Here is a 52,672-nt window from a genome sequence, read left to right on the forward strand (position 1 = left end):
GAAATCGGAGATCGTCTTTCCGCCTTCATCCGCAACTGGCGCAAGCCGACCGAGACGCAGGAGGCCGAGGCGCGGGCGGACGAAAAGCAGGCCCCGGAGCCAGCGCCGGAAAAGGCAGCAACCGAAAGCTGACAAACCCGCTATTGAGCGCTGCCATTCATCCGCCCCGCCGGTGCAAGATCGTGCCCACTTCAAAATTTCGGTTCGAGCGCGCCCTAAGCCTTGCATCGACACCGATGCGGGGTATGGTCCCCCGGTTTTTCGCGAAAGGAACCCCGCATGGCCGCCTTCAAGACACTCGACGATATCGGCAACATCAGCGGCAAGCGTGTGCTGGTGCGCGTCGACCTCAACGTGCCTGTCACTGAGGGCAAAGTCACCGACACCACCCGCATCGAACGCATCGCGCCGACCATCGCCGAGCTGTCAGGCAAGGGTGCCAAGGTCATCCTGCTCGCCCATTTCGGCCGACCCAAGGATGGCCCCTCGCCCGAATTCTCGCTGGAACCGATCGCCAAGGCGACAGCCGACGTGCTCGGCCGCCCCGTCGGTTTCGCCTCGGATTGCGTCGGCGACACGGCCGGAAGCGCTGTCGCCGCCATGAACAAGGGCGACGTGCTGCTGCTCGAAAACACCCGCTTCTACAAGGCCGAGGAGAAGAACGATCCGGCCTTCACGGAAAAACTCGCCGCCAATGGCGATATCTTCGTCAACGACGCCTTCTCGGCCGCGCACCGCGCGCATTCTTCGACGGAGGGGCTGGCGCATCTGTTGCCGGCTTTTGCCGGCCGCACCATGCAAGCCGAGCTTGAGGCGCTGGAGAAGGGCCTGGGAAAACCCGTTCGTCCGGTCGTCGCCATTGTCGGCGGCGCCAAAGTCTCGACCAAGATCGATCTGTTGATGAACCTGGTGAAGAAGGTCGATGCCCTCGTCATCGGTGGCGGGATGGCCAACACCTTTCTTGCCGCGCGTGGCACCAATGTCGGCAAATCGCTGTGCGAGCATGATCTCGCCGCGACCGCCAAGCAGATCATGATCGAGGCGGCCGAGGCCGGCTGCGCCATCATCCTGCCGGTCGACGGCGTCGTCGCCAAGGAGTTCAAGGCGGGCGCGGAATGCGAGACCGTCGCCATATCGGACGTGCCGGCCGACGGCATGATCCTCGATGTCGGCGCCAAAACCGTGACGGCCATCGGCGAATGGATCGACCGCGCCGCGACACTGGTCTGGAACGGCCCGCTCGGCGCCTTCGAGATCGCGCCCTTCGATCATGCGACGGTAGCGGCTGCCAGGCACGCGGCGTCGCGCACCAAGGAAGGCAGGCTGGTCTCGGTCGCAGGCGGTGGCGATACGGTCGCGGCGCTCAACCATGCCGGCGTCGCCGACGACTTCACCTATGTCTCGACCGCCGGCGGCGCTTTCCTGGAATGGATGGAAGGCAAGCCGCTGCCCGGTGTCGATGTGCTGAAGCGCTGAGGCTCCGCGGCGATCAACACTCGGAGAGCAAACAAGGCTGCCCGAGGCTTTCAATCGATTCGAGCTTTCCGATGCCATTCCTTTGGCGGTAGACTTCCGTTAAGCGCGGAACAACCGTTTCAGGAGAAGCAACAATGAGCGAACGTCTCGAAGACATTGCCGCCGCGATCGTCGCCGATGGCAAGGGCCTGCTGGCCGCCGACGAAAGTTCAGGCACCATCAAGAAGCGCTTCGACGTCATTGGCGTCGAATCGACCGCCGACAGCCGGCGTGACTACCGCGAGATGATGTTCCGCACCAGGGAGGCGATGACCCGTTACATCTCCGGCGTCATCCTCTATGACGAGACGATCCGCCAGAAGGCCGCCGACGGCACGCCGCTGGTCGACATCATCAAGGCGGCCGGCGCCATCCCCGGCATCAAGGTCGACGCCGGCGCCAAGCCGCTGGCCGGGTTTCCCGGCGAGACCATCACCGAAGGCCTCGATGGCCTGCGCGAGCGCCTTGCCGATTACTACAAGCTCGGCGCCCGCTTCGCCAAATGGCGCGCGGTGATCGATATCGATGTCGCCAAAGGCGTGCCTTCGGGGACCTCGATCGGCTCCAATGCCCATGCGCTCGCCCGCTATGCCGCCCTTTGCCAGGAAGCCGGCATCGTGCCAATCGTCGAACCGGAGGTGCTGATGGACGGCGCACACGACATCGACACCTGCTACGAGATCAGCAAGGTGGTTTTGCTCAAGCTCTATAACGAACTCTACGCGGCACGCGTCGTGCTGGAAGGCACTGTCCTGAAACCGAACATGGTGCTGGCCGGCAGGAAGTCGGGCAAGGTGAGCAGCCCCGAAGAAGTCGCCGAAAAGACCATAAAACTGTTCCGCGAAACCGTGCCGGCAGCGGTGCCGGGCATTGCCTTCCTCTCCGGCGGCCAGGAGGACGAGGAGGCGACCGCCAACCTCAACGCCATCAACGCCATCGGGCCGCACCCGTGGAAGCTGACCTTTTCCTATGGCCGCGCACTGCAGGCCGCGCCACAGAAAGCCTGGAGCGGCAAGGCCTCGAACGTTGCCGCCGGTCAGGCCGCCTTCACCCATCGCGCCCACATGAACCATCTGGCAGCACTCGGAAAATGGAAGGCGAGCCTGGAACAGGCCGCCTGATCACAGTCCTTTCTTCCTCCTTCGAACCCGGGCCGATGCGCCCGGGTTTTTTGTTTGTGACTTGCCGGGCTTGGGGCGGAGCCTCTCCGTCCTTATTTCCTCTCGGGCGATGTCGGGTTGTGCTCATCCCGAACGTGCTTGGAATGACACTTCAGGGAGAGGTTCATGCATCGCAACAAGATCGTTTCGCGCGAAGACTGGTTCCAGGCGCACAAGGCGCATCTGGCGCGCGAGAAGGAACTGACGCGGCTCCGCGAGCGGATAGCGGCTGAGCGACGTGAATTGCCCTGGCTGAAGATCCGGAAGGACTATGTCTTCGAAACCGGGCAAGGGCCGAAGAGACTGGCCGACCTGTTTGCCGGCAACAGCCAGCTGATCGTCTATCACTTCATGTTCGGGCCGGGCTGCGTCAATCATTGCGAGGGCTGCTCATTCCTTGCAGATCATATCGACGGCGCCAATCAGCATCTGCGGCATCACGACGTGTCGCTGGTCGTGGTTTCGCGCGCTCCACTGGCGGAACTTCTGCCTTACAAGCAGCGCATGGGCTGGAAGTTCGACTGGGTGTCGTCCTATGCCTCGGATTTCAACTTCGACATGCAGGTCTCCTTCACCGACAAGCAGATCGCCGCCGGCGACACCACCTACAATTTCGAGACCCGTCCACGGACATCGAAGGAGCTTCCCGGCACCAGCGTTTTCTACCGGGACGAGAACAGCGACATCTTCCTCACCTTCATGTCGCGCGCCCGCGGCGGCGAGGCGCAGATCGGCGCCTACGACTATCTCGACATGACGCCGAAGGGCCGCAACGAAAACGGCCCCTATCACGGACTGATGGATTGGGTGCGGCTGCACGATGAATATCAGGGCAACCAATCAGGGCAGGCGAGTTGCTGCGATTGAAGATCGTTCCCGTCAGCCAAAACATGCGCTAAGGCTGCCGCTGATCGTTTAACGGTACTGTCATGCGCTTCCTGGCCCTACTCACCTGGCTCGCCTTCCCGGTCTATATCTGGCAAGGCCTCGGCGTGCGACGCCGCTCCACGCGCATGCTGCCGGCGCAAGGGCCGGTCATGCACGAAATATCAGGCAAGGCGCCTGATATCTCGCTTCTGGTGTTGGGCGATTCCTCCGCCGCTTCGGTCGGCATCGGCAATTCGGAAGATGGGCTCGCCGCGCAGCTCGCGGTGCTGATTTCACAAAGCACCGGCCGCGCCGTGCGCTGGCGGGCGGCCGGCTTCAATTCGGCAACGTCGGGCCAGATACGCGACCATGTCCTGCCCAATCTGTCGGCCGATCCGTGGACGCATATCGTGCTGGCCATCGGCACCAACGACACCAAGAATTTTCACTCCGTGCCGCGCTTCAAGAAGGAGTTCGGTGGCCTGCTCTACGGCCTGCGCGCCAAATGGCCGGAAGCGCGCGTGGTGTGGTCGCCGGTGCTCGAGTTCACGCGGGCGCCGGCCATGCCGCCGCTGCTCGGAAAGATCCTCGAGATTCGCGCCACCGAAATGAACCGGATGGGCGAACGCCTTTGCCTGGAGCGCGGCGCGGTGCCGGCGCCGCGCCTGCCGATCACCAATCCGGAAGCCGGCTTTGCGTCGGACGGCTTTCACGCCTCGGAAGCAGGCTACCGGGCCTGGGCCGAGCATCTGGTTGGCCCGGTGCTTGGCAATTGAGCACCGACGACAAGTGCCGTCCTACGTCAAATGCCCGAGCACGGCCGCCAGTGAAATCGCAGCCATGGCGAGCAGTGCCAGCTTCCAGAAATCACCGCGGCGCTTGAGGCCTGGCCAGCCAAGCGGCTTGATCAGTTGAATGACCATGAAACCGACGATGACAAGGGCGAGGAATTTCGTCATGCCGCCTTTGACCAGCAACGCGCCCGGCTGTCAAAGCACGTCGTTCGCTGCCTGAGAAAGAACGGACGCCGCGATCCTAGGTCGGAACGCGGCGCCCGCCTGCGGGTGGCAAACGATCTACTTCAGCGGCTTGAGGCCAGCCTCGATCGAAGCGCGCTTCGGTTCGAGGAATGGCGGCAAGGCGAGGCTTTCACCCAACGTTTCCAGCGGCTCGTCGGCGGTGAACCCCGGTCCATCGGTGGCGATCTCGAATAGGATGCCGTTCGGCTCGCGGAAATAGAGCGAACGGAAATAATAGCGCTCGACCTCGCCGCTCGACGGCAGCCGGAACTCGGCCAGCCGCGCCGTCCATTGATGCAGCGTCTCCTGGTCCGGCGCCCTGAAGGCGACATGGTGAACCGCACCCGCGCCTTGCCGTGCCGGCGCCATTCCCGGCTGTACCAGGACATGCAGCTCCGCCGCCGGCCCGCCCTCTCCCATTTCGAAGACGTGAACCTGCCCCTCCGGCGACACATAGTCGCGCGCCTTGCGCATGTTCATCACCTTGGTCACCACCGCCTCGGTGTTGGTGATGTCGGGAACGCTGATGACGATCGGCCCGAGCCCGCGTATCTGGTGCTCGACCGGTACCGGGCTTTGCGCCCAGGGATGGCTGCTGCCCTTGCCGCCATCGCTGACCAGGCGCAGACGCTGGCCCTCGGGATCTTCGAAGTCCAGTGACGCATAACCGCCGATGTCGGCGATCTCTCCTGTTACCAGGCCTTCGTCGGTCAAGTGTTGCTTCCACCAGGCAAGGCTCTCCTGGCTGCCGACCCTGAGGCTGGTCCGCACGATGCTGTGCGTGCCCCGCCGCTCGCGGCCGACCGGCCAGTCGAAGAAGGTAAGGTCGGTGCCCGGTGTCGCTTCGCCGTCGGCATAAAAGAGGTGGTAGGCCGAGGTGTCGTCCTGGTTTACGGTCTTCTTGACCAGCCGCAGACCCAGCACCTTCGTATAAAAATGAAGATTGCCAGGTGCATTGGCGGTGATGGCGGTCAGATGGTGGATACCTGTCAGTTGCAAGCTCATCGTCGTCTCCCTGCTGTTGGGGAAGAATTTTCTCCCTTCATATCAGACCTGCGGTCACCTCGCTGAAGGCCTCGTATTCCGACAGTCAGTCGCCGGAAGCTGAACAGCGGCGCCGAAAACAACGCCGTCGCCATGAACAACCGGAAGTCGCAAACCTGCCTTGAGGCACCGGTCGATGCGGCGAAAGCGATGCCTTGCCTGCGGGGCCACCTTTGTCTCGCGCCCTGAGATCCTCCTGACAGACTGCTGTCAGGAGGGGTATGCGATAGTGCCTCTACACAGAGAGAGGAGACTTAGCCATGAACGGTTACACCATTCTGCGCGGCATGCAGCACTATGTCGGCAAGATCCGCACGATACGCAACGAGATCCGCACCCAGCGGTTCATGAACTCGCTGCCGGCGGACATTCGCAAGGATATCGGCTGGCCGGACATGTATGCGGACCGTGGCCCTCGCGGCAATTAAAGCCAATTTTTCGACCCGGCGATTGGATGTGGGCGCGTCAACGCCCAGATAACAGGTCCGGTGCGTGAGGATGGGAGCGAGCTTATGCCCGAACAGAAGACGATCGGTTTCCTTTTCATCGAAGGTTTTGCCGACTGGGAGTATGGGCTGCTGGCGGCCTCGGCGGTCGAATGGTTCGGCGCCCGTGCCGTGTCGCTGACGCCTGATGGCAACCCAGTGACCGGGATCAGCGGCTTTCGGCTGACGCCCGATCGATCGGCCGGGGCGGATGAGAATGATGATCTCGACGCCATCGCCGTCATCGGCTCCGATGAGTGGGCCGGCAAGGCACCGCCGGATGTTGCCGATCTGCTCAATGCTGTTGCATCGCGCGGCGGCGTGGTCGGCGGTATCTGCGCGGGAACGCTGGCGCTGGCCCGCGCCGGCCTGTTCGAGAAGGCCAAGCATACCAGCAATGGCCGCGAATGGATCAATGGTCATGAGGCCGGCTATGCCGGCGACAGCCTCTATCAGGATGTGCCGCATGCCGTGGCCGACGGCAAAATTGTTTCCTCGCCCGGTTCGGCACCAGGCACCTTCGCACTCGCCTTTCTGAAGACGCTCTACCCCGAAAGAGGCAGCGACCTCGTGCAGATGCGAACGCTGTTCGCCAAGGAGTATGCTGAAGCCTCCTGACAGTATGCTGTCAGGAGGCGCGTGCAATGGTGCGAACCTCAGACACCCGTGCATCGGCGGTCGAAAGGACGATCGATGAAGAGTTGGAACGACAGACTGAACACGCCAGGCATCAACGGCGTCAAGCCGACGCCGCGCACGATGGCCGATGTCGTCGAGGGCCAGCCGATGTTGGTGCCGACAGCGCGCCAGATCGATGATTTCATCCGCTCGATTCCCGAAGGCGTCGAGATGGATGTGCGTGCGCTGCGGACAGCACTTGCCCTCGAGCATGGCGCCGAAGTGACATGCCCGGTCACCATAGGCTATCATTTGCGCACTGTTGCCGAAGCCGCCAACGAGGACCTCCAGCGCGGCATGACGCTGAGTGACGTGGCACCGTTCTGGCGTGTGCTCGATGCGAAAACGCCGACGACGAAGAAACTGTCCTTTGGCGCGGAGTTCGTCGCCGCGCAGCGCAAGCGCGAAGGGCTGAAACCATGAGGCACGCCGCCCAAAAGTGTTCTGCGGTTTTGGGATAACGGCATGCGCGAAAACACGATGCCGTGCCGTCCAAAAGTGGACATCAGTTTTGGGCGACATGCATAGAGACAACGCCGAGGGACCATACGATGCGCCGCGCCGACAGGCTCTTCCAGATCGTGCAGCATCTGCGCGGTGGCCGACTGGTCACCGCCCAGAAGCTCGGCACGTGGCTCGAGGTTTCCGAGCGAACCATCTATCGCGACATTGCCGATCTGCAGTCGACCGGAGTGCCGATCGACGGCGAGGCCGGCGTTGGCTACATGATGAGGGAGGGGTTCGACCTTCCGCCGCTGATGTTCACGCGTGACGAAATCGTCGCGCTGGTCGCCGGCGCCCGCATGGTGCGCGCCTTTGGCGGTGCCGCCATGGCGAGGGCCGCCGACGAGGCGCTGGTCAAGATCGGCGCCGTATTGCCCGATGCCGAGAAAGACCGCATCGCCCGCACTGAGATCCACACGCCGATGTGGGTGGTCAGCGACGCTGCCCGCGAGGCCATCGACCTGATCGAGCGCGCGGTCGAAAAGCGCCAGGTGCTGACCATCGACTATTCCGACGAGGCCGGCCGCGGCACCGCCCGCGATATCCGCCCGCTCGGCCTGTGGTTTTGGGGCAAGGTGTGGACCCTGGTCGCCTGGTGCGAGATGCGCGACGATTTCCGCGCCTTCCGCATCGATCGCATTGCCTCCGTGGTCATCGCCGGCCGCATCTTCAAGCCGGAACGCGGTAAGCAGCTCGCCGACTTCTACCGCGCGGTGGAGCGCAGCGAGGATTACGGCATGGCGCCGGACCGCGCGGCGCGAAGCTGAGTTGTTGACCCCATAAAAAAGCCCGCTCGAAGCGGGCTTTTTTTTGGAATGTCAGACAACCTCACTCGTCGTCGTCATTGCCCGTGTTCTTCGACTTCAAGGCCGAGAGCTTGGCGAACACGGCATTGGCGTCGAGTTCGGCATCCTCGTCTTTCGGCTTTTCGGGAGCCGGCACCAGCCGCTCGGTCAGAGCCGCCGGCAGCAGCGTGTCGCCGACCGGCTGCGCCTGTTCGCGGCCGCGCGAGGCGCGATTGACTTCCATGTCGAGGTCGATCTGCGAGGCGAGGCCCAGCGTCACCGGGTCCATCGGCTGTAGATTGGCCGAATTCCAATGCTTGCGCTCACGGATCTGCTCGATCGTTGACTTGGTGGTGCCGACGAGGCGCGAGATCTGCGCGTCCTTGAGCTCGGGATGGTTGCGCACCAGCCACAGAATCGCGTTCGGCCGGTCCTGGCGCTTCGACAGCGGCGTGTAGCGCGGACCCTTGCGCTTGGATTCAGGCACCCGCACCTTGGGATCCGAAAGCTTCAAGCGCTGGTTCGGATCCTTCTCGGCACGGGCGATCTCGTCGCGGGTCAGCTGTCCGGTCATGATCGGGTCCATGCCCTTGATGCCTTGCGCCGATTCACCGTCGGCGATTGCCTTGACCTCGAGCGGGTGCAGCCCGCAGAACTGCGCGATCTGCTCGAAGGAAAGTGCGGTATTGTCGACCAGCCAGACAGCGGTCGCCTTGGGCATCAGCAGCGTATTGGCCATTTTACAAATCCTTCTCGTTCGCCCGCGTTCCCGCGCGGGCGGTGGTTTAGAGCCACCAAAATGGGAAATTCGCGGTCTGTATAACCGCTCTCGGGTCGTTTCGCAACGTTTTTGGAGCCAAAGACCGCACCGCGTGCGCTGCGCGCTCGAGACCGCCGGATCGCCCGGAGCGCGACCGCCCCTTGTTCGACGGACGGCGCAAAAAATCGCGCGTCGGCTTTCCGGCCTGCCGGTTATCGGCCCGACAGCTCCACCTACCCCAGGTCGAATGCCTCGAAACGGTAGCGGCCAGTTGTCATCCAGGTTCAGTAGAACGGCGAATATGGCTCCAGTCCCGCTCGCGTGAAGATGGAAATGGGGTGATCAATTCGCGCGACAACGCCCGCCCCCAAATTGATGCCCGTTCCGTCGCAGACACTAAAGACTTTCGACCGCGTTCCGATCAGCACATGGACCGGTTTCCCCGCCTGGACGGGGTATGTACTGTTGTGGATGAAAAGGACCCCGCTCGCTTGTAGCGTGTCGTGCGCATTGCCGTTGCTGCTCGAAATTTCGACGTAGTCGCGACCCGCGAATGAATTGTTCGTCCAGATGCCGACAACTCCTTCCACCGAGAGCCAACCATTCGCCCAGCCGTCGGCATCGCGAGGATAGTATTGTCTGAACAGGCGATAGGTCACGCGGTCCGATAGCCAGAAAACCGTCACGTAGCCGTCCATGTCCGGCACATAGGTGAACCAGATGCCGGTCTCGCTCGTGGCGCGCAGGCCATCCGAATCGTATGGGTCCAGATTGTTGGCACTGACGAAATCCATCGAGAGCGGTACCGGATCGGTCACGGCATGATCGTAGAGTTGGGTGAGCGTCCACCGTCCATTATAGTTGAACCACTTGTCGAAGTAGGTTCCTCGATCGACCGTGTTCAGGTCGATCCTCTGCAATTCCCCCCGTTCGACCGGACCAAAAGGAACGGGCCCCAGGTCCGGTATATCGAGGCGTGGTATCATAACCGTGCTGGTCGCTGGTCGTTGCGACAATCTGCCTAGATCGAGCAAGGATCCTGTTTTGCCAACCGCCGATCGCACGTTCCGCGCAATCAGGTCCGCCCGATAGTCTCGCCAATAGTGTCCAGACCGGATCTTTTCGAACGCGACCATCTCTTCGATCAGATGGTCGACGTCTTTGGCGGAGCGTCTTGTCTTGGAAAGGAAAGCGTTCTGCTTGCCAAGCAATTTCTCTCGCGCCTTGGCCTCGCCTTCCAGAAGGTCCGTGTCGAATGGCAGTTTACATCCCTGTGTTGGGGCAAAACCGCTTTCATGCTTCGTGTGGAAATCGACCTTTGACTTGACCATGCAACCTCCAGCAGTTTCTTGCCATTACCGTGGTGACGGTGCGCTTCTTGCTGCTCGCCACCTGTTGCCGTCAGAACTTCACGGCGAGATCGACCTTGGCGCCCTGGTCGACCGTGCCGCCGCCGAATTGGCCGGTATAGGACAGGCCCAGCGTCGCGTTGGCCGACATGTTGAAGTCGAGCCCAACCTCGACGACCGCGCTGTCCCTGGCGATCGGCACGCCGGCGATGGTGAAGTGATCGCCGCCGGCGAAGGCGAAGCTGGAGGTTGGCGTGACATCGCCGAAGGCATGACGCCAGCCGAGCATGCCGCGCACCGTGGCGTTCATGCCGCCAAACGCGAAGTCCGAGGAACCGCGCAGGCCCAGCGTGGTGAAGGTGGTGTTCGAGCCGGCGCTGGTCAGTGCCGCATCGCCACCGTCTTCGGTGAAGCCGTCGGTATGGACGCTGACATAGGCCAGGTTGGCGAACGGTTCGAACCTGAATTGTCCGGCATCGGCCTTGTAGGCGAGTTCGCCAAAGACCTGCGCGGTGCCGGCATCGTAGTCGGCCGACAATCCATCCGTGAAGCCGTTGAAAGCAACCGAGCGTTTGGTCGAAAGACTGCTCCAGGAGTAGGCAGCGCCGGTGCGGAAAGCGATGGCGCCCCAGTTGGTGCCGCCATAGAGGCCGAGGTGATAGCTGTCGCTCTTGCCCGAAGAGTTGCGATCGTCGGCGTCGAAGCTCGAATGGCTGTAGCCGCCGAGAACACCTACACGCCAGCCGCCCACCAGCGTGTCGGCGCCGGCCAACAGGCCACCGGTGGAACGATCGAAGGCGGCGGCATTGCCGTCGGAGTCCGTGCTGCCCCAGGAACCAAAAGCCTGGCCCCAGACGGCAAAACGGTCGGTGTCGGCGGCGACCATTTCGGGGCCGCCTTCGCCATAGGCCATGACCGGCAATGCGGCCGCGCCAACATCGCCGAAAGCGGCGCGGATGCGGCTGGTCGCTGCGTCGCGGACGAAGCGGCTGTCCTCGACCAGCATGCCGTTGGCCGAGGCGTGGATTTCCCCCGAAAGCTGGTCGAAGGCTGCCTGGGCTTCGGCGTCGGTGGCTAGACCGGCAACGGCATTGAACACAGCCCCACCGGTCAGGCTGTCCAGCCCTTCACCGGTGGCAATCTGGTTCGGCGTCAGCCCGGCATCGGCGAAGTCGCGCACCTTGGTCACGTCGAGATAGGCGTTGTTGGCATCATAGGTGTCGGTCACAGACAGGAATGGAGTGCTGGTGGCGCCGGTCACACTATTGAACGTACCGGTCAGCCCGCCATTCGCCGTCAGCACTGTGTAGGTGCCGATGGCAAGGCCGCCGACACGCACCCCTAGAATCGCATCCGTGATATCGGCAGTTCCCGTGGTTGTGAATTTATCCGCGCTGGCACCGCTGACGTCGACGGCCAGCACCGAGCCGGCGGCGAAGGTCGCGTTGCCACCGGTCTGCTGGGCGACATCGCCGGCCACGTTATTCATCATGCTCAACTGGCCCTTGTTGGTGAAACTGGCCAGGCCGTTGAACGTCGTCGTCACGGCGACGGTTGCGCCGAGGTTGGCGGCATAAATGTTGTTGCCGATATTGTTGACCAGCGTGCCGCCGCTGAACGCGTTGCTGCCCCCGGCGGTGGCCCAATTGCCACCGTTGGTGACGACATTGCCCACTGCTGCGCCCAGCTTGACCGTGCCGATCAGGGTCCCATTGTTGTTCAAGGTCACCGGGCCGCCCGATGCATCGATTGCCAATGCCGCGGAGGTTTGCGCGTTGTTGCGCACCAGACCGCTGGTGGTGATGGAAATCGCCTGGGCCGCGGACGATATTGCTTTGATCGCGGCGTTGCCGCCTTCGACCGTGCCTGTCGCCGTGATGGTGGTGGCACCGGTTCCCCTGTTATCGGCATTGATACCGTTTTCGTGGCCGTTGACTGCCGTGACGTCGATCGTCAGGCCGCCCGTCGCGGTGGCGGCGTTGAAGGCGTATATGCCGTCGGTGCCTATTCCGGTCACCATGCCGGTCGCCGTCACGCCGGTGGCTCCGTTGCCGCTGTTGTAGGCGCGGATACCATTGGTCCCGCCGGTGACTGCCACGGCGTTCACTGTCAGGCCCGTACCCGTGGTATAGGCATCGATGCCGTTGTCGGCGGTTCCGGTCACCGTACCCGTCGCGGTCACGCTGGTGGCACCGGTCCCGTTGTTCTGGGCATAGATGCCGGCGAAGTCACCATTGACTGCCGCCGCACTCACCGTCAGTCCGGCCCCGTCTGTGTAGGCATCGATGCCGTTGTTGCTTGCCCCAGTCACCAAGCCCGTCGCCGTAACGCTGGTGAAGCCTGTGCCGTTGTTGGTGACGGCGATGCCGCCCTTGCCGCTAACCGCCGCGGCACTCACCGTCAGGTCGGTCGCCGTGGTGCCGTTGGTGGCATAAATACCGTCTTCGCTTGACCCGGCTACGGCAGCCGTCGTGGCTATGATGCTGGTGGCGCCGCTGCCATCGTTCGAGGCAAAGATGCCGTACCGGCCGCCGGTCACCTTGCCGTAGGCGGTGACATTCAGATCGCTGCCAGCAGGGACGGTCGGGCCTGAAAAGGTCACGGTACCATTCAGAATCGTATTGACGACATCGAGTTGTTGTCCGCCATTGACGGCATGGATGCCGTCGCCGGTGCCGCCAGTCACGTCGCCATTGGCGGTGATGCTCAGGGCTGCGGTCGCCCCCTGGTTGATCGCGGAAATGCCGACATTGGTGCCGCTCACTTTTCCGGTGGTGACGTCGGCATCCGAGCCTAGCGAATAGACGAGGACGCCATAGCCATTGGCGCCGGTCGCCGTGATATCGCCGGTGGCGTTGACGGCGGTGGCGCCGTCGCCGGTATTGATGGCGGCGAGGCCGATCAGGGCGCCGGTCAAGGCACCATTGGTATCGATGGTCACTGCGCCACCCGGGCTCGGTCCGTAATAGGGAGGCGCCACCTGCGGAACCAGCGACACGACGCCAAGGCCTATGCCCGTCGTCGAGCTTAGCGCCGAAGAATTGGCATCGGTATAACTGACCGCACCTTTGCCCAGTATGCCGAGCGCGAAGGGATCACTGGTGGAGACACTGAACCCAGGGTCAGTGGTAACAGCCGGATTGGCGGGCGCCAGCAGAAGGGTCAGCAGATCGCCTGCGTCGAGCGGCAGGCCGATTCCGGACGGCACGATTTGGCCGGTCGTGTTGACGCCGGAGCAGACATAGTTGGGTGGCGCCGCCGGCGTGCAGGCGGCGTCGGCATTTTGGCCCAAGCCGAGCAGCGTCGCCCCGGCCATCGCCGTGCTGACCAGCAAGCGGTTGCGATAGCGACGATTGCGATTGTTGAGATTCATGTAGTGCCCCAGCCCGATCCCGACAGATCGCCCTCGGCGGGAGCCGAAGCGATCGTCAGTGTTTCCTGCCAATGGCTGATCGAATGCCGCCGGCTTTCCTAGTCGTCAAATGACGAGGGTCCGCCGCTTTGTGCCGCCAATGACCTCTTGCGGGGGCCGGACTGTTACATCGACGATACACATTCCATTCGACTAATTTACCGGCGAGTGGGGCGACAAGCCGCACTAAAACCGTCGGCCCGAGCTACCTTGCATAGCCAGCCATGTTGCCCCTTGCACAACATGGCCGGCAGCAGCAAAGAGCCGGCTTTCGAGCTTGATCCGAAGGATCAGCTTGTCGGCGCCGACGGTCCGCCTCTAGCCCGCGCCAACTGGCCGAGCCGACCATGACAGCGGTCTCGCCACGAAGCGCAGAAGGCACGATTAATCGAGGAGCCGATTTGGTTTGCCACCATCCATCTTGCTTTTGTGGATACGCTCCAGAATTGCGCGGGCAGCCTCGGCTCGCTCCTTCGGCCGCCCGGTCAGAAGCTGGCCTCCCAGTGAAGCCGGCATCTCCATCTCGCAATCCCAGACCGTCCATGCATTGGTCGGGTCGAGTATGCAAATGTACCTCTGGAGCCTTTTTTCATCGGTCAACTCAGGTGCTCCCGACAACGAGGCTAAGCACAGGACTTGGCAGGACCAGCGCATGAACGCTCCACACGCTACGGCTTGACCGGTTTGGTCTCTTTCTTCGGCTGTACGGCCGTCGACGGCCCCTCCGGCGGCGGGCCGGCATCGGCTGGGTTCGGCTGTTCGGCCACCGGCGTGTCAGGCGCTTGCGGGCCACCCGATGTCAGGTTGACCGACACGCCGTAGATCTTCCACTGCCGGTCAGCCGGCTCGAACAAAAGCTCGAAATTGACCTGCAAGGGTACCGACGGGAAGAAGCCCGCCATATGCAGCATACCGTTCGGCTCGATCTGAGGCAGCAAGGTTAGCTGCGGCTCGAGCACCGCGACGGCGCCGAAGTCGAGTGCCTGCTTGCGCTGGTTGGCGAAGATGTCGCCGAGCCCTGCCGCACTGTTGGCCTGGAAATTCGGCGAGCCGAGATCGCGCAAAACGGTGTAGTTGCCGGTTTTGTTGGCCTGGTCGAGCGCCAAAAGCGCACCGCGGATCAGGATCAGCACGCCATTGCGGTCGATGCCGGCAGGCCGCGCCGTCTTTTGCCCCACCCGTTTTTCCTTGGCTTGCGCATGCGCGGGCTGCGCAGGCACCGCGACGGCCATCAGCGCGATGGCCAATGCGGCGAAAAAACCGCGGGCGCCCGAAGTCCGCCAACCGGGCGCCCGCCACTGCAACGGCACGGAATGCTGAAACCCCAAACCCCGCATCATCCCGGCCGTGTCAGTTCAGTGTCCATGAGGCTCCGACGCTGACGCCGACATCGCCACGGCCGGTGGTTGCCGATACGGCGGCGTTCATGCGGAACTCCTCGCTGGTGTTGTAGCCCAGGCCCAGCGCCAGCCCCGATTGCCCTTTGAAATGACCGAAGCCGCCAGCCAGCGACAGTTTGCCGGGCCTGTCGTCGTAGCGCAGTCCCGCTGTCGCCAACGCCAACGCGGTGCCGGCACGCGCTTCCGTGCGGGTTTCGCTGATCTCCCCACCAAGGTTCTGGAAGCCGGACTCCAACGCGCCGACGCGCCCGTCGAGAGCCACGATGTTGTCTGGCAGGTCGTTCAACGCTGCGATGTCAAAGGTGGATGTCGCCAGATTGCCGGCACCGTCCGTGGTCACCAGATGCGTGACGCCAACCTGCTCCGCCCTGCTGGCATCCGAGGCAACACCCGATAGCGTATAGGTGTTCGTGGCACTGCCGAGCTTAACCTGGTTCGTGCGGTCGGTCACAATGCCCTGGCCGATGGCAATGGAATTGTCGAGATTGGCCTTCGCACCGCTGCCCAACGCCAGGGCGTTCGAGGCATTGGCCGCGGCGCCAGCTCCGACCGCCGTCGAATTCACTTGCCCATCGGCGGAGATGCCCGCCGAGGCGCCGCTGCCCAGCGCGGTGTTTGCCCTGTTCTGAAAGCCATTCGATGAGGTTCCACCGGTAACGGCTTGCGCGCCAACAGCGGTGTTGTTGTCTCCGTAAGCCGACGCGGAATAGCCATTCGAGACCGAGTAATCGCCCAGTGCCTTGCTGCTCATTCCGGTAGCCGTTGCCCCTCCCTCGCCGGTGGATCCCTTCGCCTGACTGTCGTAGCCTGTAGCCGTTGAACCGTAGCCCAAGGCCCTGCTCGCCGAACCGGTCGCAGTCGCATAGAGCGACGTGGCCTGGGCGCTCTGTCCCGTAGCGGTGGCATCAGGGCCCGACGCTATTGCATGGTAGCCCGTAGCGGTGGACTGCGAACTCGTTGCTTCCGCATAAGCGCCTGTCGCCGTTGAAAGTCGGCCTGTCGCCTTGGAACTCGCACCGAACGCGCTGGCACCCAGCCCATTGGCCGTTGCGAAAGCCCCCACTGCGGTCGATATGTCCCCCTCAGCCTCAGCCAAGGTTCCGACAGCCGTTGCAAAGCCAAAGGTGGGGCTCGCCGGATCAGGCGGATTGGCGCTGGCCTGGGAGCCACACGCTAAGCTGTTCGGTCCGGAAGAGGTCGCACCACCATCGGTGCCGTCGTCAATCAGACAGCGATACTGCGCAAAGCCGCTGCCGGTCGTCAGCAGCAGCATCGTCCCGGCAAGCACAAGCGACAGGCGAATTTTCAAAGAGAAAACCAACATTCCACCCCCGAGAATGACGCCGCAGGGTTGCCTTGCACCAGACTTGATGCCTCCAGCCACCCCACAACGATTGTTCGGCTCAACGTTGGAAGAGATCCAACAAGCGATAATCCGAACCTGACAATGGCGAGGCATCCCGAACAGTCGTCATATGACGACTGTTCGTCGCTTTGTCGGGTCGTTACGACCTTGCTGAACGAGGCTGTGACTCCAAAACCACAGATTAGTCTCTTCTAATGTTTCCCGGGCTTGACCTGGACCCATCACAACTTGGCTGCACAGCGTCACAACTTGCGCGAGATGATCCGCATGTTTAGGCTTTCTCCCCAACGACAATCCTTGAACGCCGGAAGGGTCAATGGCTGACGTCAGCATCGAAGCGGTCTCCGCGGTGGTCGGCAAGGTCTATGAGGCCGCTTACGATCAGGAGCGCTGGTTCGATGCGGTAACTGGCCTGCGCGATCTGTTTGGCGGCTCGCGCTCCTGCATCGTGCGCATCAGCCCACACACATTCGATGCGGTTGCATCCGATTTCGATCCGGAGTTCACCTCGCAAAAGGGCATCGAAGCCCTGTTGCGCGATCCGCTGGCGGCGGCATCGGCCGCCTTGCCCCTCGGCGTGGTCAGTCGCTGGCCCCTGACGCAGGAGGTGGCGGCGTTCCGCCGCCGCGAACTCTGGCAGGACTGGCTGCGGCCGCGCGACATGTATCACGGCCTTGTCTCCAACCTGCTCTCGTCGAACGACTCGCACTGGATGCTTAGCATCGATCGCGGCCCAGGCCAGGAAACCTTCGGCGCCGACGACATCGACCTGTTGCGCAAGATCGTGCCGCACATGCGGCGCGCCGGACAGATCGGCCAGCAGCTGGAGAAAACGTCGGCCCTGGCGTCGGCATTTTCGCATCTGCCATTCGGCGTGTTTCTGATCAACCGCCATCAGCAGATCGCACAGATGAACGAGGCCGCCGAAGCGATGCTGTCGCGGCCCGACAGTCCGTTGCGATTGAGGGATGGCACAATCGCGGCCGCCAGTGTCGAGGATACGCAGGAGCTGGAGCGGCTCGTTGCCGACGCCTGCTCGCTGCATGACGGGGTTATACCGGGCGTCGGCGGTACACTGTTGGTGCCGTCCGATCGCCGGCAATCCGGCCTGGCGCGACTGGTGCTGTCGGTGGCGCCGTTCGTCGATGCCCGCGCCTATGGCTTGGCGTCCGAGCGTTGTGCGGTGGTCATGGTGACGGAGGTCGCCCGCCGTATTCCCGATGGCTTCGAGTTGCATGTCCGCGAGCTATTCGACCTGACGCCGGCCGAAGCCCGCCTGGCGACGGAACTGGCATCGGGACGCTCGCTGAAGGAGGTCGCGGCAGCGTCCAACATCACAGTAAAGACCGGCCGCACCTATCTCGAACGCATCTTCGCCAAGACCGAAACCCGCCAGCAGAGTGAACTGGTGGCGCTGCTCAAGAGCACCGAACCGCTCACCGGGCGCAGGTAGCAACCTGATTTTGGAACCCGACAGTCGGCATATGCCGACTGTCGGAGGCAAAGCATTCCGTGCAAGTTCCGCCCTCGATTGCAGCGGCCCGCCCTGAGGAGGCGGGCCGTTGCCGATGCGGGGAAAGTAGATGTTCGAAACCGGACACGCCGTGGTGGCGGGGTTGCTTCCATTCGCCATTTCCTATGCGCTGGTGGCAATGCTGCCCGGCGCCAACTTCGCCGTCGTCACGCAAGCCGCGCTAACCGCTTCGCGCGCCACGGCTCTGTCTGCCGCCGCCGGTGTTGCCTTGGGCGCGAGTTCGCTGGCGACCGTCGTCGCGACCGGCGCCGGAGCGTTGCCCTGGGGGGACGCCGCACACCAGATAGCCGCAAGCCTCTACGGCACGATGCTGGTCTTCATCGGTTGGAATTCGATGAGGCGGGCGCTGTCCCTCAAGGTTGGCTTCGACGTGCCCAAGCCCGTTCCAATCACGAGGTATTTTCGGCTGGGCTTTTTCACGGCAGTGGCAAATCCTGCAACCGCATTGTTCTTCGCGTCCTCCACGCTGAATCTGAATGCGCGCGGCGCAACGCACCTACCCCTGGCTGTGCTGGTCTTTGCCATCGCCATTGCCTGGTTTGGGCTGCTCGGCCTTTGTATCTCCCAACCGGTTGCGCAGCGATTTTACAGTCGTTTTCGAAAGCATGCGGACATCGCGCTGGGAGGAACCCTGGTGGCGCTCGGCTTCTCCGCATTTGGACATTGAGCGGCAGCTGTAGCGGCCCTTTCTCATCCGCGACTGGGCAGTTCCGCGCTCTTCAACAAAGCGACAAGCTGGCTTTGTTGCCGCGTCCCGGTCTTGGCAAATATCCGTTCGAGATAGGTGCGGCCGGTTTTGACGGTGACGTTGGAGCTTGCCGCTGCTTCCTTCAACGGCCGCCCTTGCGCGAGGGCGGCCGCCAGCCGCGCCTCTGCGGGCGTCAGGTCGAACAGGCCGGCAAGCAGGCTTGGCGACGGCACGGTGGCGCTGGCGCTCATCGCCGTCGCCGCAACCAGAATGTCGGCACCGGAAAAGATCTCGTGCGCGGCACGGCGCAGCGGCAGGAGATGAATGACCAGCGCCGGTTGGCCTTCCCTGGCAGGAATGGGGATGGAACGCACGACCCGATCTTGCAAATTGTGCGTAATGGCTTGCCGGAAAAGCTCATTGGCGGATACGTCGGCAAGTGCCATGCCGCCATGTGCGGCGGCGATGAAAACGGATGGCATGTTTTCCAGCAGCACATTGGCCGTCAGCACGCGTCCCGATGCGGTCATTACCGCCGCCGGCAGACCAAGGGCCTCGAGCGCCGAGACGCTCGCTTTGGCCTGCTCCATGCCCAGCCGCGCCGATACCAGGCCGGCACGCGAAAAGTGCGGGCGAAGCTGGTCGAGCCTGTCGATCGACGTCTGATCGTAGGTGCCGTCCCGCGTCCAGCGTTGAAAGACAAATGTAACCAGTTCGCCGCTCGGCATGGCAACAGCCGAACAGATGTGAGCGCCGATACCTGCCGCCCTCAATTGTATCCGTACCGGATCATGCTCAAGCTCGTCGGCAGTCAGAAAATCTTCGACCTGCACGAAACTCGCCGGTTGCAGGCTGCACATGCGCTGAATCGCATCGGAGAATTTCCAGCTGTCGCCGGCGATGAATTCATCGAACAGGGAGCGGACGGTTTCAAGGGAATTGCCATGCCCGGGAGACTCGTCACTCAACCGGCCGCGAACAGGGGAGCCGTCGCTGAACAGGAAGATCGCGCCGTCAGCCGAACTCGAAAGCTCGCTGGCCGCTTCGAGCGCACCCGCCCACAAATCCGGCACGAACGCGGCCTCGTAGATCCTGTCCGTAAGATCATCGAACATGAGAGCGCACAGCCCTTTCAGAGTCAGCGTCTTGCCGGCTCGGATCGTCAACGCGCTCCCACACGCCAACCGATACCCGCAGGATCAAAATGCCATGCTGAAAGCTGAGGTCAACCTCAGATTGCTGTCGAGCCGCATGCAGTTGCCGGCCCCAAAACGACAAAACCCGCCGGACTGGGTCCAGCGGGCTCGGAACCGCGACGGAAATCCGTCTGATGCGGCTCTGGCTTCCACGGCTTGGTCCGCCGGAGCGGACCAGACGTGGCTTTAGATAGCCCTGCGGGCGATCTTTTCGATGTCGGCGCGGTTGATGCCGAGATCGCTGAGCTGACGTGCGTTGAGACGGTTCAGTTCGCGGACGGTCTCGGTGTACATACGCCAGTTACGGAAAGCGCGGATCGGGTTCATGGTAGTCCTCCAAATTGATGTTCGTTTCGATGGTGCTCAAATAGGCGTCATCGATGAGGACTTGAATGGCTGATTTTGCATAGCAATGATGCAAATGCTGCATTGCAACATTAAGCTTCTGTTCATCTTGTAGGCAGCGAGGCGCTGACCTCGCTCGCTGTCAGCCGACGTCGAGCACGATCTTGCCGATGTGTTCGCCGTCCTCCATCCGCTCATGCGCCCGCCAGGCTTCGCTGAGCGGGAAGATCATGTCCATGACAGGAGCAACCTTGCGCGTGCCGAGCAACGGCCACACCTGCGCTTCCAGCGCCGCCGCGATCGCCGCCTTGAACTCGACGGTGCGCGGCCTCAGCGTCGACCCGGTGTGGGTAAGCCGCTTGACCATGATTTTCGAAAAATCCGCGCTTGCGACAGCGCCGGCCTGCACGGCGATCTGGACGATCCGCCCCTCGACCGCAGCGGCCTCATAGTTGCGCGCCACATAGTCGCCGCCGACCATGTCGAGGATGACGTTGGCGCCCTTGCCGTCCGTTGCCTCCTTGACCGCGGCGACGAAATCCGCCTCGCGATAGTTGATAGCCCGATCTGCGCCGAGCTTCAGGCAGGCGTCGCATTTCTCCTTGCTGCCGGCGGTGGTGATGACATAGGCGCCGAAGGCCGAGGCAAGCTGGATCGCCGTCGTGCCGATGCCGGACGAGCCGCCATGGACGAGCAGCGTCTCGCCTTTCTTGAGGCCGCCACGCTCGAACACATTGTGCCAGACGGTGAAGTAGTTTTCCGGCACCGCCGCGGCTTCGGTATGGGTGAAGCCGGCGGGCAACGGCAGCACGCTCCCGGCATGCACCTTGACATATTCGGCATAGCCGCCGCCGGGCGTCAGCGCGCAGACGCGGTCGCCGATGCGCCAGCGCGATATGTCGTCGCCAAGGGCCGCCACTTCGCCCGACGCCTCGAGGCCCGGCAGGTCCGACGCGCCGGGCGGCGGCGGATAGGCGCCCTTGCGCTGCTGGATATCGGGCCGGTTGACGCCGGCGGCATGCACCTTGATCAGGATCTCGCCGGGGCCGGGCTGCGGCACGTCGCGTGTTTCCGGCTTCAGGACCCGAGGGCCACCCGGCTCCGAGATCGCGATGGCCGTCATCCTTGCCGGAATTTTCTGTCCGCTCGCCATGAGATTTCCCGTCTTTCCTCGCCGTTGTCCGATCGGCTGTTTGCATCGACGCCCCTGCCCTATGTATGCTGATTGCCAAATCAGGCAAATGGCCAATCTGGTCTTGGCGGAGGAGGAGCGACGATGGCGATCTTCGACGACGAACCCAAGAAGAAGGCACGCCCGCACGAGATCGGGCAGGACCTGTCACTGCTTTCCGTCAGCGACTTGACCGAGCGGATCGGTATCCTGCGCGACGAAATCGCCCGCCTGGAAGCCGAACTCAAGGCCAAGGACACCACCAAATCCGCGGCCGAAGCACTGTTCCGCCGCGGATAGGCGCGCTGGCGCAAAGCCCGCCGCCGAAAAGCCCGAATGCGGCTGTCTTCAGACCCAGCGTCCCCGCCAAACCTGAGCCGGATCAAACAATGTTCGCAACCTACCGACCGATCCTCTCGCTGCTTCGCGGCACCGCTTTCCTGCTCGCGGCATCTGGATTGCATGGACTGCTCTTGCCCCTGCGCGGTCAACTGGAAGGTTTCTCGACCGCATCGCTCGGCCTGATGGGCACGGCATGGGCCGGCGGCTTCGTCACCGGCTGCTTCTTCGCACCGCGCATCGTGCGCCGCGCAGGCCACGTTCGCGCCTTTGGCGCCTTTGCCGCATCCGGCGCCATCGTGGCGCTACTGACCGGGCTGATCATCGACGAATATGTCTGGATCCTGCTGCGCGCCTTCACCGGCTTCACCATGGCCGGTGCCTTCATGGTCATCGAAAGCTGGCTGAACGAGAAGGCCACCAACGAGAACCGCGGCACCGTCTTCGGCCTCTACATGATGGTCACTTATGCCTCGATCATGGGCGGGCAGATGATCGTCGCCGGCGGCGACGTGAAGTCCGCATCGCTGTTCATGATCACCGGCATCCTGTTTTGCCTATCGCTCATTCCGACGGCGGTCTCGACCGCCTCTCACCCCAAGCCGCTGCAGGATGTCTCACTTGATGTCAGAGGCCTTTATGCCAATTCGCCGGTGTCGGCGGTCGCTTGCGTGTTGATCGGCATCGCCAACGGCGCCTGGGGCACGCTTGGCGCCGTCTATGGCGCCCGCATCGGCATTTCCACGGCCGAGATCGCCCTGATGATGAGCCTTGTGGTCGTTGCCGGTGCCGCGATGCAGCTTCCGGCCGGGCGTCTCTCCGACAAGACCGACCGGCGTTTCGTGCTGGCGGGAGCGGCTTTCGGCGGGGCTTTGTTCGCGCTCTTGATCTTTCTGTTCGAGCCGCGCTCCGGCGTCTTCGTCATCGTCTTCACTGCCGCCTATGGCGCCTTCGCCTACACGCTCTATTCGATTGCCGTGGCGCATGCCAACGACCACGCGCGCTCGGAGGATTTCGTCAAGGTATCTGGCGGGCTGTTGCTGCTCTACGGCTTCGGCACGATGATTGGACCCTTGCTCGCCGCCGCTTTGATGGGCTGGATGCGCCCGGAAGGTCTGTTCCTGGCGACCGCCTTGGCGCATCTCTGCCTGGCGGGCTACACGCTGCTGCGCATCAGCCGCCGCGCGCCGGTGCCGATCGGCGATCGTGATGCCTTCAAGACGCAGCCGGCCGACCGTTCGGTCACCCCGGAAGCATTGCGGCTCGATCCCAGAAGAAAAGCAGAAGCAGACGGTTGAGATTCGAAAGGCTTTGCCTCACTAATACAGGCATGATGTTTTCCGACGCCTTCATGGCGATTGCCGATCCCAATCGGCGCCATCTTCTGGAAGAACTTCGCCGCGGCCCGAAAACCGTCACCGAACTGGCCGCCGGCTTGCCGGTCTCGCGCCCGGCTGTGTCGCAACATCTGAAAGTGCTGCTCGATGCCGGCCTGGTCCACGCCAAGCCGGAAGGAACAAGGCGCGTCTATACGGTAAGCGGCACTGGCTTCCTCAAACTCAACATCTGGCTCGATCAGTTCTGGGAAGCCTAACCCCGATCAACCGTTGTTGTAGGGGAAGAACTTGAAGTAGGGCTTCGCCTCCTCGATCACCCGAGCGAAGGCGGGGCGCTGCAGCAGCCGGTCATGGTAGCGTTTCACGGTCGGATACTTGTCGCCGAACGGCTCGACCTTGTTGGCATAGAACAGCGCCGGGGACGCTGCGCAATCGGCCATGGTGAAGGTGTCGCCCATCGCCCAGATCTTCGACTGCATGTCTTGTTCGATGATGGCATAGGAATTTCGAAGCTGGGCGCGGGCCTGCTCGACGCCGAACGGGTCGGTCTTGTCCTGTGGCCGCAACCGGTCGCCGACGATCTTCTGCATTGGCTCCTGCACATAGAAATCATAGAAGCGATCGGTCTGGCGGACGGCCAGCGCCAGGTCGATGTCGGCGGGAACGAGGTCAACCGGCCCCGGATAATGCGCGGCCAGATATTCGACAACGATGGTCGATTCCAGCACCGTGCGGTCGCGCGCATCGTCGCGCAGCGCCGGCATCTTGCCGGCCGGCGAAATCTTCAGGAAGGCCGCGCGCGACTGAGCATCGCCAAGGTCGACGATGACAGGCGTGAACGGCGTGGCGTTCTCGTACAGCGCGATCAGCGGCTTCCAGCAGAAGGAGGCCAGCGGATGGAAATGAAGCGTCAGGGACATTTTTTGCTCGCCTGTTTCCTGGTTTATCGGTGGCCGGCGCCGGGCACGCTCGTCATAGGTTAAACACTGCGGCAAGCATTGTCCGCCAAGACCTGCTTTGGCCGCTTCAAGCGGCGTGGGCGACGATGCCGGCAACAATCATATCCCAGTCGTTTGGATGCAGCTCGTGGCCGCCACCTTCGATCCGGATGATTTTCGCGCCGGTGACCGCCTTCCCCAGCGCCTCGCCATGTTCGACCGGAAAGACAGGATCGGCCGTGCCGTGGATGACCAGCAGCGGCGCCGTCATTTCATGCAAGCGGCCTTTCCACGCGTCGCCGCCCCTGAGCATGAAATGGTTGGTGGCGCTCAGGAAGCCGCCGGAGCGGTCGTGATCCTGCTCGACAAAGGCACGCATCCGGGCCTCGTCGAATGGATGTGCGATGCTGGCGATCGCCCGCGCGTCCCTGACGATGAAATCGACCACCTGGCCACGGTCCGACCAATCGACTTTGACGCCCTCGGCCGAGTGTTCCATGTAGGCTTCGGTCGTCCCGGGAAGGCCGGATGTGTCGATTCCCACCGGCGAACTGCTGATCACGGTCAGAGAAACGACACGGGACGGGTGTTCCAACGCCACAAACTGCGCGATCATGCCGCCCATCGACATGCCGACGACATTCGCCTTGCCGATACCGTGGTCGTCGAGAACGCGCATTGCATCGTCGGCCATATCATCGAACGTGTAGGGCGGCTCTCCTGGCTTGTATTTGGTCGAACGGCCGGTATCGCGATTGTCGTAGCGGATCACGAACAGGCCGGCGCCGGCCAGTTTCCGGCAAAACGCCTCCGGCCACCAAAGCATCGAGGCCATCGCTCCCATGATCAGCAACAGCGGCGGGTTCGCCGGATCGCCAAAGGTTTCGGTTATGATTTCGGGGCGTTCGGTCGTCGTCACGGTGCGGCCTCCTCTCCTGCAATACCGATTGCATTTTGCAATCGGTTGCACGATAATAAAACCGATACGATAATGCAACCGGCTTTGGAGAAAAATCTCATGAGCATGGATCGCCGGTCCGGGTGCCCGATCAATCTGTCGCTGGAAGTGTTCGGCGATCGCTGGAGCCTGATCATCCTTCGCGACATGATCTTCGGCGGCAGGCGTCATTTTCGCGAGCTGCTCAACGGATCGATGGAAGGCATCGCCTCCAACATCCTCGCCGACCGGCTGAAGCGGCTGATGGAACTGGGCATGCTGACCAAAGCCGACGACCCCTCGCACAAGCAGAAGGCGATCTACAGCCTGACCGAAATGGCGATCACGCTGGTGCCGATCCTGGCCCATCTCGGCGCCTGGGGCCGCGTCTGGCTGCCGGTCAGCGAAGAACTCTCGATCCGCGCCGAACTTCTGGAAAAGAGCGGACAGCCGATGTGGGACAAATTCATGGACGAGTTGCGCCATGAACATCTCGGCAAGCCGCTCGATACCGCGTCGGGTCCTTCTGTCCGCGCGACCTTGCAGGCCGCCTATCAAGCCCTGGTTGCCAGCAAGGCTCTCGCCGCCGACTCTGCCGCTTGACCAACTTATTTTCCCGTTTGGGAGCCGGCTCTGCTAGAAGAAGCGGAAAATCACAATTCACGGGATTGGATAAGGTCTTGGTTGAGAACTCTCGGGATGCTGCCCGCGCACGCGCCGACCTGCGCTTCAAGAAGCAGGAAGAGGCGGCAACCGTCCGCCAGAAGGCGATGGCCGAATACGTCGCCGAGAGCGACGCCCGCCAGGCCAAGACCAACAAGCTGCGGGCGCTGCGTCTCGCCAAGGAAGCCGAAGACCTCGCCAACGCGCCAGCGGAACCTGCCAAGAAGCCGGCCCGCGCCAAGAAAAAATGACCTGAAGCCGCACAGGCACCAACTCCTATCCGGAGGCTGTGACGGTCGCTTCCTTCCCACCTCTTCACGCGAAGCAATTTCAACCGAAACCGGGATGTTATCTCGCCCGTCGACGGTCGATGATCGACGCCTTTCAGACAGGAGACCGCCATGACCGCACTGCCGCTCGAAAAAGCCAGGCAAATCATCGATGCCGCCTTTGCCAAGGGCTCCGATCTCAAGCTTAAGCCGCTTGGCGTCTCGGTGCTCGACGCCGGCGGGCATCTGGTCGCCTTCCAGCGCCAGGACGGCGCCTCGTTCCTGCGCCCGCAAATGTCGGCCGGCAAGGCCTATGGTGCGCTCGCCATCGGCATGGGCTCGCGCAAAGTCGAGGCTTTCGCCAAGGAGCGCCCGCACCTCGTCGCCGGCATCTCGGACGTCTCTGGCGGACGCGTATTGCCGGTGGTCGGCGGCGTGCTGATCCGCGACAAGGCCGGAGCCATCATCGGCGCCGTCGGCATTTCAGGCGACACGTCGGACAATGACGAAGCCGCGGCCATCGCCGGCATCGAGGCCGCCGGCTTCACCGCCGATCCGGGCTGAGCGTCGGGGAACTTCGTCATCCACGGCGGAGCAGGAGCGAAGCTCCGTCGCGGAGACCCGAGGATCCATTCCGTAACATCAGCCGTAGAGTGCAGCGGAGCAGAATTCTGGACCGCTGAAACGCTCACGTGTCGCAGCAGGGATCCTGGGGTCTGCGCCGCGTCGCTACGCTCCTTGCTACGCCCAGGATGACGACGTTATGGGCGTTTCCGACAACTGTCAGCGCAAGCGCCCGTCAAACTTCCGCCTTCCGCGCTGCGGACCTAGTTCAGATTGATGTCCCGGCTGGCCGATCGCATCGACACCGCGAATCCGGCCAGCACATCGAACAGCGCGATGACCATCAGCGTGAAGAAGACGGAATGGGCGGCGCCCTTCACCAGCAGGAACTCGACCAGGAAGGCCACGAACACCAGCGTCGACAGAAGATGGTCCATGATCGAGGCGTTGGTCGTGCGCACCGACTTCGCCATTTCGAGGAACAGGAAGATCAGCCCGATCAGTATCATCAGGTCGCCCAACGTCATCGAGAACACGCCGCCCGACATCATACTGAAGGAGAAGACCTCGCTCGCCCACGGATCGTCACCGCTGCCGAAAATTCCCAGCAGTCCGAGGTTGTAGAGCACGAAAGGCACGATCAGCAGCGGAATGGCACCGAACATCTGGCGTCTCCATGTGGGGGCGATCCTTTGTAGAATGCGCCATGGCCACGTCGTCAAGATGTTTCGCCATCAGCGCTGAACACGGTCGAAGACCGCACGCAACAACCATGTCAGCCGGTTGCCGGCCGAAGGATTTGCAACGCCGGCGGTGCACGCCTCGAAATGCGCTGCCGTCCGGCCCAAACGCAAAAGGACCAGCCACCGGCCGGTCCTTATGGAAATTCAAACCTTTGAAAAAGCTGGTCTCAGCTTTCCTTGGGCGTCAACACCTGACGACCGCGATACATGCCGGTCTTCAGGTCGATATGATGCGGACGGCGCATTTCGCCGGAATTCTTGTCCTCGACATAGGTCGGGGCCTTGAGGGCGTCGGCCGAGCGGCGCATGCCGCGCTTGGACGGAGAGGTTTTACGTTTCGGAACGGCCATGGATATGCTCCACTACATGGTCAAAAGCCCCGCCCGCCCTCGTGAAAGGGCCATGTCGGGGCCTAAATCTGAGAAAGTCGGGTGCCTATACACGCCCTGTGCCGTTTTGGCCAGCACTGGCGCGAATTTTTTTGGATCGTCTAGCGGAGACAACCGACATAGGCGCCTGAGCGGCCGGCTCGCCGCTCGATCAGATTGGCAAGCCGCCTCAGGCCAGGCCCGGGCTTGGCCGGATTACGGGCGATCGGATTTGGCAAGGAGACCGCAAGCAGGGCGGCTTGCCGTCGCGACAGCTGTTTTGCCGAAACGCCGAAATGGTGTTGTGCCGCGGCCTCGATGCCGTAGATGCCCGGGCCCCACTCGGCGATGTTGAGATAGATTTCCATGATGCGCCGTTTCGACATCACCGCATCGAAATAGACGGCCAGCGGCAGTTCGACCACCTTGCGCACCGAGCCCAGCGGCCGCGACCAGAGAAACAGGTTCTTGACCGTCTGCATGGTGATGGTCGAGGCGCCGCGCGTCGCTTCGCCGGCCAGCGCGTCGTCGACGACGCCTCTCAGCTCGCCGAGATCGACGCCACGATGAAAGCAGAACTGCCCATCCTCCGACATGATGACGGAATTGGCCAGCACCGGCGACACGTCGTCGATCGACACCCAGCGGCGGTCGTAACCGGAGAACGTCGCCAGGTCCTTCAACATCAGCGTCGAGACAGGATGCACGAAGAACGGCAGGTACAGAAACGTCAGCACGACCGGAATCAAAGCCAGCACCGCGGTCACGACGATGCTGCGCCGGACCCAGCGTTTGAGACCGCGGCGATTTACGCCTCGCGATCTCGTCGCCATGTCCAGCTTTTCGGTTTCATGATCGACGATCGGTTCCGCCAAGCCGCCCAACCCGTGCCAGAGAGCTCTTTTTGGAACGCGCTCCTGTGAGCCATGTGACGGTGTTTTCGAGAACCGGAGCGGAGCGTACATTAGAGTACGCAAGCACCGGAAGCGCAGAAAACGCCCTCAGATGACCGCAGGAGCAGAGTTTCCAAACGGGCTCATACTGCTCCGGCATAATGGCGCTTGCCTTCTTGCGCAACGTCTGAGTGTCGGCTACCGGTCCCGGCCATGGCGAATGACGACCAAATGGCGTTCGAAATGGCGCTCATCCGACGCGCTGCCGCCGTCGAGGTGCTGCTGCGGCGGCTGCTCGACGACCGCGCGCTTTCGGGCGAGATCGCCCGGCCTGAGCGGTTGATGGCAGCCATGCGGCACGGCGTTCTGAACGGCGGCAAGCGCCTGCGGCCCTTCCTGGTCATGGAAAGTGCCGCCCTTTTTTCCGCCGATGGCGAGGCGACACTGCGTGTCGCCGCCGCACTTGAATGCGTGCATTGCTATTCGCTGATACACGACGACCTGCCCGCCATGGACGACGATGACCTGCGTCGTGGCCAGCCGACCGTGCACAGAGCCTTCGACGAGGCGACCGCCATCCTGGCTGGCGATGCCTTGCTGACGCTGGCCTTCGACATCATCGCCGGCGAGGCGACCGCCCTGCCCGCGGAGCGGCGGGCGGCCCTGGTGCTGGCGCTGGCCCGCGCCGCCGGACCCGGCGGCATGGTCGGCGGCCAGAAGCTCGACCTCGAAGCCGAACAGACGCCGCCGGACGAGGCCGGCATCATCCGGCTGCAGGCGATGAAGACTGGCGCTCTGATCCGTTTCGCCTGCGAGGCAGGTGCCCTCATCGCCGGCGCCCCGGCCGATGACCGCGAGCGGCTGGCCGAATTCGGCTCGGCGATCGGTCTTGCCTTCCAGCTTGCCGACGACCTGCTCGATTTGACCGCCGATGCCAGCCAGATGGGCAAGGCAACCGGCAAGGACGCCGCCGCCGGCAAGGCGACGCTGGTGGCCTTGCATGGTGCGAATTGGGCTCGCAGCCAGTTGCACGGCCTCGTCGAGCAGGCGCATGCACTGCTTGATCCTTATGGCGACGACGCCCAGTTGCTGAAAGAAGCGGCAACGTTCGTGGCGACTCGCACCAGTTGAGGTTGGCGCCAGCCGAGATATCGAGCTGACTAAAGTTCGCTCATCCTCCGCCGGCCAATTCAGAAATAGAACTTGAGCGGAAGCCTGCCGAGGCAGAGGATCGACATCGCTTTGCCATCCGCACGGCACGCACGCGGTGCGGGTAGAGTTGGAGGGGTGCCATGTCGACCACCGACAAGCTGTTCAGCGGTTCCATTGCCGAGGTCTACGACCGGGCGATGGTGCCGCTGATCTTCGAGCCGTATGCACGGGATCTGGCAGAGCGGGTGTCGAAGCTCGGGCCGCAATCGGTGCTCGAAGTGGCGGCGGGCACCGGTGTGGTGACACGTGCGATGGCAGCAAAGCTGCCGGCGCAAGCCCGCATCGTGGTCACCGACCTCAACCAGCCCATGCTCGACCACGCACGCACGCGGATGGCGGACGATCCTCGCATCACCTGGCGGCAGGCCGATGCCCAGGCTCTGCCCTTCGAGGACGCAGAGTTCGACGCCGTGGTTTGCCAGTTTGGCGCGATGTTCTTCCCCGATCGGGTGGGCGCCTACGGCCAAGCGCGGCGGGTGATGCGGCCGGGCGGGCACTTCCTGTTCAACGTCTGGAGTGCCATCGAAGACAACGAGTTCGCCGAGGAAGTGACGCGGGCGCTCGGCCATTTTTTCCCGGCCGATCCGCCTCGCTTCATGGCGAGGACGCCGCATGGCTATCACGATGCGGACGTCATCCGCGCCGACCTACATGCCGCCGGCTTCGGTAACATCACCGTAGAGCCGCTGGATGCCGTCAGCGCCGCTTCGTCGCCATATGAGGCGGCCACGGCCTATTGCCAGGGCACACCCCTGCGGGCTGAGATCGAGGCGCGCGGCGGCTCGCTGGAGGAGGCGACGCGATACGTGGCGAATGCCCTTGGGAAACGGTTCGGGGAAGGTCCGGTGAGTGGCCGCATCCGCGCCCTCGTCGTGGAAGCGGCCTAGGCGTGCTGTCCATCCGGCGGTTCGCATGGCCTGCCTGCCCGCACGAACGAAATTTTAATGTAAATGAAGCGTAATCCCGGCCATTAAAATGGTGCGTATGTGTTGGGGTTGCGCATGCCTGAATATTCGTCCTTCATCCGGTCGGTCCGGATCCGCTATATTTCAGGGTTGCTGATCTTCGCGCTGGCTTCCGCCGGTATCGTGATTGCGCTTGACCGCGTCAATTCCTTTCGCCGCGACATCGATGCGCTGAGCAGCAACCTCGTCATCTTCACCCGCGACCTGCGCAACGCGACCAGCTTCGCCGAGACCACCGGCACCGCCTGGCGGGCGGAGACACGCGATGCCCTGACCACATCGGCGCGCGGCCATTCGGAGCGCCTGACCGGCGAGATCGAGACGCTGACCGCCCAGCTTGCGGCGATCAAGCCACGGCTGTCGATCAAGACCGTCAACGAACTCCAGTCCGCTTCCGTCAACGGCGATCTGTTCTGGTCGCCGCGCGACATGGTGCGCAATTTCAACCTGATGTCGATGGCGCAAAAGGTCGACGAGTGGAGCTATCGCGAAATCCGCAACCAGAACGACCTGTTCGCCCAGCCGATGCTGGTCCGCGTCCGTACCGCCATGGATGATGAGCGCCACCTGGCCGATGCCTCAAGCGACAGGCTGCTGCTGTGGGCGAGCGGCATCCTGTTCGCAGCACTTGCCATCGTCGCCTTCTGGATCTTCCGCCCGATGGAAGTGGCAATCCGCCGCGCCTTTGCCGAATCCGCCGAATCCCTGTTCAAGGCCGAGGCCGCCGACCGCGCCAAATCGGAATTCCTGGCCAATATGAGCCACGAAATACGCACGCCGATGAACGGTGTGCTCGGCATGGCCGAACTTCTGGCCAAGACCGATCTGACCCCGCGCCAGAAGACCTTCACCGACGTCATCGTCAAATCCGGCAACGCGCTGCTCACCATCATCAACGACATCCTCGATTTCTCCAAGATCAATGCCGGGCAACTCACTCTCGACCCTGCTCCCTTCCGCCTTTCCGAGGCGGTCGAGGATGTGGCGACGCTGGTCTCGGCGCGCGTCGCCGAAAAGAACCTCGAACTGATCGTGCGTGTCGACCCGCGCCTGCCGGCCCATGTCGTCGGCGACGCCGGCCGGTTCCGGCAGATCATCACCAACCTGCTCGGCAATGCCGTGAAGTTCACCGAGAAGGGTCATGTGCTGATCGATGTCGGCGGCGAAATCGTCAACGACGTGGTCCAGCTCAAGGTCCGCGTCGAAGACACCGGCATCGGCATACCGGCCGAGAAACTGCAGAACGTGTTCGAGAAATTCGCGCAAGTGGACGGCTCGTCCACCCGCCGCCATGAGGGCACGGGGCTGGGCTTGGCCATCGCCGCCCGCCTCGTCGACCTGATGGCAGGCAAGATCGGCGTCGAAAGCGAGATCGGCCGTGGCTCCGTGTTCTGGTTCGCTGTGCCGCTGCCCGCGCATCAGGCCGCGGCGCGCGACGAGATCGTGCCGGTCGACGTCACCGGCGCGCGCGTGCTGGTCATCGACGACAATCCGGTCAACCGCGAAATCCTGCTCGAGCAGCTCAGAAGCTGGAGCTTCGACTGTGCCGCCGCCGAAAGCGGCGCCGTCGGCCTGGCCTTCCTCGACCGCGCCTTTCAGTTGGGCGCCGCTGTCGACTGCATCATCCTCGACTACCAGATGCCGGGCATGAACGGCGCCGACGTCGCCAGAGCCATTGCTTCCGACAGCCGCCTGTCGGCCATCCCGATCGTTATCCTGACCTCGGTCGACCAGGTCGATTTCGGTAAGATGATCATCGACTTCGGCATTGCCGCGCATCTGACCAAACCGGCGCGCTCCGCGGTGCTGCTCGGCACCGTCATCTCGGTGATTCAGAAGGCCCGTTCGCAGGTCGGCAAGGCGCGGTTCGTCCGCGAACCGATCGTGCAGGCTCCCCTGGCAGCGCCGCCCGCCTTCACCGTCATCCGCGGCCCGGCAACGCCGGTCGCGGCAGCGCCGGAATCGACAACCGCGCCGAACGGACCGATCGACATCCTCATTGCCGAGGACAATGACGTGAACCAGTTGGTCTTCGGCCAGATCCTCAATGGGTTGGGCTTGAGCTACCGTATCGCCGGCAATGGCCGCACGGCGGTCGAAATGTATCGGGCGCTGCGCCCCAAGCTGATCCTGATGGACGTTTCGATGCCCGAAATGAACGGCTACGAGGCGACCCGCGCCATCCGGGCGATGGAGGTCTCGACGGGCGCCCACATCCCGATCATCGGCGTCACCGCACACGCGCTGAAGGGCGATCGCGACAAGTGCATCGAATCTGGCATGGACGACTATCTGCCGAAGCCCGTTTCGCCCGACCGCCTCGGCACCAAGATCGGCACCTGGCTCAGCGAGACCGTTGTGGCCAAGACCGCCTGACTGCATCCATGAGGATGCGTCAGACGGCGGCAGCCTCCAGACGATAGCGGCGCATCCAGTCGAGGCTTGTCGCGTCAGCAAGCTTTGCAACGCCGGGGCTTACATCCTCCTCGTCAGGTGCTGGGACTCCCAGGGCTTCGCAGATGCCTAGCAATGTCGCGGCCGGATTGCCTGAAAGGCGCTCATAGCCGACGCGCAGCGGGGATATGCCTTGCTCTGCGAACCAAATGTTCCAGGCCGCGTCATAGGTCTCGAGTTCCGTGACCTCTCGTTTGATACGCTCGAAATCATATTGGGGCTCTTTCGGCGGTGCGACCCTTTCGATCTCGGTGCCGTCGGGAGCGATATGCCAAAGACCGGTCTGCTCCGCCTTGATCAGGGAGACAGCCTGCGCGAGCTTGTCCTCCCTCGAGAGGTGTATGTAGAGGACGCGGCCAAAGGCCTTTTCAAGACGCGCTCTGTCGGACGGCAGTTTTGGAAAAATCCGGTCGAGGGTTGCCGAAAGCTCATCCAGATTTTCGCGCATCAAGCGAAGGCCGAAGAGGCCGGTCCCACCCTTGCCCGCAGCGATCGCCGCGTTGAGATAGGCGACATTGAAGTCGAGCTCACTCATCGTGTCGCGATCGGGCAGCTTCCACTCTTCAGCCCACTCCAGCACATCCTGCCGCCGATAGAATGAGTGCGGATCGCCAGTCGTCTTCGTGGATGCCAGAAGCTTGCACAGTAGCGTGCTTCCGGTCCTCGGCGTGCCGCAGATAATGTATCCATCAAACATGTTGAGGCCCATGCTGCTCGTCAAAGACAGGGCCGCCGCCCAGTAAAGATGGCGGCCGCTATAGCTGAAATCTTTGCTGGATGCGACGTCACGGCTATCGCTTTTAAATGCCTCTCTCGGACAAACACCATGCCGGCAGCGGCCAATTTACCGGTTACGCACCACCACGCAGGCCCCACCGACAGTTTGCAATTTCTGGCAAATAACGTTGGCATCGGCGCGGCGGTCGACACCGATCCTGACCGCGTAGATGCCGCGCCGGCCGATCGGTGTGCGCACCCGGCTGACCACCGGATCATGCCCGTTGAGCAGGGCCGGGAACCGGCTCCTTACCCTGAGCCACTGGGTGATCGCGGCACTGCGGCGAAAATTGCCGGCCACCTGGATGCCCCATGGCTTTATGTTGATCGAAGCCATGGCCACCGTCCGCGACATGATCACCGGCAGTTTTCGGCAAGCGACGGCGAAATCCGTCTTTGCGTCGAGCGGCTCGACCCTTCCGGCATAGGCCCGGTCGGTGAACTTGTCGGCTGGTTCGCCCATGATGTCTAAGACATAGCTTTCGGTTTCCATCGGCAGGAAACCGCCGGAGCTGAGCCAGCGCGACACCCGGCTCTCGCCGGCATTGTAGGCGGCGGCGGCCAGGCCGAGATTGCCGTAGCCGGTTTTCATTTCGGCGAGATATCTGGCCGAAGCCGGGATCGCCTGGTTGATGTCGAAGGAATTGGCGAGCCCGCGCATCTTGGCGGTGCCCGGCATGAACTGGGCAATGCCTTCGGCACCGACCGGACTGACGGCGTTGGGATCGAAACGGCTTTCCTTCCAGATCAGCCGAGCGAAGAAATCCCTGGACAGGCCGTTCTGGTCGGCATGCGCCTGGATCAGATTGCAGACTTTGTCGATCAGCCGTTGCTTGGCGGATTGCGGCGGATCGGCCTGCACAAGGGTCGACCAGGTCAGCCCGTACAGCAGGATCAGCGCTGCCCAAAGGAAACGCTGCATCGGTTCTACTCGGCCGCGGCCTTGCCGCGACCGAACCGTTGCTCGATATAGTCGGCGACCATTTTCTCGAAATCCGCGGCGATCGACGGCCCGCGCAGCGTCGCCGCCTTTTTGCCGTCGACGAAGACAGGCGCCGTCGGCATTTCGCCCGTGCCGGGCAGCGAAATGCCGATATCGGCATGCTTGGACTCGCCAGGGCCGTTGACGATGCAACCCATCACCGCGACCTTGAGGTTCTCGACGCCGGGGTATTTGTCGCGCCACACGGGCATGTTCTTCCTGAGATCGGCCTGGATGTTCTGGGCGAGTTCCTGGAACACGGTGGAGGTGGTGCGGCCGCAACCGGGGCAAGCGGCAACAATCGGCACGAACTGCCTGAACCCCATGGTCTGCAGCAATTCCTGCGACACCTGCACCTCGCGCGTGCGGTCGCCGTTCGGCTCCGGTGTCAGCGAGATGCGGATGGTGTCGCCGATGCCTTGCTGGAGCAGGATGCCCATGGCGGCCGACGAAGCGACGATGCCCTTCGAGCCCATGCCGGCTTCGGTCAGGCCGAGATGCAGCGCGTGGTTGGAGCGAGTGGCGAGCTCGGTATAGACGGCGATCAGGTCCTGCACGCCGCTGACCTTGGCCGACAGGATGATTTTCTCGCGGCCAAGGCCGATCTCTTCCGCCATCTCGGCCGACAGGATCGCCGACTGCACGATCGCCTCGCGCATCACCTCCTGCGCGGTCAGCGGAAAACCCTTGTCCTGGTTGTCGTCCATCAGCCGGGTCAAAAGCTCCTGGTCGAGCGAGCCCCAGTTGACACCGATGCGCACCGGCTTGTCATGCCTGATCGCCATCTCGACGATATCGGCGAACTGGCGGTCCTTCTTGTCCTTGAAGCCGACATTGCCCGGATTGATGCGGTATTTGGCCAGCGCCTCGGCGCAGGCCGGATGATCGGCCAAAAGCTTGTGGCCGATATAGTGGAAATCGCCGACCAGCGGCACGTTGATACCAAGCCGCTGAAGCCGCTCATGAATGCGCGGCACGGCGGCGGCACTCTCGTCGCGATCGACAGTGATGCGCACGATTTCCGAGCCGGCCCGGTGCAGTGCTGCGACCTGCGCAACCGTCTGGTCGATATCGGCCGTGTCGGTGTTGGTCATCGATTGGACGACAACGGGCGCACCGCCGCCGACGACCACGCCGCCGACATCGACGCCCACCGACGTGCGGCGGGGGAAAGGAGAGGAAAAATATCCGGTCATGCCGGCAGCCTTTTGTCTCTGGAGCATCTTGTGTCCTGCATGGACGCACAACGACGCCCCGGGCCGATGCGCTGAGGTCCGGGCATGAGGTGGAGGAGCAAAGATGGCTTGTCAATGGCGACAGGTCGCCACTGGCCGGAATCGCCCGCCGCCGGCGACCAGAAACAATCGATGATCTGGCGAAACGGGAGACGGCCGAAGCGGAGATTGAGCCGGGTGCAAGTCCAGCTTCGGCTGACAGACCGGTGCTGGAAAATCAAAACCCTCCAAGCCGGCGGCGGGGCGCCGCCGGGAAAAGAGGCCGCGGATATTGGGCGGCTATGTCAGGAGGGCATCAATGCGTGGTCGGTTTGCCTCTTAGTTTTTCAATCTCGTCCTTGAGTGCCAGCTTGCGTCGCTTGAGATTCACGATTTCGAGGTCGTCTACCGATGGATGATTCATCGCGTCATCGATTTCACGTTCGATGTCGCCGTGTTTCCGCTGCAACTCATCAAGATGGGATGCAAGAGACATGATTGGTTCTCCCTTTCATGGTTTTCCTCGATTGCAACCGTCACGGCGCGTCCACCGCAGGTTCGCTTCTGTGACGGCACAATGACACTGTGCCACCATCCGGCCGCGATGTCGAATGATCCGTGGTAGCATTCCACGACACCTTGAAATGTGATATGGGCTGCACGCCGGTGACAAAACACCCGGTCCCGCCCAATCAGGCCCAGTTTTGGGCGCCGCAGACGTGCAGACGGTAGAGAATGTCCGATCAGGAACAGGCCGATATTCGCCTAGAATTTTCCCGCCTGAAGCAGGAACACGCCGATTTCGATGCGGCCATCAACGCGATGATCGCCATGGCCTGCGATCCGCTGCAGATCCAGCGCATGAAGAAGAAGAAGCTGTTCCTGAAGGACCGGCTGATGGCGCTGGAAGACAAGATCATTCCCGACATCATTGCGTGAGTTGGCGTTCGCTCGCTCGCGCTACCCGGCGATCGAAAGCCTCGCGGCACGATCACGCAGCAGGCCGATAAGTTCGCCGGTCCGCCCCTCGGACGTATCGATGGGGACCACCAGGCACATCGTCGCCTCGACCTTTCCCGGCGCTGAAAACACCGGTGCGGCAAGGCACTTCGTATAGGCATCGACAAGGCCCGAAGTGACGCAATAGCCGGTGACCTGCGCTTTTGCGATGTCCGCGACGAAATCGTCGAGCCGCAGTTTGCGCCCGTCGGGCAGCACGAGATCGTCGTCCGACACCATGCCTTCGATCTCAGCCTTCTCCAGCCCCGCCAGAAGCAGCCGCCCCGAGGCCGTCCAGGGCAGCGGTATCTGCAAGCCGGTGGCGGAACTGATGCGGAACGGCCTGGTGCCGGGACTCGCATGGACGATCGTATAGCGGCCGCTCTGCAGCATGCACAGTTCGGAAGTCTCGCCGGTCTCGCGCGACAGATTGTCGACCTCCTGGCGCCCCCGCCTCAACAGGTCGTTGCCCCGCACATAGTCCATTCCGTAGAGATAGAGCTTCTTGCCGAAATAGACGCGATTGCCGTCGCCTTCCATTTCCAGCAGTCCCGCATCGACCAGCGACCGCACCAGCGTATAGGTCGTCGAGCGGGGCGCGTTCACGCCCTTGGCAAGGTCGCCAATGCCGATCGCGCGCTGGGTGGTGTGAAGAAACTCCAGAATCTCGAGCACCCGGTTGAGCCCCTTTTCTCGGGAGCCCGAAATCTTCACGCCGGCTGAAAGTGCCGAGGCATTGCCATCTTGCATTGTTGATTCCCGGTGTTAGTATCTGTCCTGTACAGGATACACGCGTCTCTTGTAAGAGACAATCGCTTCGAGGTCACTGACGCGTGTATTGCCTGTGCAAGGGGAACACAAACGAAAGGAGGTCGCCGTGAACGACACATCCGGAAGACGTGATTTTCTAAAATTGGGAATGGCGGGACTGGCCACGGCCGGCGTCGTGGGTGCGGCGGTAGCCGTCGATGCCCAGAAGGCCGCTGCTCAGGCAGCACCCGACAGCGTGCTGCGCACCGTGCTCGATCGCGGCAAGCTGATCGTCGGCACCGGCAGCACCAATGCGCCGTGGCACTTCGAGAACGATGCCGGCGAACTCGTCGGCATGGACATCACCATGGGGCGCATTCTTGCCAAGGGCCTTTTCGACGATCCGACCAAGGTCGAGGTCGTGATGCAGGATCCGGCACAGCGCATCCCCAACGTCACCACCAACAAGGTCGACATCACCATTCAGTTCATGACGATGAGCGCCCAGCGCTCGCAGCTGGTCAATTTTTCCCGGCCTTACTATGTCGAGGGCGTCGCCCTGCTGAGCCTTCCGACCGCCGAGAACAAGACCTTCGACAAGCTGCTTGCCGGCGGCTCGGCGACACGCGTCTCCATCCTGCAGAATGTCGATGCCGAGGCGCAGGTGCATTCGGTGCTGCCCGAGTGCCAGGTTATGCAGATCGATACCCAGGCCAACGTGCTGCAGGCACTGGAATCGAAACGCGTCGACGCCGCTGCCGTCGATCTGTCCACGGTGCGCTGGCTCGCCTCGCGCAATCCGGACAGATATTTCGACGCCGGCAAGAGCTGGCTGAGCATGCTTTATGGCGCGGCACTCCGGCAAGGCGACCTTGACTGGCTGACCTTCGTCAACGCGACCTTCACCATCGCCATGTTCGGCCACGAAAACGCACTCTACGATGCCGCCTTCAAGGACTATTTCGGACAGGAGCCCCCGGCGCGCCATCCCGGCTTCCCGGCCATCTGATCTGCATCGGGCGGGAGGGCTTATCCAGCGCCCTTCCGCCTCCCTAGAGCAATTCCAGGAAAAGTGTGAAACGGTTTTCCGTCCGGAATTGCGTCAAAACAAAGAGTTAGAGCGGGTCGCCGTTTCGTGAAACGGTGAACCGCTCTAAGCCTGCGGCACTGAGGCGGACGCATGGGCTATGCCCTCAATTTCAACCTGATCTGGCGACACTTCGACAAGCTGTGGGGCGGACTGCTGCTCAGTCTCGAACTCGCCGTCATATCGATCGCCATCGGCATCGTCATCGGCCTGGTCCTGGCGGTCTGGTACGTGTCCGCTGGACGCACCGTGCGCACCATCATCGCCGCCTACGTCGAATTCATCCGCAACGTGCCGCTGATCCTGCTCGTCTACCTCGTCTTCTACGGCTTGCCGACAGTGGTCGACATCGCCTACAGCGCGCCGACCTCGTTCGTCGTCACGCTGTCGCTCTATAGCGGCGCCTATTTGGTCGAGGTGTTTCGCTCCGGGCTCGAAGCGGTTCCGCGCGGACAGCTGGACGCCGGCAAGGCAATCGGCCTGACACCCTGGCAAAGGCTGCTCAACGTGCGCCTGCCGACCATGCTGCGCATCACCTTGCCGGCATTGTCCAACACCTTCATATCGCTGTTCAAGGACACCTCCGTCGCCTCGGTCATTTCGGTGCCGGAGCTGACCTATGGCGCTCAGTGGATCAACTTCAACACCTTCCGCATCGTCGAGGTCTATCTCGTGGTCACGGCGATGTATCTGGTGACCGGCTACATCTTGCTTTTTGCGCTTCGGCTTGTCGAGCGCCGGTTCAGGGCGGCGCGCTGATATGCTCACCCAGATCGCCTATGCCTTACCTTTCCTCGCCCAGGGCTTTGCGCTGACACTGTGGGTATCCCTGCTGGTCGTGGTGTTTTCGTTGATCGCCGGCGTGATCATGGGCGTCGGTCTGGTCTATGGCCCGGTGCCGTTACAATGGGCCGTGCGCATCTTCAGCGACACCATTCGCGGCATACCGATCCTGGTGCTCATCTTCTTTGTCTATTACGGACTGCCGGCCATCGGGCTTCATCTGCCGTCGTTCTGGGCCGCCGTGCTGGCGCTGACCCTGTTCAAGACAGCCCAGGTCGTAGAATATTTCAGAGGCGCTGTCGGCTCCATTCCGAAAGGGCAGTCCGAGGCGGCGATGGCGATCGGGCTGACCTTTCGCCAGCGGCTTGCCTACGTCATTTTCCCACAGGCGTTCAGGCGCTTCCTGCCGCCCTGGATCAACGGCGTCACCGATGCGGTCAAGGGCAGCGCGCTGGTATCGCTGCTCGGCATCACCGATCTGATGCAGGCCATCAACCAGGTCATCGGCCGCACCTATGAGGCCATGCCGCTCTATATTCTCGGCGCGCTCATCTACTTCGCGGTCAACTATGCCCTTTCGCTCGCCAGCCGGCGGCTCGAGCGGCGTTTCTCCTTCATCCGGGAATAGCAATGTCCACAAGTCCGAAAAACACGCCGGCCCTTCTCGACGTCCAGGACGTTTCCAAAGCCTTTGGGACCGTCCAGGTCCTGCGTTCGGTTAGCCTGCAGGTGGCGAAGGGGGAGGTGGTGACGGTCATCGGCCCCTCCGGCAGCGGCAAAACCACGCTGCTGCGTTGCGTCAACTTTCTCGAAAGCTATGACAGTGGTTCGATCCGCATCGACGGCAAGGAGGTCGGCTTTCGCGAAGCCGGAACCCGCCAGCGTCGCAGCGAACGCGATCTCGCGGCGATGCGCGCCGAGACCGGCATGGTGTTCCAGAGCTTCAACCTCTTTCCGCACCTGACAGCCGCCGGCAACATCATGCTTGGCCTCACCAAGGTGCGCGGCAAGAGCAACGCCGAAGCGCGCACCATGGCCGAACACTGGCTCGGCCGGGTCGGCCTCGCCCACAAGGCTGACAGCCTGCCCGCCGAACTGTCCGGCGGCCAGCAGCAGCGCGTCGGCATTGCCCGCGCCGTGGCCATGGGGCCGAAGATCCTGCTTCTCGACGAGATAACCTCCGCGCTCGACCCGGAACTGGTCGGCGAGGTGCTCGAGGTCGTGCGTAGTCTGGCCGAGGACGGCATGACGATGGTGATGGTCACGCACGAAATGGCCTTTGCCCGCGATGCCTCGAGCCGCATCATCTTCATGGCCGATGGCGGCGTCAGCGCGGCGGGTCCACCCGCCGAAATCCTGGCGGCAGACACCGACAATGAGCGCCTGCGCACCTTCCTGGCACGCTTCCGCGCCTCGCATTTCTAGAACGGGACAGCGAACGCTGTCGCAAGGAGCCTTCTTTCATGACGCCTTATATCCGGCTCGCCGCGTTGGGCCTGACGCTGCCCGAGCCGCCGACACCGATCGCCAACTTCGTCACCCATGCCGAGAGCGGCCGGCTGATCTTCCTGTCCGGCCAGGGTCCGCTGCGCACCGACGGCACGCTGTGTACCGGCAAGGTGGGGGAGGATGTCACCGTCGAGCAGGCTTATGGCCATGCCCGCCTCACCGGCCTCAATCTGCTCGCCGTCATGCACGCAGCCACCGGCGACCTTGGCCGGATCGTGCGCGTCGTCAAGCTGCTCGGCTTCGTCAACGCCATACCGACCTTCAGCGACCACCCGAAAGTGGTCAATGGCTGTTCCGACCTGTTTGCCGATGTGTTCGACAATATCGGCGGCCATGCCCGCTCGGCGATCGGCGTCGGCTCCTTGCCTGGAAACATCACCGTTGAAATCGAGGCGGTTGTCGAGATCGCCGCCTGACCTTTAGAAGAATGGAATCCGAGAGATGAAAACCACTTCCACCGACGGCTCCAACACCACCATCCGTGAACGGCTCGGCCTTCGCCCGATCATCAATGTCTCCGGCACGATGACCGCGCTCGGCGCGTCGATCATCGTCCCCGAAGCGATCAGCGCCATGGCGGAAATGGCCTCGCAATGGGTGGAACTGGATGACCTGCAACGTGCCGCAAGCACGATTGTCGCGCGCCTGACCGGCGGCGAGGCCGGTTTCATCACTGCCTGCTGCGCCAGCGGCATCACCATGGCGATCGCAGGTGCTATGACGGGGACCAATCTGCTCGCCATCGAGCGGCTGCCTGATAACACGGAGGGCCTCAAGTCGGAGGTCATCGTCCAGCTCGGGCACATCGTCAACTATGGTGCGCCGATCGACCAGTCGGTCCGGCTGGCGGGCGCCAGGGTCGTGCCGGCCGGCACGGTCAGCGTGACGCAGGACTATCATGTGCGCGACGCGATCAACGACCGCACGGCGGCGGGCCTCTACGTCGTTGCGCACCACACCGTGCAGTATGGCATGCTGTCCCTGGAGGAATTCTGCGAGATCTGCCACGCCAGGGGCGTCCCTGTGATCGTGGATGCGGCTTCAGAGTATGATCTGCGCGGCTTCCTCGCGCGCGGCGCCGACATTGTCATCTACAGCGGCCACAAATTCCTGAGTGGGCCGACCAGCGGCATCGTCACCGGGCGCAAGGATCTGGTTCGCACCGCCTATCTCCAGCACCGCGGCGTCGCCCGCGCCATGAAGGTCGGCAAGGAGAGCATCGCCGGCACCATGGCCGCACTGGAAGCCTGGGAAAAGCGCGACCATGCCGGCATCCGCCGCCGCGAGGACGCCGCGCTCAACCTGTGGAAGGAGACGTTGCAGGGGCTGCCGGGCATTGTCGCGCAGATCATTCCCGATCCGACCGCCAACCCTCTCGATCGGCTTCAGATTTTTGTACTGCCCGAAAGCCGGTTCACGGCGGCCGGCCTCACCTCGGCATTGGCGGCGGGCTCGCCACCGATCATCGTGCGCAACCATGAGGTGGAGCGCGGCCATTTCTTCCTCGACCCCTGCAATCTTCATCCCGGCGAGGCCGAGATCGTCGCCGAACGGCTGCGCGCCATATTGACCGCCAAGGACCGCCCGGCCGATGCGATGAAACTCGCCCGCAAGGATTCGTCCGGCGTCTTACGCTGGCCAGATTGAACACCCGGCGAATCGCTTGCTGAAATGCGCCGACCGTAACCAGCACGCGCCAGCATGCGCCTATTGGCCTGACGGGCTCTCCAGGGCACCGGCCGGGAAACTGCCGGCTCCCTTTGCGCGCCTTGGCGGGTCCAGCCTGGTGGCCGCTTCGTAGCCTCTCAAAACAATAACTTTACAAATATCTTTATTTATGTGAAGTCATGACGATTGAAGGATCGATCATGACAGCCACTCGTTTCGCCACGCGCCTGAATTCCTTTGCCTCGCGGCCGCAGGCCGAGTGGCCCGATCTTACCGGCAAGCCGTCGCTGCTGCAGATGGCGGCGCGCGCCGCCAAGGTCGAGGGGCTTACCGATCTCGATCTCAACTTTCCTGACCACGTCGGTGAAAAGCCCACGGAAATCGCCCTGAAACTGGGCGACCTTGGGCTCTCCATCAATGGCTTTGCCATGCGCTACTACTCCAACCCCGCCTTCAAGCTCGGCGCTTTCACCAATCCGGATCCGGCGGTGCGCCGCGAGGCCATCGACCTGACCAAGGCCGGCATCGATGCCGTGCGTGAGGCCGGCGCCAGCCTGATGACGCTGTGGCTCGGCCAGGATGGCTTCGACTACGCCTTCCAAGCCGACTATTCGACGCTTTGGCAACACGAAATTGATGGGATTCGTGAAGTTACGGCACATGATCCCGACTGTCAGATCAGCCTTGAATACAAACCGAACGAACCCCGCTCCTACAGCCTGATGCCGGATGCGGCGACGACCTTGCTGGCGATCCGCGATGTCGGCCTGCCTAATCTCGGCGTCACGCTCGATTTCGCTCATGTGCTCTACGCCGACGAACAGCCGGCCTTTGCCGCGGCCCTGGTGGCGCGTCACAGCAAGCTGCTCGGCGTGCACCTGAACGACGGCTACGCCAAGCGCGACGACGGCCTGATGGTCGGCGCGGTGCACACGCTGCAGACCATCGAGCTGCTCAGGCAGATTCGCCGCGACGGTTACGCCGGCGCCATCTATTTCGACACGTTCCCTGACATGACCGGGCTCGATCCGGTGCGCGAGTGCGAAGTCAACATCGCCACCGTCAAGCGCATGCTGCGCGTCGTCGACCGGCTGGAGCAGGACAATCGCCTGTCCGCCGCCATGGACAGCCAGGATGCCGTTACGTCGCAGGCCATCATCCAGGAAATCATGCTCGGGCCGGATAGCTGAGGCATCCGCGCCATCGCCGTTTTTCAACCAGGGAGGAATACAATGAAACTTCTGCTTGCCACCGCTACCGCCGCACTGATGGCGCTCTCGATCGGCTCTGCCTTTTCCGCCGACCTCGCGCCGCTCAATTCCGACACGGAAAAGGACCGCATCGACTGGTCGCAGGTCGAGGCCAAGTTCGGCGCGTTCCCCAAGCTGCCCGAAGGCACCAAGGCAGGCGCGGTCTCCAAGACGCTGACCAATGAATACTGGCGCTCGCTGGGCGAGGGCTACACGGCATTCGGCGCCAAGGTCGGCGTTCCCGTCGTCTATCAGGCAGCGCAGAGCGAGGGCGACCAACTCGGCCAGCTCACCATCGCCGAAGGCCTGGTGACGCAGGGCTACAACGTGCTGCTCGTCTCGCCGCAGACGGATGCCAATCTGCAGCCGATCATGGAGCAGGCCAAGGCCGCCAACGTGCCGGTGGTCAATGTCAATGACGCCGTCATCCCGCAGGCGGAGCATTATGTCGGCAATGTCCAACGCGACAATGGCGTGCGCGTCGCCAAATGGTTCATCAAGAATCGTCCGAATGGCGGCAAGGTCGCCATCGTCGAAGGCCAGGCTGGCGTCTATGCCGCCGTGCAGCGCACCGATGGCTTCAAGTCGACCATTATCGAGGGAGGCAAGTTCGAGGTTGTCGCCAGCGTTCCCGGCAACTGGGACCGCCAGACCTCCTATGACGCGGCCACCAACATCCTGCAGCAGCACCCCGACCTGATCGGCTTCTATGCCAACAATGACGGCATGGCGCTCGGCATCGTCGAGGCTGTCAAGGCCGCCGGCCTGCAGGACAAGGTTGCGGTCTTCGGCACCGACGGCATTTCCGATGCCTATGCCTCCATACGGGCCGGCGAACTGACCGGCACGGTCGACAGTTTCCCGGTTCTGACCGGCGAAGTGGCGTTGGAAACAGCTCTGCGTCTCGTCGCGGGACAGAAGCTGCCGCGCGTCGTCGCCACGCCCCAGGCGCTGATCACCAAGGACAATGCCGACCGCTATTCCGGCGCCGACGCGCGCAAGGCGCTGCTCGAGGACGCGGCTGCGGGCCGGTAAGGCCAACCAACAGTGCCGGTCAGGGCAAGTCGCTTCTGTCCGGCACCATGGCCCGGAGATAGAACTCGATGTCACCCCGGCTGCAATTCAAGGGCATTTCCAAGCTGTTTCCGGCCGTACGGGCGCTCCACGAGGTGTCACTCTCGGTGGGGGCCGGTGAAATCCACGGCCTGCTCGGCGAAAACGGCGCCGGCAAGTCGACGCTGCTGCGCATCCTGTCTGGCGTCTACAGGCCGACAGCGGGAAGCGTCCTCATTGACGGCAAGCCGGTTACACTCGCCAACCCGGTTGCCGCGCGCGCTGCGGGCGTCGCCATGATCCATCAGGAATTGCAGCAGGTGCCGCGCCTCAGCGTCGCCCAGAACATGTTCCTCGGCCATCCGCTGACGCGCGGCGGCATCTTCGTCGCCAGCAGAGAGCAGGAGCGCCGCGCCGCCGAGGCTCTTGCAGCCATCGACCCTTGCATCGATCCAGCCGCCCCGCTCGGCACCCTGAAGGTGGCGCAGCGGCAGATTGTCGAGATTGCCAGGGCATTGCTCGATCGCGCCCGCATCGTCGCCATGGACGAGCCGACATCGAGCCTGACGCCGAGCGAATTCGAACGGCTCGCGCAAGTCATTACAGGTTTGGCGCGCGATGGCGTCGCCGTCGTCTATGTCTCGCACAAGCTGGATGAGGTGTTCGGCATCTGCCGGCGCGCCACCATCATGCGCGACGGCGTCGTCGTCGATTCCGTCGATCTGAAAGACCTGTCGGAGAAAGCGGTCGTGGCGATGATGGTCGGCCGCGAACTGGCGCAGGAACACCATAATTCCCATGCCACGAACAAGGTCATGCTGAGCGCGCGTGGCCTCTCCTCGGCGACGAAGGTGCGCAACGTGTCGTTCGATCTGCATCGCGGCGAGGTGCTGGGGATTGCCGGCCTGGTCGGTTCCGGCCGAACTGAACTTTTGCGGCTCCTGGCCGGCGCCGATCGCGCCACGGCCGGCACCATTGCAATCGACGGCAAGGCGGCGCGCTTCGCCGGCCCGCGCGATGCGATTGCCGCCGGCATCGGCCTGGTGCCGGAGGAGCGCAAGCGCGAAGGCATCGTGCCGCTGCGCTCGATCACCAGCAACATGGCGCTGGCCTCGATGAACGTATTCGCGCCGCGCGGCGTCATCGATCACACCAGGCTGAAACAGGTGGCCGTCGACAGGATGAGCCGCGTCAATCTGCGCCCGTTCCTGCTCGACCGGCCGATCCGCCTGTTCAGCGGCGGCAACCAGCAGAAGGCGATCATCGGCCGCTGGCTGGCCGCGGGAACCCGCATCCTCTTGTTCGACGAACCGACGCGCGGCATCGATGTCGGCGCCAAGGCGCAGATCTATCATCTGATCGAGGAACTCGCCGCCGAGGGCCATGCCGTGATCGTCGTCTCCTCCGAGCTTCCCGAAGTGATCCGGCTTGCCGACCGCGTGCTGGTCATGCGCGACGGCACTATCGCGGCCGAACTCCACAGAGACGATATCAGCGAACAGGCGATCGCGGCGCACGCCATCCCGCAAACGCAAACGCCGTCCGCGTAACAGGCAAGGCAGAGGTGACGGATATGTCGGATACCACTCTGGTGCGGCCACGCGCCGAATTCCTGCGCGGCGTTTCCATGCGCGACGCCGGCACGCTGATCGGCCTTGTCGTGATCCTGGCCGTATTCGGCGCGCTGGTGCCCGGCTTCTTCGCCGAGCGTAACCTGATCAACATCCTGCAGCAGTCGAGCATCAATGCCTGTCTCGCACTCGGCATGACGCTGGTCATCATCTCCGGCGGCATCGACCTGTCGGTCGGGCCGACGGCGGCACTCTCGGCCGTCATCTCGGCCTCTATGATGGTCGCCGGCGTGCCGTTTCCGCTGGCCATCGCCGCCGGCTTCGCCATTGGTCTTGCCTGCGGCCTCGTCAACGGCGTGCTCGTCGCCTATGTCAGGCTGCAGCCCTTCATCGTCACGTTGGGAACGCTCAGCACCTATCGGGCGCTGGCGCTGATCTACACCGGGGGCAATCCGGTGCTCGGCCTTCCGCCAAGCTTTCGCGCCATCTTCAACGGATCGCTGTTTGGACTGCCTCTGGCGGTCATCATCGTCGCCTGCGTGGCTGTCGTCGCCTGGGTCGTTTTGAAGAAGACGCCCTTCGGCGAATATCTGCTTGCCGTCGGCGGCAACGAGGAGGCGGCCTACATCGCCGGCGTGCCGATTGCCCGCACCAAGATCGCCGCCTACATGATCTCGGGCCTGCTGGCGGCGCTTGCCGCGCAGATCCTGATCGGCCGGCTCGGCGCCGCCGAGCCCATCCTCGGCAATCTCTGGGAACTCGACGCTATCGCGGCTGCCGCCATCGGCGGCGCCTCGCTGATGGGCGGCAAGGGCAGCATCGTCGGCACCGTCCTGGGCGCCGTCATCCTCGGCGCCATGCGCAACGGTTTGACGCTGATGAACGTCCAGTCCTTCTATCAGCTTCTGGCAACTGGTCTTATAATCCTCGCCGCGATGCTTATCGATCGCGTGACGAGGGGGCGTGGATGACCTTGAGCGGGCTGGACCTGAAAGCGGTAGGACCGCGCATCCGCATGATGATGCCGCATCTCACTCCGTTGGAGGCGAAGGTGGTGGAAACCGTCTTCGGCCGGCGCGGCTTCGACGAGAGCATTCCGCTGAAACAGATCGCCGAAGAGTCCGGCGTGTCGGAGGCGATGGTGGTCAAGATCGCCAAGAAGCTGGGCTTTTCCGGCTATCGCGACTTCCGCACCGCCGTCTATGAATACAGTCGCCTGCCGACCGCCGAGATGCACCAGGAACTGTCATCCGACGACAGTTCGGCCGAGATCGTGCAAAAAGTCTTTCGCACCTCCATCCAGGCGCTGGAGGAGACGCTGGCGATCCTCGACATCGAGGATTTCGACCGCGCCGCCGAGCTGCTCTTCCGTGCCAAGAACCGGGATTTTTATGGCGTCGGCGGCTCGGCGCAGATCGCCCGCGATGTCTCGCACAAGTTTCTGCGCATCGGCATCCGCGCATCCGTCTATGACGATTCGCATATGATGCTGATGTCGGCCTCGCTGCTCGGCGGCGACGACATCGCCGTCGGCTTCTCGCATTCGGGCAACACGTCGGCCGTCATCGACGCCATCCAGCTGGCCCGCAAGAACGGTGCCCGCACGCTGGCCATCACCAACTACGACAACTCGCCGCTGGCTGCGGTCGCCGACATCGTGCTGTGCTCGACCGCGCAAGGCTCGCCGCTGATGGGCGAGAACGCAGCGGCGCGCATTGCCCAGCTCAACATCCTCGACGCGCTGTTCGTGGCGGTGGCCCAGCGCGACTACCAGGCGGCGGAGCGCAACCTCGGCCGCACCATGTCGGCGGTGACATCGAAACGAAAAGACCGGGGCTCATGACGACATCGCCGCTGGTCACCGTGTTCGGCAGCCTGCATTACGACATCATGGTCGACGCGCCCGATCGCCCGCGCAAGGGCGAGACGGTGACCGGCTATGCCTGGCACCCGAAATGCGGCGGCAAGGGCGGCAATCAGGCTGTCTCGGCGGCGCGGGCCGGCGTGCGCGCGGCGATGATCGGCGCCGTCGGCGACGATGATTTCGGGCGGGCGTTGCTGGCCAATCTCAATCGCGCAGTGGTCGACCACCGCTTCGTGCGGGTGGCCGCTGGCGCCGGCTCCGGCATGAGCGTGGCGATCTTCGACGCGGGCGGCGACTATGGCGCGGTGATCGTCTCGGGCAGCAATCTGACACTGGGCCATGCCGACATTGCCTCTGCTTCCGATGTGATGGTCCAAACGGCAGTGCTTTTGTTGCAGAACGAAGTGCCGGAAGCCGGCAACATTGCCGCCGCACGCGCCGTCAAAGCACGGGGCGGCCGCGTCGTGCTCAACGCGGCCCCCGCGCGCGAACTCTCCGACGAGTTGATCGCGCTGGTCGACATATTGGTGGTCAACGCCATCGAGGCTGAATTCCTGGCTGGCACAGCAGTGTTCGAGACGCTGGACGGGGCCGCGCAAGCCGCACGGCTGCTGGCCGATCTTTATCCGGTGGCGATTGTCACGGCGGGCGGCGAGGGCGTCGCCTGCTGCAACCAGACCGGTGAGGCCTTTGCTCTGTCCGCCATCCCCGTCAAGGTCGCCAGCACGCATGGCGCCGGCGATGAATTCGTTGGCGCGCTGGCCGCGGGACTTGCCCGTGGGCAGACCATGCGGGCGGCCATCACCGCCGCCAACGCGGCTTCGGCCTTGCTGGTCTCGACGCCAGAGGCCGAGCGCGACGGCATCTGATCGGCTGGTTTCCGTCTTGCCAGACCGCAGCAGCGGCCGCCTATCCTTGCGGCCCCGCGCGAATTCCGCTAAGGCGCGCCTTTGTCGCCGGGGAACACGGACTTGGACGATCAACGCGCCGACGTCGCCATCATCATGGGCAGCCAGTCCGACTGGGCGACGATGCGCCATGCCGCCGAAACGCTGGAAGCACTCGGCATCCCGCACAAGCGGCTGATCATCTCCGCGCATCGCACCCCGGACCGGCTCTATGATTTCGCCAAGGGCGCCAAGGCAGCCGGTTATCAGGTGATCATCGCCGGGGCCGGCGGTGCGGCGCACCTGCCCGGCATGACGGCGGCGATGACGCCGCTGCCGGTGTTCGGTGTGCCGGTGGAATCGAAAGCGCTTTCCGGGCAGGATTCGCTGCTGTCCATTGTCCAGATGCCGGCCGGCATTCCCGTGGGCACGCTGGCCATCGGCAAGGCCGGCGCTGCCAACGCAGCCCTTCTGGCCGCTGCCGTGCTGGCCCTGAACGATGACAGCCTTGCCGTCCGACTGGACGCCTGGCGCGCCGCGCAGACCGCCAAGGTCGCGGCAGAACCGACGGATACGCCGTGAGCCTGCCCGCCGGATCGACCATCGGCATCATTGGCGGCGGCCAGCTCGGCCGCATGCTGGCTGTTGCTGCCGCCCGCCTCGGCTACCGCACCGTGGTGCTGGAGCCGCAAGCGGATTGCCCGGCCGCACAGGTCGCCAACCGGCAGATAACAGCCGCCTATGACGACCCGGCCGCCCTTGCCGAACTGGCAGGCTCGAGTTCCGTCGTCACCTACGAGTTCGAGAACGTCCCGGTCGCGGCGGCCAGCGCGCTGGCCGCCAAGGTTCCGGTCTATCCGCCGGCGCGTGCGCTGGAAGTGGCGCAGGACCGGGTGGACGAAAAAACATTCCTCAACGGCATCGGCATTACGACCGCCGATTTCCACGCCGTCGACAATGATGACCAGCTGATGACGGCGCTCAAGGCGTTCGACGGCAGCGGCATCCTGAAGACGCGCCGCATGGGCTATGACGGCAAGGGCCAGCGCGTCTTCCGCAACATGGAAGCCGGCGGCTTTGCCGGCACCTGCGAGGCGATGGGCAATGTGCCGCTGATCCTGGAGGCCTTCGTGCCGTTCGAGCGCGAGATATCGGTGATCGCGGCGCGTGGGCTGGACGGTGCGGTTGTCGCCTACGATCCAGCCGAGAATATCCATCGCAACGGCATTCTCCACACATCGACCTTGCCGGCCGCCATTATGCCGGAGACGGCGGAAGCGGCCCGAACGGCCGCATCGAAGATCCTGTCGGCGCTGAACTATGTCGGCGTCATCGGCGTCGAGTTCTTCGTGCTGGCGGACGGCTCGCTGCTGGCCAACGAGATCGCGCCGCGCGTGCACAATTCCGGCCATTGGACGGAAGCCGCCTGTATCGTTTCACAGTTCGAGCAGCATATCCGCGCCATCGCCGGCCTGCCGCTCGGCGCCCCGGACCGCCATTCCGACTGTGTGATGGAAAACCTGATCGGCGATGATGTGCTGCGCGTCCCGGAGCTTCTCGCCGAGCCCGATCTGATGCTGCATCTCTACGGCAAGGCCGAAGCGCGGCTCGGCCGCAAGATGGGACATTTCACTCGGATCAGCCGTCGCGCCTCATAGGGTTGCCTACTGCAAATCGTCGCTCTCGTCCTCGCCTGGTTTGACGCAACTCAAATCGCCTTCCTCGCAATTGGCCGCGGCAGCGAGCTGCTTGATGCGATCATTGGTCAATCTGGTCAGGCATTGCGAGACTTCCATCGAATGGATCGAGCCGCCTTGACTGGCGGCGGTGGAATGCGCGCATTCGGCATCGCGAAAACTGATCCAGGCGCGCTGCGCCACCTGCAGCAATCTCTTGCCGCCGGCGTCATCCGAGCTGGTGAGGTCCTGATAGGCCTTGTTGAGCTTGGTGTCGGCCGCCTGGTAGTCTTCGCCGGCACAGATGTTCATCATCTGCTGGCTATCGTCGCTGCGGTCGCATTCCTGCGCGCGAGCAACCGAAGCTGCCGCCAGCAGGACAAGGCAGGCGGACAGGAACATTCGGCGCATGGTTCTCTCCAAATCACTTCACGGAGACCGCATCATCCCAGCCGGCCCCAGGGCCGCGCAATGCCGCAAGGCCGACATGGCGGATAATTGATGACAGGGACGATTTACAGCCGCTATGGAGCACGCTTGCGGTTGACAGGGACAAGGCTCCTCGTTTATGAGCCTCCCACAGTTCAAAGGCGCGTCTTCTGGCGCGCCTTAAAATTTCGACCCGGACCGGGTCCACACCGACAGGCAAGACCATGAAGATCAAGAATTCGCTCAAGGCGCTGAAGGCGCGTCACCGCGACAACCAGTTGGTTCGCCGCAAGGGCCGCGTCTACATCATCAACAAGACCGCCCCGCGCTACAAGGCACGCCAGGGCTGAGTTTTCGGGCAGGAGGCTGTTGCCTCCGCCCATTTGATGCTTGTTGCCGCCTGCCGGCATTTTCACGCCAAATTCAGTTTGACGTTCCGTCGCCCGGGACTAGAGTCCGGCGATGCGGATTCTTTTTGCATTTTTGACATCTCTGCTTGTTTCCGGCGTCATTTATGGCCCGGCATGGGCGGATAATGCCGTCGCGCCGCCGGCCACTCAGGACGCGCGGCCCGCCGCAACGACGAAACAAGCCCGCCTCGACCAGCTGTTCAGCGATCTGAAACGCGAGCGCAACGAAAAGGCGGCCGAGCGCATCGCCGGCAACATCTGGAGCGAGTGGTCGCAATCCGGCAGCGCCTCGATCGACCTGATGATGCAATGGTCGCAAAAAGCCGTCGAGGGCCAGAAGTTCGACGCAGCGCTCGATTTCCTCGACCAGGTGGTGACTTTGCAGCCGACTTATGCCGAAGGCTGGAACCGGCGTGCCACCGTGCATTTCATGATGAAGAACTACGGCAAGTCGATGTCCGACATCGACCATACGCTGCAGCTCGAGCCGCGCCATTTCGGTGCGCTGTCCGGCTTGGCGCAGATCATGGCGCTGACCGGCCACAAGCAATCGGCGCTCGAGGCCTGGCAAAAGGTGCTGGCCATCTATCCGATGATGCGCAGCGCCCAGGACCAGGTCGGCACGATTTCGGAGGAGCTTGCCGGTGAAGGTATTTGAGGGAATAGGCAGTAGGGAATAGGCAGTAGGGAATAGGCAGTAGGGATTAGGCAGTAGGTCCAGACCGCTCTGCGGAACACACATGCCTACTGCCTACTGCCTACTGCCTACTGCCTACTGCCTACTGCCTACTGCCTACTGCCTA

At 63.1% G+C, this 52,672-nt stretch carries 58 protein-coding genes; 36 read left to right on the forward strand and 22 right to left on the reverse strand.

Translation table 11 applies throughout. The annotated features are described in order from the left end of the window. Positions 1 to 279 precede the first annotated feature (279 nt). The 4 genes from EOB80_RS27705 (at position 280) to EOB80_RS27720 (ending at position 4,318) form a co-directional block, all read left to right on the forward strand. Complete coding sequence (locus tag EOB80_RS27705; RefSeq protein WP_127322155.1) at positions 280 to 1,476, forward strand: phosphoglycerate kinase; 1,197 nt, start codon at positions 280 to 282, stop codon at positions 1,474 to 1,476. A gap of 134 nt (positions 1,477 to 1,610) precedes the next feature. Further along, positions 1,611 to 2,636 carry a class I fructose-bisphosphate aldolase gene (locus tag EOB80_RS27710; protein WP_127330958.1) on the forward strand — a complete coding sequence of 342 codons (1,026 nt, stop codon included), beginning with the start codon at positions 1,611 to 1,613 and terminating at the stop codon, positions 2,634 to 2,636. Between the two features lie 165 nt (positions 2,637 to 2,801). Beyond that, positions 2,802 to 3,542 carry a thioredoxin family protein gene (locus tag EOB80_RS27715; RefSeq protein ID WP_127330960.1) on the forward strand — a complete coding sequence of 247 codons (741 nt, stop codon included), beginning with the start codon at positions 2,802 to 2,804 and terminating at the stop codon, positions 3,540 to 3,542. Positions 3,543 to 3,604: 62 nt separating this feature from the next. Further along, positions 3,605 to 4,318, forward strand: a complete 714-nt coding sequence (locus tag EOB80_RS27720) for an SGNH/GDSL hydrolase family protein (RefSeq protein WP_127330962.1) — start codon at positions 3,605 to 3,607, stop codon at positions 4,316 to 4,318. Positions 4,319 to 4,339: 21 nt separating this feature from the next. Here the strand turns inward: EOB80_RS27720 and EOB80_RS27725 are convergent, their stop codons facing one another. Both EOB80_RS27725 and EOB80_RS27730 read right to left on the reverse strand, forming a co-directional pair. Then, positions 4,340 to 4,501, reverse strand: a complete 162-nt coding sequence (locus tag EOB80_RS27725) for a hypothetical protein (protein WP_023810961.1) — start codon at positions 4,499 to 4,501, stop codon at positions 4,340 to 4,342. Between the two features lie 117 nt (positions 4,502 to 4,618). Beyond that, complete coding sequence (locus EOB80_RS27730) at positions 4,619 to 5,566, reverse strand: ring-cleaving dioxygenase (protein ID WP_127330964.1); 948 nt, start codon at positions 5,564 to 5,566, stop codon at positions 4,619 to 4,621. A 299-nt stretch (positions 5,567 to 5,865) separates the two neighbouring features. Between EOB80_RS27730 and EOB80_RS27735 the strand changes: the two genes are divergently transcribed. The 4 genes from EOB80_RS27735 (at position 5,866) to EOB80_RS27750 (ending at position 8,039) form a co-directional block, all read left to right on the forward strand. Further along, on the forward strand, positions 5,866 to 6,033 hold the full coding sequence (locus tag EOB80_RS27735; RefSeq protein WP_081738732.1) for a hypothetical protein: 168 nt from the start codon (positions 5,866 to 5,868) through the stop codon (positions 6,031 to 6,033). Between the two features lie 84 nt (positions 6,034 to 6,117). Further along, positions 6,118 to 6,708 carry a DJ-1/PfpI family protein gene (locus tag EOB80_RS27740; protein WP_127322787.1) on the forward strand — a complete coding sequence of 197 codons (591 nt, stop codon included), beginning with the start codon at positions 6,118 to 6,120 and terminating at the stop codon, positions 6,706 to 6,708. A 75-nt stretch (positions 6,709 to 6,783) separates the two neighbouring features. Then, a complete protein-coding gene (locus EOB80_RS27745; RefSeq protein WP_127322786.1) occupies positions 6,784 to 7,191 on the forward strand; it encodes a hypothetical protein in 408 nt (135 codons plus the stop codon). 128 nt (positions 7,192 to 7,319) lie between these two features. Beyond that, the gene (locus tag EOB80_RS27750; protein WP_013529238.1) at positions 7,320 to 8,039 is read left to right on the forward strand and encodes a YafY family protein; all 720 of its coding nucleotides are present in this window, start codon (positions 7,320 to 7,322) and stop codon (positions 8,037 to 8,039) included. A gap of 61 nt (positions 8,040 to 8,100) precedes the next feature. Here EOB80_RS27750 and EOB80_RS27755 read toward each other — a convergent pair whose 3' ends face one another. The 6 genes from EOB80_RS27755 to EOB80_RS35605 form a co-directional block, all read right to left on the reverse strand. Beyond that, positions 8,101 to 8,796 (reverse strand): DUF1013 domain-containing protein, encoded by a 696-nt coding sequence (locus EOB80_RS27755; RefSeq protein WP_127330966.1) that lies wholly within the window; start codon positions 8,794 to 8,796, stop codon positions 8,101 to 8,103. A gap of 305 nt (positions 8,797 to 9,101) precedes the next feature. Beyond that, positions 9,102 to 10,148 (reverse strand): hypothetical protein, encoded by a 1,047-nt coding sequence (locus EOB80_RS27760; protein ID WP_127330968.1) that lies wholly within the window; start codon positions 10,146 to 10,148, stop codon positions 9,102 to 9,104. A gap of 70 nt (positions 10,149 to 10,218) precedes the next feature. Then, the gene (locus EOB80_RS27765) at positions 10,219 to 13,539 is read right to left on the reverse strand and encodes an autotransporter domain-containing protein (protein WP_127330970.1); all 3,321 of its coding nucleotides are present in this window, start codon (positions 13,537 to 13,539) and stop codon (positions 10,219 to 10,221) included. 423 nt (positions 13,540 to 13,962) lie between these two features. Beyond that, positions 13,963 to 14,178, reverse strand: a complete 216-nt coding sequence (locus EOB80_RS27770) for a hypothetical protein (RefSeq protein WP_127271747.1) — start codon at positions 14,176 to 14,178, stop codon at positions 13,963 to 13,965. A 68-nt stretch (positions 14,179 to 14,246) separates the two neighbouring features. After that, entirely contained in the window at positions 14,247 to 14,756 is a 510-nt protein-coding gene (locus EOB80_RS27775) for a hypothetical protein (protein WP_348629543.1), read from the reverse strand. A gap of 172 nt (positions 14,757 to 14,928) precedes the next feature. After that, positions 14,929 to 16,251, reverse strand: a complete 1,323-nt coding sequence (locus EOB80_RS35605) for a YadA-like family protein (RefSeq protein WP_245466466.1) — start codon at positions 16,249 to 16,251, stop codon at positions 14,929 to 14,931. Between the two features lie 409 nt (positions 16,252 to 16,660). Here EOB80_RS35605 and EOB80_RS27785 point away from each other — a divergent pair, with 409 nt between their 5' ends. Further along, positions 16,661 to 17,797 (forward strand): helix-turn-helix transcriptional regulator, encoded by a 1,137-nt coding sequence (locus EOB80_RS27785; protein WP_127330974.1) that lies wholly within the window; start codon positions 16,661 to 16,663, stop codon positions 17,795 to 17,797. Between the two features lie 130 nt (positions 17,798 to 17,927). Continuing rightward, positions 17,928 to 18,545 (forward strand): LysE family transporter, encoded by a 618-nt coding sequence (locus EOB80_RS27790; protein WP_127319749.1) that lies wholly within the window; start codon positions 17,928 to 17,930, stop codon positions 18,543 to 18,545. Between the two features lie 23 nt (positions 18,546 to 18,568). Here the strand turns inward: EOB80_RS27790 and EOB80_RS27795 are convergent, their stop codons facing one another. From EOB80_RS27795 to EOB80_RS27805, 3 genes are all read right to left on the reverse strand, one after another. Beyond that, on the reverse strand, positions 18,569 to 19,681 hold the full coding sequence (locus EOB80_RS27795) for a helix-turn-helix transcriptional regulator (RefSeq protein WP_127319747.1): 1,113 nt from the start codon (positions 19,679 to 19,681) through the stop codon (positions 18,569 to 18,571). A gap of 267 nt (positions 19,682 to 19,948) precedes the next feature. Continuing rightward, complete coding sequence (locus tag EOB80_RS27800; protein ID WP_013529236.1) at positions 19,949 to 20,089, reverse strand: DUF1127 domain-containing protein; 141 nt, start codon at positions 20,087 to 20,089, stop codon at positions 19,949 to 19,951. Between the two features lie 160 nt (positions 20,090 to 20,249). Next, a complete protein-coding gene (locus tag EOB80_RS27805) occupies positions 20,250 to 21,260 on the reverse strand; it encodes an NAD(P)H-quinone oxidoreductase (protein ID WP_127330976.1) in 1,011 nt (336 codons plus the stop codon). Between the two features lie 123 nt (positions 21,261 to 21,383). On the opposite strand from EOB80_RS27805, the gene EOB80_RS27810 reads away from it, so the two are divergent. From EOB80_RS27810 to EOB80_RS27820, 3 genes are read left to right on the forward strand one after another with little or no spacing between them, the layout of a single operon-like run. Then, positions 21,384 to 21,578 (forward strand): DUF1192 domain-containing protein, encoded by a 195-nt coding sequence (locus tag EOB80_RS27810; RefSeq protein WP_023810953.1) that lies wholly within the window; start codon positions 21,384 to 21,386, stop codon positions 21,576 to 21,578. A 5-nt stretch (positions 21,579 to 21,583) separates the two neighbouring features. Beyond that, the gene (locus EOB80_RS27815) at positions 21,584 to 22,915 is read left to right on the forward strand and encodes an MFS transporter (RefSeq protein WP_329608556.1); all 1,332 of its coding nucleotides are present in this window, start codon (positions 21,584 to 21,586) and stop codon (positions 22,913 to 22,915) included. Positions 22,916 to 22,947: 32 nt separating this feature from the next. Beyond that, the gene (locus EOB80_RS27820) at positions 22,948 to 23,211 is read left to right on the forward strand and encodes a metalloregulator ArsR/SmtB family transcription factor (RefSeq protein ID WP_013529232.1); all 264 of its coding nucleotides are present in this window, start codon (positions 22,948 to 22,950) and stop codon (positions 23,209 to 23,211) included. A 6-nt stretch (positions 23,212 to 23,217) separates the two neighbouring features. On the opposite strand, the gene EOB80_RS27825 is transcribed toward EOB80_RS27820, so the two are convergent. Together EOB80_RS27825 and EOB80_RS27830 are read right to left on the reverse strand one after the other, a co-directional pair. Next, a complete protein-coding gene (locus EOB80_RS27825) occupies positions 23,218 to 23,874 on the reverse strand; it encodes a glutathione S-transferase family protein (protein ID WP_127319741.1) in 657 nt (218 codons plus the stop codon). 106 nt (positions 23,875 to 23,980) lie between these two features. Continuing rightward, positions 23,981 to 24,811 carry an alpha/beta hydrolase gene (locus EOB80_RS27830; RefSeq protein ID WP_127330978.1) on the reverse strand — a complete coding sequence of 277 codons (831 nt, stop codon included), beginning with the start codon at positions 24,809 to 24,811 and terminating at the stop codon, positions 23,981 to 23,983. Between the two features lie 99 nt (positions 24,812 to 24,910). On the opposite strand from EOB80_RS27830, the gene EOB80_RS27835 reads away from it, so the two are divergent. From EOB80_RS27835 to EOB80_RS27845, 3 genes are all read left to right on the forward strand, one after another. Beyond that, on the forward strand, positions 24,911 to 25,432 hold the full coding sequence (locus EOB80_RS27835) for a helix-turn-helix domain-containing protein (RefSeq protein WP_127330980.1): 522 nt from the start codon (positions 24,911 to 24,913) through the stop codon (positions 25,430 to 25,432). A gap of 77 nt (positions 25,433 to 25,509) precedes the next feature. Further along, positions 25,510 to 25,743: a hypothetical protein gene (locus tag EOB80_RS27840; RefSeq protein ID WP_027037125.1), complete on the forward strand. Its 234-nt coding sequence runs from the start codon at positions 25,510 to 25,512 to the stop codon at positions 25,741 to 25,743. Between the two features lie 150 nt (positions 25,744 to 25,893). Further along, positions 25,894 to 26,325: a heme-binding protein gene (locus EOB80_RS27845; protein WP_127330982.1), complete on the forward strand. Its 432-nt coding sequence runs from the start codon at positions 25,894 to 25,896 to the stop codon at positions 26,323 to 26,325. Positions 26,326 to 26,588: 263 nt separating this feature from the next. On the opposite strand, the gene EOB80_RS27850 is transcribed toward EOB80_RS27845, so the two are convergent. The 3 genes from EOB80_RS27850 to EOB80_RS27860 form a co-directional block, all read right to left on the reverse strand. Further along, complete coding sequence (locus tag EOB80_RS27850; protein ID WP_127296853.1) at positions 26,589 to 26,990, reverse strand: hypothetical protein; 402 nt, start codon at positions 26,988 to 26,990, stop codon at positions 26,589 to 26,591. A 245-nt stretch (positions 26,991 to 27,235) separates the two neighbouring features. Beyond that, positions 27,236 to 27,418 (reverse strand): 50S ribosomal protein L32, encoded by a 183-nt coding sequence (rpmF, locus tag EOB80_RS27855; RefSeq protein ID WP_008834724.1) that lies wholly within the window; start codon positions 27,416 to 27,418, stop codon positions 27,236 to 27,238. 140 nt (positions 27,419 to 27,558) lie between these two features. Then, the gene (locus tag EOB80_RS27860; RefSeq protein WP_127330984.1) at positions 27,559 to 28,320 is read right to left on the reverse strand and encodes a transglycosylase domain-containing protein; all 762 of its coding nucleotides are present in this window, start codon (positions 28,318 to 28,320) and stop codon (positions 27,559 to 27,561) included. 222 nt (positions 28,321 to 28,542) lie between these two features. On the opposite strand from EOB80_RS27860, the gene EOB80_RS27870 reads away from it, so the two are divergent. From EOB80_RS27870 to EOB80_RS27880, 3 genes are all read left to right on the forward strand, one after another. Continuing rightward, on the forward strand, positions 28,543 to 29,460 hold the full coding sequence (locus EOB80_RS27870) for a polyprenyl synthetase family protein (RefSeq protein ID WP_127330988.1): 918 nt from the start codon (positions 28,543 to 28,545) through the stop codon (positions 29,458 to 29,460). Positions 29,461 to 29,621: 161 nt separating this feature from the next. Beyond that, entirely contained in the window at positions 29,622 to 30,428 is an 807-nt protein-coding gene (locus tag EOB80_RS27875; protein WP_127330990.1) for a class I SAM-dependent methyltransferase, read from the forward strand. 114 nt (positions 30,429 to 30,542) lie between these two features. Then, positions 30,543 to 32,882 (forward strand): response regulator, encoded by a 2,340-nt coding sequence (locus tag EOB80_RS27880; protein ID WP_127330992.1) that lies wholly within the window; start codon positions 30,543 to 30,545, stop codon positions 32,880 to 32,882. 19 nt (positions 32,883 to 32,901) lie between these two features. Here EOB80_RS27880 and EOB80_RS27885 read toward each other — a convergent pair whose 3' ends face one another. The 4 genes from EOB80_RS27885 to EOB80_RS27900 all read right to left on the reverse strand — a co-directional run bounded on the left by EOB80_RS27885 (position 32,902) and on the right by EOB80_RS27900 (position 36,429). Further along, entirely contained in the window at positions 32,902 to 33,657 is a 756-nt protein-coding gene (locus tag EOB80_RS27885) for a Stf0 family sulfotransferase (RefSeq protein ID WP_164762747.1), read from the reverse strand. 147 nt (positions 33,658 to 33,804) lie between these two features. After that, a complete protein-coding gene (locus EOB80_RS27890) occupies positions 33,805 to 34,659 on the reverse strand; it encodes a lytic transglycosylase domain-containing protein (RefSeq protein WP_127330996.1) in 855 nt (284 codons plus the stop codon). Between the two features lie 5 nt (positions 34,660 to 34,664). Continuing rightward, a complete protein-coding gene (gene ispG / locus EOB80_RS27895; protein ID WP_164761630.1) occupies positions 34,665 to 35,915 on the reverse strand; it encodes a flavodoxin-dependent (E)-4-hydroxy-3-methylbut-2-enyl-diphosphate synthase in 1,251 nt (416 codons plus the stop codon). Positions 35,916 to 36,249: 334 nt separating this feature from the next. Continuing rightward, the gene (locus EOB80_RS27900; RefSeq protein WP_013529217.1) at positions 36,250 to 36,429 is read right to left on the reverse strand and encodes a YdcH family protein; all 180 of its coding nucleotides are present in this window, start codon (positions 36,427 to 36,429) and stop codon (positions 36,250 to 36,252) included. A gap of 239 nt (positions 36,430 to 36,668) precedes the next feature. On the opposite strand from EOB80_RS27900, the gene EOB80_RS27905 reads away from it, so the two are divergent. After that, positions 36,669 to 36,872, forward strand: coding sequence for a DUF465 domain-containing protein (locus tag EOB80_RS27905; RefSeq protein WP_013529216.1), 204 nt, complete (start codon positions 36,669 to 36,671; stop codon positions 36,870 to 36,872). A 21-nt stretch (positions 36,873 to 36,893) separates the two neighbouring features. On the opposite strand, the gene EOB80_RS27910 is transcribed toward EOB80_RS27905, so the two are convergent. Continuing rightward, entirely contained in the window at positions 36,894 to 37,682 is a 789-nt protein-coding gene (locus EOB80_RS27910) for an IclR family transcriptional regulator (protein ID WP_127330998.1), read from the reverse strand. Between the two features lie 127 nt (positions 37,683 to 37,809). Between EOB80_RS27910 and EOB80_RS27915 the strand changes: the two genes are divergently transcribed. From EOB80_RS27915 to EOB80_RS27985, 14 genes are all read left to right on the forward strand, one after another. Further along, positions 37,810 to 38,691 (forward strand): transporter substrate-binding domain-containing protein, encoded by an 882-nt coding sequence (locus EOB80_RS27915; protein ID WP_127331000.1) that lies wholly within the window; start codon positions 37,810 to 37,812, stop codon positions 38,689 to 38,691. A 171-nt stretch (positions 38,692 to 38,862) separates the two neighbouring features. Continuing rightward, entirely contained in the window at positions 38,863 to 39,528 is a 666-nt protein-coding gene (locus EOB80_RS27925; RefSeq protein ID WP_127331004.1) for an amino acid ABC transporter permease, read from the forward strand. A gap of 1 nt (position 39,529) precedes the next feature. Then, positions 39,530 to 40,180 carry an amino acid ABC transporter permease gene (locus EOB80_RS27930; RefSeq protein ID WP_127267518.1) on the forward strand — a complete coding sequence of 217 codons (651 nt, stop codon included), beginning with the start codon at positions 39,530 to 39,532 and terminating at the stop codon, positions 40,178 to 40,180. Positions 40,181 to 40,182: 2 nt separating this feature from the next. Beyond that, on the forward strand, positions 40,183 to 40,977 hold the full coding sequence (locus EOB80_RS27935) for an amino acid ABC transporter ATP-binding protein (RefSeq protein WP_127331006.1): 795 nt from the start codon (positions 40,183 to 40,185) through the stop codon (positions 40,975 to 40,977). Between the two features lie 38 nt (positions 40,978 to 41,015). Continuing rightward, complete coding sequence (locus tag EOB80_RS27940) at positions 41,016 to 41,477, forward strand: RidA family protein (RefSeq protein ID WP_127319394.1); 462 nt, start codon at positions 41,016 to 41,018, stop codon at positions 41,475 to 41,477. A gap of 25 nt (positions 41,478 to 41,502) precedes the next feature. After that, positions 41,503 to 42,708: an aminotransferase class V-fold PLP-dependent enzyme gene (locus tag EOB80_RS27945; protein WP_127331008.1), complete on the forward strand. Its 1,206-nt coding sequence runs from the start codon at positions 41,503 to 41,505 to the stop codon at positions 42,706 to 42,708. 221 nt (positions 42,709 to 42,929) lie between these two features. Then, the gene (locus EOB80_RS27950; protein WP_127331010.1) at positions 42,930 to 43,919 is read left to right on the forward strand and encodes a TIM barrel protein; all 990 of its coding nucleotides are present in this window, start codon (positions 42,930 to 42,932) and stop codon (positions 43,917 to 43,919) included. A 42-nt stretch (positions 43,920 to 43,961) separates the two neighbouring features. Then, on the forward strand, positions 43,962 to 45,014 hold the full coding sequence (locus EOB80_RS27955) for a substrate-binding domain-containing protein (protein ID WP_127331012.1): 1,053 nt from the start codon (positions 43,962 to 43,964) through the stop codon (positions 45,012 to 45,014). A gap of 68 nt (positions 45,015 to 45,082) precedes the next feature. After that, complete coding sequence (locus EOB80_RS27960) at positions 45,083 to 46,582, forward strand: sugar ABC transporter ATP-binding protein (protein ID WP_127331014.1); 1,500 nt, start codon at positions 45,083 to 45,085, stop codon at positions 46,580 to 46,582. 23 nt (positions 46,583 to 46,605) lie between these two features. Then, complete coding sequence (locus EOB80_RS27965) at positions 46,606 to 47,574, forward strand: ABC transporter permease (protein ID WP_127331016.1); 969 nt, start codon at positions 46,606 to 46,608, stop codon at positions 47,572 to 47,574. Then, entirely contained in the window at positions 47,571 to 48,446 is an 876-nt protein-coding gene (locus EOB80_RS27970) for a MurR/RpiR family transcriptional regulator (RefSeq protein WP_013529211.1), read from the forward strand. The genes EOB80_RS27965 and EOB80_RS27970 overlap by 4 nt, the downstream gene beginning before the upstream one ends. Next, complete coding sequence (locus EOB80_RS27975; protein WP_127331018.1) at positions 48,443 to 49,336, forward strand: ribokinase; 894 nt, start codon at positions 48,443 to 48,445, stop codon at positions 49,334 to 49,336. The genes EOB80_RS27970 and EOB80_RS27975 overlap by 4 nt, the downstream gene beginning before the upstream one ends. 102 nt (positions 49,337 to 49,438) lie before the next feature. After that, the gene (gene purE / locus EOB80_RS27980; RefSeq protein ID WP_063169171.1) at positions 49,439 to 49,936 is read left to right on the forward strand and encodes a 5-(carboxyamino)imidazole ribonucleotide mutase; all 498 of its coding nucleotides are present in this window, start codon (positions 49,439 to 49,441) and stop codon (positions 49,934 to 49,936) included. Then, entirely contained in the window at positions 49,933 to 51,012 is a 1,080-nt protein-coding gene (locus tag EOB80_RS27985) for a 5-(carboxyamino)imidazole ribonucleotide synthase (RefSeq protein WP_127331020.1), read from the forward strand. Before purE ends, EOB80_RS27985 begins: the two co-directional genes overlap by 4 nt. Before the next feature lie 6 nt (positions 51,013 to 51,018). Here EOB80_RS27985 and EOB80_RS27990 read toward each other — a convergent pair whose 3' ends face one another. Further along, entirely contained in the window at positions 51,019 to 51,441 is a 423-nt protein-coding gene (locus tag EOB80_RS27990; RefSeq protein WP_127331022.1) for a lysozyme inhibitor LprI family protein, read from the reverse strand. A 242-nt stretch (positions 51,442 to 51,683) separates the two neighbouring features. On the opposite strand from EOB80_RS27990, the gene ykgO reads away from it, so the two are divergent. After that, positions 51,684 to 51,809 (forward strand): type B 50S ribosomal protein L36, encoded by a 126-nt coding sequence (gene ykgO, locus EOB80_RS27995; RefSeq protein WP_006327841.1) that lies wholly within the window; start codon positions 51,684 to 51,686, stop codon positions 51,807 to 51,809. Between the two features lie 112 nt (positions 51,810 to 51,921). Continuing rightward, positions 51,922 to 52,527: a hypothetical protein gene (locus tag EOB80_RS28000; RefSeq protein WP_127331024.1), complete on the forward strand. Its 606-nt coding sequence runs from the start codon at positions 51,922 to 51,924 to the stop codon at positions 52,525 to 52,527. Positions 52,528 to 52,672: the final 145 nt, after the last annotated feature.

Origin of the sequence: Mesorhizobium sp. M7A.F.Ca.MR.245.00.0.0 (assembly GCF_003997415.1) — a bacterium.
GTDB lineage: Bacteria > Pseudomonadota > Alphaproteobacteria > Rhizobiales > Rhizobiaceae > Mesorhizobium.

Bases quoted from the DNA above. Each gene is read 5' to 3' on its own strand.
- EOB80_RS27785 (WP_127330974.1), top strand. From the start codon at position 16,661: ATGGCTGACGTCAGCATCGAAGCGGTCTCCGCGGTGGTCGGCAAGGTC.
- EOB80_RS27870 (WP_127330988.1), top strand. From the start codon at position 28,543: ATGGCGAATGACGACCAAATGGCGTTCGAAATGGCGCTCATCCGACGC.
- EOB80_RS27930 (WP_127267518.1), top strand. From the start codon at position 39,530: ATGCTCACCCAGATCGCCTATGCCTTACCTTTCCTCGCCCAGGGCTTT.
- EOB80_RS27725 (WP_023810961.1), bottom strand. From the start codon at position 4,501: ATGACGAAATTCCTCGCCCTTGTCATCGTCGGTTTCATGGTCATTCAA.
- EOB80_RS27960 (WP_127331014.1), top strand. From the start codon at position 45,083: ATGTCACCCCGGCTGCAATTCAAGGGCATTTCCAAGCTGTTTCCGGCC.
- EOB80_RS27735 (WP_081738732.1), top strand. From the start codon at position 5,866: ATGAACGGTTACACCATTCTGCGCGGCATGCAGCACTATGTCGGCAAG.
- EOB80_RS27730 (WP_127330964.1), bottom strand. From the start codon at position 5,566: ATGAGCTTGCAACTGACAGGTATCCACCATCTGACCGCCATCACCGCC.
- EOB80_RS28000 (WP_127331024.1), top strand. From the start codon at position 51,922: ATGCGGATTCTTTTTGCATTTTTGACATCTCTGCTTGTTTCCGGCGTC.
- EOB80_RS27740 (WP_127322787.1), top strand. From the start codon at position 6,118: ATGCCCGAACAGAAGACGATCGGTTTCCTTTTCATCGAAGGTTTTGCC.
- EOB80_RS27795 (WP_127319747.1), bottom strand. From the start codon at position 19,681: ATGTTCGATGATCTTACGGACAGGATCTACGAGGCCGCGTTCGTGCCG.
- EOB80_RS27975 (WP_127331018.1), top strand. From the start codon at position 48,443: ATGACGACATCGCCGCTGGTCACCGTGTTCGGCAGCCTGCATTACGAC.
- EOB80_RS27720 (WP_127330962.1), top strand. From the start codon at position 3,605: ATGCGCTTCCTGGCCCTACTCACCTGGCTCGCCTTCCCGGTCTATATC.
- EOB80_RS27800 (WP_013529236.1), bottom strand. From the start codon at position 20,089: ATGAACCCGATCCGCGCTTTCCGTAACTGGCGTATGTACACCGAGACC.
- EOB80_RS27890 (WP_127330996.1), bottom strand. From the start codon at position 34,659: ATGCAGCGTTTCCTTTGGGCAGCGCTGATCCTGCTGTACGGGCTGACC.
- EOB80_RS27970 (WP_013529211.1), top strand. From the start codon at position 47,571: ATGACCTTGAGCGGGCTGGACCTGAAAGCGGTAGGACCGCGCATCCGC.
- EOB80_RS27705 (WP_127322155.1), top strand. From the start codon at position 280: ATGGCCGCCTTCAAGACACTCGACGATATCGGCAACATCAGCGGCAAG.
- EOB80_RS27820 (WP_013529232.1), top strand. From the start codon at position 22,948: ATGATGTTTTCCGACGCCTTCATGGCGATTGCCGATCCCAATCGGCGC.
- EOB80_RS27715 (WP_127330960.1), top strand. From the start codon at position 2,802: ATGCATCGCAACAAGATCGTTTCGCGCGAAGACTGGTTCCAGGCGCAC.
- EOB80_RS27710 (WP_127330958.1), top strand. From the start codon at position 1,611: ATGAGCGAACGTCTCGAAGACATTGCCGCCGCGATCGTCGCCGATGGC.
- EOB80_RS27965 (WP_127331016.1), top strand. From the start codon at position 46,606: ATGTCGGATACCACTCTGGTGCGGCCACGCGCCGAATTCCTGCGCGGC.
- ispG (WP_164761630.1), bottom strand. From the start codon at position 35,915: ATGACCGGATATTTTTCCTCTCCTTTCCCCCGCCGCACGTCGGTGGGC.
- EOB80_RS27880 (WP_127330992.1), top strand. From the start codon at position 30,543: ATGCCTGAATATTCGTCCTTCATCCGGTCGGTCCGGATCCGCTATATT.
- EOB80_RS27935 (WP_127331006.1), top strand. From the start codon at position 40,183: ATGTCCACAAGTCCGAAAAACACGCCGGCCCTTCTCGACGTCCAGGAC.
- EOB80_RS27850 (WP_127296853.1), bottom strand. From the start codon at position 26,990: ATGTTCGGTGCCATTCCGCTGCTGATCGTGCCTTTCGTGCTCTACAAC.
- EOB80_RS27745 (WP_127322786.1), top strand. From the start codon at position 6,784: ATGAAGAGTTGGAACGACAGACTGAACACGCCAGGCATCAACGGCGTC.
- EOB80_RS27905 (WP_013529216.1), top strand. From the start codon at position 36,669: ATGTCCGATCAGGAACAGGCCGATATTCGCCTAGAATTTTCCCGCCTG.
- EOB80_RS27835 (WP_127330980.1), top strand. From the start codon at position 24,911: ATGAGCATGGATCGCCGGTCCGGGTGCCCGATCAATCTGTCGCTGGAA.
- EOB80_RS27750 (WP_013529238.1), top strand. From the start codon at position 7,320: ATGCGCCGCGCCGACAGGCTCTTCCAGATCGTGCAGCATCTGCGCGGT.
- EOB80_RS27910 (WP_127330998.1), bottom strand. From the start codon at position 37,682: ATGCAAGATGGCAATGCCTCGGCACTTTCAGCCGGCGTGAAGATTTCG.
- EOB80_RS27885 (WP_164762747.1), bottom strand. From the start codon at position 33,657: ATGTTTGATGGATACATTATCTGCGGCACGCCGAGGACCGGAAGCACG.
- EOB80_RS27940 (WP_127319394.1), top strand. From the start codon at position 41,016: ATGACGCCTTATATCCGGCTCGCCGCGTTGGGCCTGACGCTGCCCGAG.
- EOB80_RS27755 (WP_127330966.1), bottom strand. From the start codon at position 8,796: ATGGCCAATACGCTGCTGATGCCCAAGGCGACCGCTGTCTGGCTGGTC.
- EOB80_RS27790 (WP_127319749.1), top strand. From the start codon at position 17,928: ATGTTCGAAACCGGACACGCCGTGGTGGCGGGGTTGCTTCCATTCGCC.
- EOB80_RS27810 (WP_023810953.1), top strand. From the start codon at position 21,384: ATGGCGATCTTCGACGACGAACCCAAGAAGAAGGCACGCCCGCACGAG.
- EOB80_RS27845 (WP_127330982.1), top strand. From the start codon at position 25,894: ATGACCGCACTGCCGCTCGAAAAAGCCAGGCAAATCATCGATGCCGCC.
- EOB80_RS27875 (WP_127330990.1), top strand. From the start codon at position 29,622: ATGTCGACCACCGACAAGCTGTTCAGCGGTTCCATTGCCGAGGTCTAC.
- EOB80_RS27760 (WP_127330968.1), bottom strand. From the start codon at position 10,148: ATGGTCAAGTCAAAGGTCGATTTCCACACGAAGCATGAAAGCGGTTTT.
- EOB80_RS27805 (WP_127330976.1), bottom strand. From the start codon at position 21,260: ATGGCGAGCGGACAGAAAATTCCGGCAAGGATGACGGCCATCGCGATC.
- EOB80_RS27825 (WP_127319741.1), bottom strand. From the start codon at position 23,874: ATGTCCCTGACGCTTCATTTCCATCCGCTGGCCTCCTTCTGCTGGAAG.
- rpmF (WP_008834724.1), bottom strand. From the start codon at position 27,418: ATGGCCGTTCCGAAACGTAAAACCTCTCCGTCCAAGCGCGGCATGCGC.
- EOB80_RS27990 (WP_127331022.1), bottom strand. From the start codon at position 51,441: ATGCGCCGAATGTTCCTGTCCGCCTGCCTTGTCCTGCTGGCGGCAGCT.
- EOB80_RS27925 (WP_127331004.1), top strand. From the start codon at position 38,863: ATGGGCTATGCCCTCAATTTCAACCTGATCTGGCGACACTTCGACAAG.
- EOB80_RS27945 (WP_127331008.1), top strand. From the start codon at position 41,503: ATGAAAACCACTTCCACCGACGGCTCCAACACCACCATCCGTGAACGG.
- EOB80_RS27955 (WP_127331012.1), top strand. From the start codon at position 43,962: ATGAAACTTCTGCTTGCCACCGCTACCGCCGCACTGATGGCGCTCTCG.
- EOB80_RS27950 (WP_127331010.1), top strand. From the start codon at position 42,930: ATGACAGCCACTCGTTTCGCCACGCGCCTGAATTCCTTTGCCTCGCGG.
- EOB80_RS27765 (WP_127330970.1), bottom strand. From the start codon at position 13,539: ATGAATCTCAACAATCGCAATCGTCGCTATCGCAACCGCTTGCTGGTC.
- EOB80_RS35605 (WP_245466466.1), bottom strand. From the start codon at position 16,251: ATGCTGCTGCTGACGACCGGCAGCGGCTTTGCGCAGTATCGCTGTCTG.
- ykgO (WP_006327841.1), top strand. From the start codon at position 51,684: ATGAAGATCAAGAATTCGCTCAAGGCGCTGAAGGCGCGTCACCGCGAC.
- EOB80_RS27900 (WP_013529217.1), bottom strand. From the start codon at position 36,429: ATGTCTCTTGCATCCCATCTTGATGAGTTGCAGCGGAAACACGGCGAC.